A 57,605-nucleotide genomic window follows, 5' to 3' on the forward strand; every position below is an offset into this window, starting at 1 on the left:
GCGGTGTTTCATCCAATACATGTGTCGGATGACACACCGCTATCGCGAGCAGGCTCGCTCCCACAAGGGGTATTGCGTACCGGGCGGCTATTGCGGCAGCCCGGCTTATCGGTTTTAGCCGATGGTCATCAAGCTCGCATTACCACCCGCCGCAGCGGTGTTAACGCTCAACGCTCGCTCGATCACCAGGCGCTCCAACGCAATGTTGGTCTCGCCCAGCGACAACCCGTGAACCCCGACAATCGCCCCGGCACGCTTGGCCACTTGCTGGCACACCGCACGCAACTGATCGGAATGGCCGTGATGCAGAACCGCATCAAACACCACTTCGTCCTTGTTCCAGTCGGCAACCAGCTTGATACGCGCCTGAACTTCCTTCGGCAGGCGTGCGAACAAGGCTTTGGTCAGGTCAGCTTCCGGCCATACCGCTGAGCCGCCGACAGCCAATACCGCCGCCAGTTGCGTCAGCAGGTCGCCTTCAGCTTCGGCCAGGGACAGCACGTGCTCACGCGGCAGAATGGCGTAGCTGTTGCGCTCGCCGGTCGGGCCTGCCAGAACACGGGTGATGCCGCTTTGCGATTGCGCTGCGAACTGCACGCACAAGGCGCTCAGGTCGGCAAACTTGTTGCTGTCGGCCCAGGTTTGCAGGGCGGTCAGCGGTTTGCTCATGGCATCGCGCAGACGAACATCCGGTGCAGTGGCGGCGTCGCCACGAGCGAAGGATTGTTCGATTGCATCGGCAGGACGCGTCGACAGCAGGCGGTACAGGTACAACGGACCACCGGCTTTCGGGCCGGTGCCCGACAGGCCTTCGCCACCGAACGGTTGCACGCCAACCACAGCACCAACGATGTTGCGGTTCACATAGACGTTACCGGCATTGACGTTGTCGATCACCTTGGCGATGGTCTCGTCGATGCGCGTATGCACGCCCAGCGTCAGGCCGTAGCCGGAAGCGTTGATCTGGCCGATCAACTGGTCGATGTCTTTGCGCTTGTAGCGCACCACGTGCAGCACCGGACCAAAGATTTCGCGTTGCAGCTCATCGAAGCTTTCCAGCTCGATCAGCGTCGGCATCACGAAGGTGCCGCGTTTGACTTCTTCGCTGTTGGCGATGGCCACCTGGTACACGTTGCGACCTTTGTCGCGCATGGCCTGGATGTGCTTCTCGATGCCCGCCTTGGCTTCGGCGTCGATCACCGGGCCGATGTCCACGGACAGGCGCTCAGGGTTGCCGAGACGGCATTCAGCCATGGCGCCCTTGAGCATTTCGATGACACGGTCAGCGGAATCTTCCTGCAAGCAAAGTACACGCAGAGCCGAGCAACGTTGACCGGCGCTGTCGAAGGCCGACGACACCACGTCGATCACGACTTGTTCGGTCAGTGCCGAGGAGTCGACGATCATCGCGTTCTGGCCGCCGGTTTCAGCGATCAGCGGAATCGGACGGCCCTGTGCATCCAGGCGGCCAGCGACGTTGCGTTGCAGCAAACGAGCGACTTCGGTGGAACCAGTGAACATCACGCCTTTGACCCGATCGTCACCGACCAGACGGGCACCCACGGTTTCGCCACGGCCCGGCAGCAGTTGCAGCACGCCTTCCGGAATCCCGGCTTCGAGCATCAGGCGCACGGCCTGGGCGGCGACCAGTGGGGTTTGTTCCGCAGGCTTGGCCAGTACCGGGTTACCGGCGGCCAATGCAGCGGCAACCTGACCGCTGAAGATTGCCAGCGGGAAGTTCCACGGGCTGATGCACACCACCGGGCCCAATGGGCGGTGGGCGTCGTTGGTGAAATCGTTGCGAGCCTGCACCGCGTAATAACGCAGGAAGTCCACGGCCTCACGCACTTCGGCGATGGCGTTGGCGAAGGTCTTGCCGGCTTCGCGAGCCAACAGGCCCATCAGCGGCTGGATCTCGCCTTCCATCAAATCGGCGGCACGTTCCAGAATCGCAGCACGTTCGGCCGGCGGGGTGGCCTGCCAGATCGGTGCAGCGTTCAGGGCGCACTGGATCGCGTTGTCGACGTCTTCGACATTCGCTTCCTGTACGTGCCCGACCACGTCACGCAAATCGGACGGGTTCAGAACAGGCGCAGGGGTTTCGGTGCTGGAGACGCAACCGAGCATCGGCGCGGCTTTCCAGTGGTTGTGAGCAGTGGCCAGCAGAGCGCACGACAGCGAAGCCAGGCGATGTTCGTTGGCCATGTCGATGCCGCTGGAGTTGGCACGCTCGGCACCATAAAGATCGCGCGGCAGCGGGATGCGCGGGTGCGGCAGGCCGAAGCCGCCTTCCAGCGTCGCCATCTGCTCGATGCTGGCCACTGGATCGGCCACCAGCTCCTGAATCGAAATGGACTGGTCGGCGATACGGTTCACGAACGAGGTGTTCGCGCCGTTTTCCAGCAGACGACGTACCAGGTACGCCAGCAGCGTTTCGTGAGTCCCGACCGGTGCGTACACGCGGCATGGACGGTTCAGCTTGCCTTCGGAAACTTTACCTACAACCTGTTCGTACAGCGGTTCGCCCATGCCGTGCAGGCACTGGAACTCGTACTGGCCCGGGTAATAGTTCTGACCGGCGATGTGGTAAATGGCCGACAGAGTGTGGGCGTTGTGTGTGGCGAATTGCGGGTAGATGACTTCCGGCACCGACAACAATTTGCGGGCGCAAGCGATGTAGGAAACGTCGGTGTACACCTTGCGGGTGTAGACCGGATAGCCTTCCAGGCCTTCGACCTGGGCGCGCTTGATTTCGCTGTCCCAGTACGCGCCTTTCACCAGGCGGATCATCAGGCGATGACGGCTGCGGCGAGCCAGGTCGATCACGTAGTCGATCACGTACGGGCAACGCTTCTGGTAAGCCTGGATCACGAAACCGATGCCGTTCCAGCCGGTCAGTTGCGGCTCGAAGCACAGGCGCTCCAGCAGATCCAGCGACAGCTCGAGGCGGTCGGCTTCTTCGGCGTCGATGTTCAGGCCGATGTCGTATTGCTTGGCCAGCAGGGTCAGCGACAACAGGCGCGGGTACAACTCGTCCATCACACGCTCGTACTGCGCACGGCTGTAACGCGGGTGCAGTGCCGACAGCTTGATGGAAATGCCCGGGCCTTCATAAATCCCACGACCGTGGGACGCTTTGCCGATCGAGTGGATGGCTTGTTCGTACGACGCGAGGTACTTCTGCGCGTCATGCTCGGTGAGGGCTGCTTCACCGAGCATGTCGTAGGAATAACGGAAACCCTTGGCTTCGAACTTACTCGCGTTGGCCAGGGCTTCGGCGATGGTTTCGCCGGTCACGAACTGCTCGCCCATCAGGCGCATGGCCATGTCGACGCCCTTGCGGATCATCGGCTCGCCGCTCTTGCCGATGATGCGGCTCAGGGACGAAGTCAAACCCGCTTCATTATGGGTGGCGACCAGTTTGCCGGTCAGCAGCAAGCCCCAAGTGGCGGCGTTGACGAACAGCGACGGGCTGTTGCCCAGGTGCGGCTGCCAGTTACCGGTGCTGATTTTGTCGCGGATCAGTGCGTCACGAGTGCCTTTGTCCGGGATGCGCAGCAGCGCTTCAGCCAGGCACATCAGTGCCACGCCTTCCTGGGACGACAGGGAAAATTCCTGCAACAGGCCCTGAACAATTCCGGCACGGCCACCGGCGCTCTTCTGATTGCGCAGTTTCTCGGCAATCGAGGCAGCCAACTTGTTGGTGGCGTCAGCCATGGCAACCGGCAGGCGCGCCTGTTCGATCAGCATCGGCACCACTTCCGGCTCAGGGCGACGGTAAGCAGCGGTAATGGCGGCGCGCAGCACCGATTGCGGCAAGATGCTTTCGGCGAACTCAAGGAAGCACTGGTGCGCGTGGTCGACGTGGACGTCGCCACTGTCGTCAGCTTCTTTGGCCGTCAGGCCGTTGAGCTCGGTCAGGGTTGCACCACCCTCGAGTTTTTCCAGGTAATTGAAAATTGCCTGCTTGATCAGCCAGTGCGGCGTGCGATCAATCGAAGTCGCGGCGGCCTTGAGGCGCTCGCGGGTCGGGTCGTCAAGTTTGACCCCAAGGGTGGTGGTAGCCATATTTTTATCCTCATGTTTGCCACGACCGCGTGGCATCAGCTGGCGGCAAGATTAGCTGCGCGCTCTCTGAGGTGCAACCGGGTGCAACCCTTTTTTTGTCGGAATAATAGGCAGCTCGTCAGGAATTAAATTCCGGTACGAACGTACCGCTCCTGCTTGGTGCTTTTGCTTCTAGTAAACGCTCATGACTGCTCTAAAAGGGAGCAAAAACAGAGCTTTTCAAGCTAAATCCGACTAGGTGCAACTTATTCTCAAAAAATGGGTTGCACCTTATTTGTGTTGTTGAATAGGATTCGCGCCCAAGGTGCAACCGGTCAAAAAGACAGGTGCACCGGCTGATGGCTTTCCTGGGGAAACATCAGTCCTAAATGCGCGGACCCGCAAATCGTTTGATCAAACATTGTCGTTTGTCGGCGTTTTCACACTCTGCCGCTACATAAAAACAAAGCCAGGGCATCACTTAATGAGCGTTAGCAATCCAACCCTGATCACGTTCGTGATCTACATCGCAGCAATGGTGCTGATCGGCTTCATGGCCTATCGCTCCACCAACAACCTTTCTGACTACATTCTGGGCGGTCGCAGCCTGGGCAGCGTCGTGACTGCATTGTCCGCTGGCGCCTCCGACATGAGCGGCTGGTTGTTGATGGGTCTGCCGGGCGCCATCTACATGTCCGGTCTGTCCGAAAGCTGGATCGCCATCGGTCTGATCGTCGGTGCTTACCTGAACTGGCTGTTCGTCGCCGGCCGTCTGCGCGTGCAGACCGAGCACAACGGCGATGCGCTGACGCTGCCGGACTACTTCTCCAGCCGTTTCGAAGACAAAAGCGGCCTGCTGCGGATCATCTCGGCGGTTGTGATCCTGGTGTTCTTCACTATCTACTGCGCGTCCGGCATCGTCGCCGGCGCCCGTCTGTTCGAAAGCACCTTCGGCATGTCCTACGAGACCGCGCTGTGGGCCGGTGCTGCGGCGACGATTGCCTACACCTTCGTCGGTGGTTTCCTGGCAGTCAGCTGGACTGACACCGTACAAGCCACGCTGATGATCTTCGCCCTGATCCTCACGCCGATCATCGTGTTGCTGGCGACCGGCGGCGTCGATACCGCGTTCCTGGCCATCGAAGCGCAAGATCCAGCCAACTTCGACATGCTGAAAAACACCACCTTCATCGGCATCATCTCGCTGATGGGCTGGGGCCTGGGCTACTTCGGCCAACCGCACATCCTGGCGCGTTTCATGGCGGCGGATTCGGTCAAGTCGATCGCCAATGCCCGTCGCATTTCCATGACCTGGATGATCCTGTGCCTGGGCGGCACCGTGGCTGTAGGCTTTTTCGGTATTGCCTACTTCTCGGCCAACCCTGCCGTGGCGATGCCCGTCAGCGAAAACCACGAGCGCGTGTTCATCGAACTGGCCAAAATCCTGTTCAACCCATGGATCGCCGGTATTTTGCTGTCGGCCATTCTGGCTGCGGTGATGAGTACCCTGAGCTGCCAGTTGCTGGTGTGCTCGAGCGCCCTGACCGAAGACTTCTACAAAACCTTCCTGCGTAAATCGGCTTCCCAGGTGGAACTGGTCTGGGTCGGCCGCGCCATGGTGCTGCTGGTTGCCCTGATCGCCATCGCGATGGCCGCCAACCCGGAAAACCGTGTGCTGGGTCTGGTCAGCTACGCCTGGGCCGGTTTCGGTGCTGCGTTCGGTCCAGTGGTCCTGATCTCCGTGATCTGGAAAGACATGACCCGTAACGGCGCACTGGCTGGCATCCTGGTCGGCGCGATCACCGTGATCGTGTGGAAACACTTCGAACTGCTGGGCCTGTACGAAATCATCCCTGGTTTCATCTTCGCCAGCCTGGCGATCTACATCGTCAGCAAACTGGGCGCGCCGACTCACGGCATGCTGCAGCGTTTCGCTGCTGCCGAGGCTGATTTCCGCCTGAACAAGTGATCGGGATGAGCTGAGGCTCAACCCTTTCGCCGAACATGAAAACGGCCCGCTTCCTTTGGAGGCGGGCCGTTTTTATTGGGCGGGGAAAAGTTTGGTGTTGCCGATGCCGCCTTCGCGGGCAAGCCGCGCTCCTACAGGATTGCGTTGATTCAAAACTAATGGGCGCAACCAAAAAACCGTAGGAGCGAGGCTTGCCCGCGAAGGCGTAATTTGATTCAACCCCGACCTTCCTGAGGGAATGTCTGTAGTTCGCTGTCCTGATTTATGAAGGAAAATTCTTTAAAAAAGCACGACAAATCTGAGTTTCCTGTCCCTTCGTCAACACCCCTTGCCGCTCATGCAGAATCGCCCGCCTTCACTCTGCAGAGACACATCGGATGTTCGCTCTTGCTAATCAACCGCGTTTCACGCTGACCGTCGACGGTGACCAGCATGACCTCAAGGTGCTTGAGTTCACCGGCAAGGAAGCCATCAGCCAGCCTTACCGCTTTGATCTGGAACTGGTCAGTGAACGGCCGGACATCGAGCTCGAAAGCCTTCTGCATCGTCAGGCGTTTCTGAGTTTCGATACACAAGGCAGCGGTATTCACGGTCAGATTTTTCGGGTTGGCCAGGGCGATTCCGGTAAGCGTCTGACGCGCTATCAAGTCAGTCTGGTCCCGCGTTTGACCTACCTCGACCAGCGCATCAATCAGCGGATTTTCCAGCACAAAAGCGTGCCGGTGATCATTGCGCAAATCCTTGAGGATCATGGCTTCCAGCGTCGCCATGCATTCGATTTTCAGCTCGGCAGCGATTACCCCGATCGCGAGTACTGCGTGCAATACGCGGAAAGCGACCTGGCGTTCATCCAGCGCTTGTGTGCCGAGATCGGCATTCATTACCACTTTCAGCACAGCCCCGACGGGCATCTGCTGGTGTTCGGTGACGACCAGACGGTTTTCCCGCTGATCGACAAACCGACACTTTTCTCGCCTGACACCGGAATGGCAGCCGACGCGCCTGCGATCAATCGCTTCAACGTGCGGCTGGAAACCCGCACCACTTCGGTAGCCCGTCGCGACTACGACTTCCACAAACCCGGGCTGCAACTTGAAAGCCGAAGCGACAACGGGCAACTGCCGACGCTTGAGGATTATCACTTTCCTGGCCAGTTCACGGATCGCGAATCTGGCAGGGCGCTGGCTCAACGAACACTGGAGCGCCACAACGCGGACTACCGTCAGGCTGAAGGTCGCAGCGATGAGCCCGCTTTGGTGACAGGTCACTTCCTGGCGTTGTCGGAACATCCGCGCCAGGCCTGGAATGACCTGTGGCTGATCACCCAAATCGAACACCATGGCCGTCAGCCGCAAGTGCTCGAAGAGTCTGTCAGCAACGACGGGGCGGATGATTTCCAGGGCTATCGCAACACCTTTCTGGCGACACCGTGGGATGTTTCGTTTCGCCCACCCCTGATCGGGAAACCCACTTTCACCGGTTACCAGACCGCCGTAGTCACTGGCCCCACCGACAGTGAAATCCACTGCGACGAGTACGGCCGCGTCAAGGTTCAGCTCACCTGGGACCGCGACGCAAAGCGCAATGAACACTCCAGTTGCTGGCTGCGCGTCGCCACCGGCTGGGCGCATGACGGCTACGGCATCGCACTGATTCCTCGGGTCGGCATGGAAGTGTTGGTGGGGTTCCTCGATGCCGACGTCGATAAGCCGATGGTCATGGGCTGCGTGCCCAATGGCGCCAACTCGATACCACTGAATCTGCCCGCCGACAAAACCCGCAGCATTTTCCGTAGCCAAAGCAGTCCCGGTGGCGGCGGTTACAGCGAATTACGCATCGAGGATCGCAAAGGGGCCGAGGAAATCTACCTACGAGCCCAGCGAAACTGGACTCAACACGTGTTGAACGACCTGCACGTCCAGGTCGCAAATCTGCGCAGTGCGGTGATCGGTGCCAACGATAACCTGCACGTTCACGGTGACCGCTCCATCACCGTCAGCAACCAGACCCTCAAGGCGAGCGGGCAATTTCACGCCAGCGCCGGCCAGCAAATTGTCATCGATGGCGGCGCAAGCGCGACCATCCAGGCGGGTGGCCACTGGATCAACATCGGCCCCGCCGGGATCTTCAGCAGCGTTCCGATTGAACTGGGCGGTGCACCGATGCCGGCCATGGACGCCGCGACCACTCAACGAACACTTCTGGCACTCAGCACAGCACAGATTCTGACCCTGAAAAGCGACGCCCCATTCTGCGAAGAATGTGAACGCTGCAAGGGTGGTGTCTGTGCAGCCTGAGTGCTTGTCACCCCTCACTTGGCTGGAGCGCCAACCACTCAAGCCTTCCGAGCAGTTGTTCGCAGTGTTCGGCAATGCCAGTTCCGCTGAGCCGTTCAACGCCTGGCAGAGATCAAGTCCGTTGCATGCTCCGAGCCCGATCTGGGCCGACACCGCTTATGCCGAGTGGGAACCGGTCATGCCCTATGTCGGAATCGTCGCTGCTGACAGTGAGTTTCTGGATTGGGTCGCCACTACCGAGTCTCGCGATTGGGGTTGGCTGGCAGTTTCCTCTTCGCCTCAAGACGTGTTGATCGAACATCTGCGCAGCCTCACGCAAGTGTTTTTGCCCAATGGCAACGCGGTGTTTTTCCGCTTTTGGGACGGGCATTACTTGCTGCCGATTCTTCAGTCGGCCGAAGTCGATGTCACTCAACTGCTGCCGGTCGTGGGGCGGTGCCTGATTAATGGTCAGCCGCTCGACATCGGTGGAACTGCACTGAAAACCGCCAGGGTTTTTCCATGGTGGGAAATCTCCACAACGCTGTTGAAGCACCTCTGCGAACACTCAAACACCACTCGGCTGAACAACTTGCTCACGTGGTTGAGCGAGGACCGTCCTGATCTTTTCGAGGCATTTTCTGAAAGCGTGTTGCGGCACAAAGTCGCGATCTTTCTGGAAGAGCCGGGCCTGCCGCCAGCCCCGAAATCAGCCTTGGTGGATTACCTGTCGATGGAGCTGGACTGATGGATCAGATCGTACGGATCGAGCAGGAGCTCGACGGTTTCAAGGACACACTGAGTGTGTATCGCCAGCAACTCAAGGGCTTTTTAAGTCGTAACGCCGACAAGGTCAGCCGGGCAATGGACCTGCCCTCGCTGATGGACATGGACCGGCAGATCAAACTGGGCAATGTCACCACGTCGGTGAGCCGCAGTGATGATGACTTCTTCTCCAGTGTTGCGCAGTGTCCGCTAAACGGAATTCTGCAGATCGAGAGCAAGTTCGAATCGGTTTATGACGTTCCGCTGGGGAGCATTGATGTTGATGTGATTGCCGTTGATGGCGGCGAAAAAACCACTGTCTCGCTCGATGAAAACGGCAAGGGACAATTCAGGGGCATTGCCGGCAAGTTCTACCGCGTGCATGTCCACAGCGCGGTGACTTCGGATCAGGTTGATGAGCTTTTCAAGTCTTACGACGGCCTGACCGGACAGCTGGAAGACTGGCTGCGAATTGAGTGGCAAGGCTTCAAGCCGCAGTGGTCGCAGTCAGCGTTTGCCGCTGCGGGTAATGGCCTGCTGGCGGGAAGTTGGGCGGCGGTCATTGGTGTGTGGGACAGCATCAGCCTGCTCTCGGACATTCTCCAGGATCCCGGCAAGTTCGTTGAGCGGTTGGGTAGCAGTGCGGATGAACTGGCCACGCTCGCCAAAACCGCTCCGGACGTCATGGCCAAGGTCCAACTGCTGGCCAGTGACGAAGCGGCGCTGTGTTTGTTGTTGCGAACCGCCAGCCTCTGGCTGGAGATGTTGCCGCCCAGCGAGATCGCTGGAAAAACCGCCGAAGCACTGTCGACGGTGGTGGTTCAGTTGCTCATCGACATTCTAATTGGCGTGGTCCTGACCTTCGCCGGTGCGGGGGCGGGCATCGCCTACCTGGGTATGCGTCTCGCCAGCTACGGCGCCCGTATCGTCAGCGCCGTGCAGGGTTTCGTCAAAGCGATTTTCACCCTCATCAACAACTTCATGACCTACGTCGACCAGTACAAAAAGGTCGCCGCACGGGGCGTGGCAGCGGGTGTGAAAAAAGGCGGATTGCACCTGCGTTGGGACGCCAGACGCAATACCACGCTCAAACAAAACGAACACCACGACGACGCTTCGAAGCAGGCCACAAATCCCAACGGCGACAGCGCCGATTCCGCCGATAAAACCGCCACCAACAAATGCCCGGTGTCGATGGTCACCGGCGAAGAACTGCTGACCCTCACCGACGGTTCATTGAATGGAATCCTGCCGTTCGACTTCACGCGCCTCTATCGCACCAGCGCCGTCGAGATTGATTGCGGCCTCGGTTTTGGCTGGAGTCACAGCCTTGCGCACCGACTGGAAATCGATGGCGATGGCGTCATCTGGATCGACCATGAAAACCGTCGCACCACCTTTCCGCTGCCTGGCAATGAGCGCCCGGCGATCCACAACAGCCTCTCGCGTGCAGCGATTTACCTGGGCGACGCCCCGGAAGAGCTGATCCTCGCCCAGGCCGGCGACGACACGCGTTTCTATCATTTTATCAACGGTCGATTGGCTGCAATCAGCGACGGTTACGACAACCGGTTGCGCATCACTCACGACCGCCGCGACCGTATCCAGCGCCTCGACAACGGCGCCGGTCGCGCCTTGTTGTTGCGCTACGACCAGCACCATTTGATTGCCGTCGACTATCAGCGTTTTGCCCCGGCAGACACATCGGACGAAGCCTGGATAACCGAACAGACGCTGATCAGTTACCGCTACGACGAGCGCGCGCGACTGATCGAAGCGACCAACGCCGCCGGGGAAAGCGAGCGTTACGACTACGACGACCAGCACGTCATCCAGCAACGGCAGCTGGCCGGTGGGGCGAGTTTCTTCTGGGAGTGGGAAAGGTCCGGCAAGGCTGCGCGATGCGTCCGGCATTGGGCGTCGTTTGCGCAGATGGAAGCTCGTTATGTCTGGGATGACGAGGGCAGTGTCACCGTCCACAACATCGACGGCAGCGAAGAGGTTTACCAGCATGACGACCGGGCGCGACTGGTGCGCAAGGTCGAGCTGGATGGCGGCGAACACCTCAAGGCCTACGACGATAAAGGTCGATTGATTGCCGAACAGGATCCGCTCGGCGCCGTCACCGAATACCACTACGACGAAGTCGGACGCTTGGTGGCGCTGATTCCGTCAGAAGACGAGCCCACGTCCTACGAGTATCGCAACGGTTTCCTGCATGCCCGGTATCGCGGCAAAGCGGTCTGGAAATATCAGCGCAATGCTCAGGGCGACATCACCGAAGAGACTGATCCCGACGGCCAGATCACCCACTATCACTACGATGAAAAAGGACAGTTGCTGTCGATCCGTTACCCGGATAGCAGTCGCCATCTCTTCGTCCGCAATGCTTTAGGGCAACTGGTTGAAGAAACTTTGCCGGACGGTGGGTTGCGGCGGTTTTCCTACGACGCGCTGGGTCGACGGATTACCGATCAGGATGAACACGGATCGCTCACTCACTACGGGTGGGACGCCGTTGGGCGACTGGTTCAGACGACACTTCCTACGGGGACCACGCGCGCCTTTAGCTACAACGCCTACGGAAAAATCACCGCCGAACGCGACGAGCTTGGCCTCGTTACCCGCTACGAATACGTCGATGGTTTGCATCTGGTCAGCCGCCGGATCAACCCCGACGGCACGCAGCTCAGCTATCGCTACGACAACGCGCAGCTGTTGCTCACAGAAATCGAAAACGAATCCGGCGAACAATATCGCCTGGACTACACACCTGGCGGATTGATCCGACAGGAAACCGGATTCGATGGCCAGCGCACGGCGTACACCTACGACCTCAATGGAAACCTGCTGGAAAAAACCGAGTTCGGCGACGACGGCTCGCAGCGGGTTACCGCTTATGAGCGAGATTCGGCAGGGCGGTTGCTGGTCAAAACGCTGCCCGATGGCATCAAGGTCGAATATTGCTATGACAGCCTCGGCCGACTGATCAGCGTCGACGACGGTCACGATCATCCACTGGAATTCGAGTACGACCGACAAGACCGTTTGATCACCGAGCACCAAGGCTGGGGCACCTTGCGCTACGGCTACGACACCTGTGGCCAACTCAACCGCATGCGCCTGCCGGACGGCAGCAAGCTCGATTACCACCACGCCAAGGGTGGCGCGCTGACCGCCATCGACCTCAACGGCGCGCCGCTCACCACCCACCAATTCACGTTTGGCCGCGAACAACAGCGCCAACAAGGCCAGCTCACCAGCCGCTACCACTACGACGAACAGGGCCGCCTGCAAGCACACGCGATCAATCAACACACCCGGCCGCTGTACCTGCGCCACTACACCTACGCGGTCAACGGCAACCTGGCGACCATCGCCGACAGCCGCCACGGCCAGCGCAGTTATTACTACGACGCCCTCAACCGCCTGACCCGCGTGCGCCACACCCGCGACGACCCACCGGAAAGCTTCGCCCACGACCGGGCCGGCAACCTGCTGATGCAAAACCGCGCCGGTGTGGCTGCCGTAAAAGGCAATCGCCTGCTCATGCAAGGCGACCGGCATTACGACTACGACGCCTTCGGCAACCTCATCCGCGAACGTCGCGGCACTGGGCAAAAACTCGTCACCGAATATGCCTACGACTGCCAGCATCGCTTGGTCAGCGTCACGACCCCGGACGGACGTTGCGCGAGTTACCGCTACGACGCTTTTGGCCGCCGCATCGCTAAAACCGTCGACGGCAAAACCACCGAGTTCTTCTGGCAGGGCGACAACCTCGTCGCTGAAAGCAGCCGCGAGCACTACCGCAGCTATGTTTACGAACCGGGCACCTTCCGCCCATTGGCCATGCTCGACGGCAAAGGCCCGCGCAAGGCTTGCCCGTTTTACTACCAACTCGATCACCTGGGTACGCCGCAGGAACTGACCGATTACGGCGGTGAAATTGTCTGGTCGGCGAAGTACAACGCCTACGGAAAAGTTACGCGGTTGGCGTTCGGTGGGGGCGAGCAACTTGAGCAGCCGCTGCGGTTTCAAGGGCAGTACTTCGATGTCGAGAGCGGCCTGCATTACAACCGGCATCGGTACTATGATCCGGAGGTGGGGCGGTACCTGACGCCGGATCCGGTCAAGTTGGCGGGTGGGCTGAACGGGTATCGGTACGCGCTGAATCCGACGGGGTGGGTTGATCCGTTGGGGTTGAGCGGGAATTGTCCGCCACCGAACAAGCCTGGGTGTGGGGCGCCGGATGATACGTCTGGCGCTAAGGTTGATGAGGGTGAGCCGCCGCTGCCGAAAATGACGGCTGATCAGCGGCGGGCAAGGATTGATGAGTTGGCGGAAGCTAATGCCAGGGGAAGGGTCGAGGCGATGGAACATAAGTACGACATGCACACCGTTAAAAAGCACAGCTCAGAAATATCTGATGCGGCGCTTAAGCAGCGGGCCATTAACGGAGCGGATCCTCACACTGGAAGAATCCCAAGAGGTGCACGAGGTAATCCGAGCTCTCAGTTCAGTAACTGGAGGGTTCATCTCAATGCTTTAAACAAGGCATTGACTAGGGAGGCATTGGGACTGAGCCCTCATACGGGGAGAGACCACAACCAAGACCCGATTGTACGGTTGGAGCTTCCTGGCGCTGGTCGTGGTTACAAGCCAAACAGACAGAACATAAATGATCCTAAACTAAATGAAGATCTGAATTGGTTTGAAGTTAAGTTTGATAAGGACGATGTGACTCGGCCTTATACAGGCTTTCCGTCGGAGAAAAAATAATGTTGCGCGACCCATTTTTAGATGAAGAATTCAACCCGGATTTAATGTGGTTTATCGGAGTTTTTAGTGTTTATGATCGCGAAGAAACTTTAGGTGCAGAACTTGAGGTCTATGATCCTAATAATAAAGAAGACAGGGTTGAGCTGATTAGAAAGCGCGGTTTGAATTTAAACTATTTGTCTTATAGGCATAAATTTGTTTTGGTGGAGTATCTTGCAAATAAACTAAATGATGAAAACTATGACTTTCAGCGACTGTTTGATATTGACGAGGATGAGGCTGCGAGTTGGCCACGTGGCGAGTGGTACGAACTGGAGAACCCTCGGGAATTTCTTCAGGATGTCTACGTATTAGCGCAAGAAGTTTGGAAAGACGACCTTCATAAAGCCAGCCTCGAAGATCAATCAACCTGGTAAGGCTTGTTATCTCTGAGACAGATAGATTTTATGAGCGCTTCGCGCTCAATTCGCGGGCAAGCCTCGCTCCTACAGGATTGGGGTTGTTCCCATTTTTGGCGGTGTGCCTCAATTCTGTAGGAGCGAGGCTTGCCCGCGAAGGCGGTCTTACAGGCTGCGAAATTTCTGGGCAAGGTCGTCGGAAGTTTCCTTCAAGTTGTAGCGGTTTGCATGAACTGGTGGGAAGTGCATTCCATCGATAGTCTCTGGTGGTCACTGAAAATTCAGTGGCAGGGTGTAGGAACCCTTCAAGACTAGAGAGGACGCTTTGGCGTCGTCACCTGTATTTGCGGCCGGCAACGTGCGTCCGTAAGATCAGTTGCGGCGGCTCTGCGCGGGCACGCTTCGGCGTGGTCGAGTTCTCTGGTCTCGATATTCCTACCCCGCGTATAGCTGCCACCCAAGCCTGTAGGAAGGCCGATGGTAGCTTCCCTTCTTACCAGAGGTTTAAAAATGACTAATCTTCACCCCGATCCACCCTACGAAAAACCAACTCCTCCACCCAAAAGCCGTTTCATGGCTCTGACCAGTAACTGCGACGACATGCCCACCTTGTTCGTCGATACCCTCGCACCACTCGACGTTTTATACGACGCGGCCAGCTATCGAATCCGCGCAGTCACCCAAGTAATGGAAAACCTGTCGATGCGTGGCTCGATCGAATGTCAGTCTTTCATCCTTAGTGACTTTACATTGCTCTGCGCCATTCCGTTGCGGGATGGGTGTGATGTGCTGGATGTGCTGGGGCGGCGGTTGAAAGCGCGGCGTTCGGAGTAGCGCCGGACGCTGTTGTGGCGAGGGAGCAAGCTCCCTCGCCACAGGGTTTGTGTGGTGTCACTGCCCGCTCAGCCGCGAAGCCCTGACGTTCGCCTCGGTACAAGGTAAACTTCCCGGCCTTCGCAGGAGCAATCATGAATTATCGTCACGCCTTCCATGCCGGCAATCACGCCGATGTGTTCAAACACCTGACCTTGACCCGCCTCATCGCCCTGATGTCGCGCAAGGAGCAGCCGTTTGCCTATCTCGACACTCACGCCGGCATTGGTCTGTATGACCTGCAAGGCGATCAGGCGAGCCGTACCGGTGAGTACCTGGAAGGCATCGCACGGTTGTGGGATCAGCCGGATCTGCCGGAACTGACCGCCGATTACATGAAGGTGCTGCACGACATGAACCCGGATGGCCAGTTGCGCTATTACCCGGGGTCGCCAGAGCTGGCGCGCCGTCTGACGCGGCCGCAGGATCGGGTGATGCTCAACGAGAAGCACCCCGAAGACGGTGTGTTGCTCAAGGACAACATGGCGGGCGACCGTCGCGTGAAGGTTCACCTCGGCGAAGGCTGGCATGTGCCGCGTGCGATGTTGCCGGTGCAGGAGAAGCGGGCGGTGATGTTGATTGATCCGCCGTTTGAACAGCTCGATGAGATGCAGCGTTGTGCGGCGTCGCTGAAAGAAGCGATTGGCCGGATGCGCCAAACCGTGGCAGCGATCTGGTACCCGGTGAAGGACCAGCGCATGTTGCGTCGTTTCTATCAGGATCTGGCCGGCACGGGCGCGCCGAAGTTGTTGCGGGTGGAGTTGCTGGTGCATCCGCTGGATACGCCGAACAGTCTGAACGGTTCCGGGTTGGCGATCGCGAACCCGCCGTGGGGGCTGGAAGAGGAATTGCGTGAGCTGCTGCCGTGGTTGTCCAAGAAGTTGGGACAAACCCAGGGTGGGTGGCAGATGGATTGGTTGATCGCCGAGAGTTGATTGCTGATCAGTTGCATTGATGGTGTCTGACAGGACGCCTTCGCGGGCAAGCCTCGCTCCTACAGGGATTTATGTCGATCACAAGAGTGTGGTCAGACATCGATCCTGTAGGAGCGAGCGGTGCGGCGATCCGACTTGCCCGCGAAGCTTTTGGGGCCCGAAAATCAGATCGGGCAGGTGACGCCGGTGCCGCCAATCCCGCAGTAGCCTTCAGGGTTTTTCGCCAGGTACTGCTGGTGATAGGCCTCGGCGAAGTAGAACGTCGGCGCTTCTTCGATTTCGGTGGTGATGGTGCCTTTACCCGCCTTGGTCAGTTCGGCCTGGAACACTTTTTCGCTGTTCTTGGCCGATTCCAGTTGCGTCGGGTTGGTGGCGTAGACCACCGAGCGGTACTGAGTGCCGATGTCATTGCCCTGGCGCATACCCTGAGTCGGGTTGTGCAGTTCCCAGAACATTTTCAGCAGTTCTTCATAGCTGACTTTCGCCGGCTCGTAGACCACCAGTACCACTTCGCTGTGGCCGGTCAGGCCCGAGCAGACTTCTTCATACGTCGGGTTCGGCGTGAAGCCACCGGCGTAACCCACCGCCGTACTCACCACACCTTCGCGCTGCCAGAACTTGCGCTCAGCACCCCAGAAGCAACCCAGGCCGAAGATCGCAAAGTCCACGTCCATGGCGAACGGGCCCAGCAGCGGGGCGTCGTGGACGAAGTGTTTTTCCGGCACGGTCATCGGGGATTCGCGGCCAGGCAGAGCTTGTTCTTTAGTAGGGAGCACGTTTTTGTTCACCAGAATTTCCGAGCGCAGAACCATGATCAGTCCTCTCAGTCAGGTTGAAATGTAGGTAGTCAGACCGCCAGTTTGCCCAATGCTGCCCGGTAACGCACTACCCAATGTAGGAGTGAGCCTGCTCGCGAAGAGGTCGGCAAATCCAACATCTACGTTGGATGACACACCGCCATCGCCGGCAAGCCGGTCTCGCTCCTACAGGGGGGGATTGCGGTGGGGCAGTCAGGCGATTGGGCCGCGTGGGTAGCGCTTGAGCTTTTCGATCAGCTCGGAGCCCGGAATCGGTCGGTCGAACAGGTAGCCCTGGCCGACGTCGCAGCGGTGGCGGCGCAGGAAAGCCAGCTGTTCGGCCGTCTCGATGCCTTCAGCCACGACCTTGAGTTTCAGGTTGTGGGCCATGGCGATCACCGCGGAGGTGATTTCCATGTCGTCCTGGTTGTCCGGGATTTCGTGAATGAAGCTTCGATCAATCTTAATGATGTCGATGGGGAATTTTTTCAAGTAACTGAGCGACGAGTAACCGGTGCCGAAGTCGTCCATGGCCAGGGTCAGGCCCAGGCGCTTGAGCTGGTCGAGCTGCAAGTGGGTGTCTTCGGTGGCTTCCAGCAGCAGGCCTTCGGTCAGTTCCAGCTCCAGCAGGCTTGGTGGCAGCGCTTCTTCCTTGAGGATGTTGGCAATCGACGACACCAGGTCCGGGTCGGAGAACTGCTTGGGCGACAGGTTGATCGCCACTTGCAGATTGCCCAGGCCGGCGGCCGTCAGGTCTTTGCTCATGCGGCAGGCCTGGCGGGCGATCCATTTGCCGATCGGGATGATCAACCCGGTTTCTTCGGCGACGCTGATGAACTGGTCCGGGCGGATCATGCCTTTTTCCGGATGGTTCCAGCGCAGCAACGCTTCCATGCCCAGCAGGCGACCGCTGCGCAGGCACAGTTTCGGCTGGTAGAACACGTCCAGCTCGTTCTGCGTCAGGGCGCGGCGCAGGTTGTTCTCGACGAACAGTTTGTAACTGGCCTCGGCGTTCAGCGCTTCGGTGAACACCTGAACCTGATGCTTGCCGTTGGCCTTGGCCTTGTGCAGCGCGAGCCCGGCGTTACGCATCAGGGTTTGCGGGTCGCGGCCGTGCAGCGGCGCGCAGGCCAGGCCCACGGAGCCGGTGACGCTGATCAGCTGGTTGTCGACGAACATCGGTTTGTCGAGGGTCGCCAGCAGTTGGTTGGCGACTTGCTGGCCCATCGCGAGGTCGGTGTTGTCCAGCAGCACGGCGAATTCGTTACTGGCAAAACGCGCCAGGCTGCCGCTCGGGATCAGGCTGTTGCGCAGGCGTCGGGCCAGGCTGATCAGCAGTTTGTCGCCGGTCTGGTGGCCGAGGCTGTCGTTGATCCGCTTGAAGTTGTCGATGTCCACCAGCAGCAGACTGATCGGGGTATCGCTGTCTCGGGCGAAGCGCTCATCGAGATTACGGATGAACGCCGGGCGGTTTCCGAGGTTGGTGAGGTTGTCGGTGTAGGCCAGGCGCTCGATGCGTTGCTGGGCGAGTTTGGTCTGGGTGATGTCTTCGTAGATGCCGATGTAATGCGTCAGCTCACGGTTGTCGCCGTACACCTTGGAAATCGACAACTGGCCCCAGTAGGGTTCGAGGTTTTTGCGGCGGCTCTTGAATTCACCCTGCCAACTGTTGCTCTTGGCCAGCGCCGAGGGCGCGTCGAACAGCAGTTCACTGAGGTTTTCCAGGGCCGGCAGTTCCGACAGTCGCTGGCCGTGGACTTCTTCGGTGGAGTACTGGGTGATCGCGGTGAAACTCGGGTTGACGTATTCCACCACGCCGTCGCAATTGACCAGCAAAAAGGCGTTGGCACTTTGCTCGACCGCACGCTGGAACAGGTGCAGGGCGCTGGTGGCGGTGCGACGGTTGTGGTTGTTGATGACCTGGGCGAACTGGTCGGCCAGCTCGCCGGCGAAGGCGATTTCGTCGGACTGCCAGGCGCGGGTCGCACCGGTCTGCTCCAGGCAGAGCACGCCGACCACTTGGCCATCGACACGAATGCTGGCGTCGAGCATCGCGTTCACATCACGCGGGCGCAGGCTTTCGGCCATTTCCCGGGTGCGCGGATCGCGAATCGCATTGTGGGCATCGATTGCACGGCTGCCGTGCAGCGCGTCCATGTAATCGGGGAAGCCGCTGATGTCGATTGGCTCCGGTAGGGCGTATTCCTGGGTGGCGCGGTGATACGCCGAGATCGGCACCAACATCGAACCGTCGAGGTTCCACAGGCTGGCGCAGTCGATTTCGTAGATGTCACAGGCGCTGCGGGTGATCAGCTCGGCGGCTTCTTGCAGGGAGTTGCCGGTGCTGTAGCGCTGGCGGGTCAGCAGCAGGATCAAGTCTTGCTGGGCGCGCACGCGGTCCAGGTGCAGGAGCTGCTCCTGTTGGGCGCGCTGATTGAGTTCCAGGGCGATCTGCAAGCGCGAGTTCTGGGTTTCGAGGTCCAGCGCCGGCAGCAGCGGATCGCCTTGGAACATGCCATCGACCACCAGCAGGTAGCCGCGCAGCAGGTGTCGATTGTGTTGTTTGTAGGCTTCGCCCAGTTCCAGCAGGCTCAGGGTGCCTGCGGCGGTGTGCAAGGTGTAGCGGATCAGGTAGTGCGGGCTGTCGGTGAGTTGTTGCTGGACCGCGTCATGCAGCTGATAGCGCGCTTCGGGCTCCATCAGGCTGGCATAGGGCGAACCGACCAGCGCACAGAGTTCCACCGCGGGCAGGCCGAACTGTCGCTCGCAATTGGGATCGAGAAACAGCAGCGCCCAGCTGGGTTCATTCAGCCGTTCGAAACGCAGCATGCCGAGCCGCGAGGGCACCGGCAACTGCGTCACTACCTCGGCCACCATACGGCTGGCGGCATCGGGTTGGCTTTTCATGGAGGGTAACTCGCTTCGAATGTGCTGATCGCGCCGGGCTCTCGCCCTCTTTACTGTTGCCTGCGGCAAGGTTGCATCATTGCGACACCGACTGACAAGAGACATGAAGGCCAAGTGCTATAAGAATATGTCGGCCGGCGTGAACATTTCTTCAGTAATGGCTGAAAACTAACGTATTTCGCTGGAAAAAGCGTTGCGGCTGATCGCCAGCAAGCTGGCTCCTACAGAGGTTTGCGTGATTTCTCGATCTGCGGAGCGACACCGAACCTGTAGGAGCCTGGCTTGCCAGCGATGGCGGCCTGAAGGGCGGCGCAAAATTTGAGGCCGCTATCGCCAGCAAGCCGGCTCCTACAGGGGAGGTGGGGTAATTCTCGATCTGCGGGGCGACACCGGACCTGTAGGAGCCTGGCTTGCCAGCGATGGCGGCCTGAAGGGCGGCGCAAAATTCGGGGCCGCTATCGCCAGCAAGCCGGCTCTTACAGGGGAGGTGGGGTAATTCTCGATCTGCGGGGCGACACCGGACCTGTAGGAGCCTGGCTTGCCAGCGATGGCGGCCTGAAGGGCGGCGCAGAGTTTGAGACCGCTATCGCCAGCAAGCTGGCTCCTACGGGGGATCGCGTAAATCCTGTAGGAGCCGGCTTGCTGGCGATGTTTTCGGCATCACCGCAACGTAATGCTCGTCGACTGTAAAAGTTTGCCGTCGCGGTCGTAATAACTGACGCGGATCTGTTCTGGCTCAACGATCAGGTGCGCGAAATTGTCCTGGCTGATGACCTGGCTGGTCAGTTCATGCCGATAATCTCCGGCGGCAGTCCGCACCAATGGCTGATCAAGGATGAAGGTGGAGGCTTTGGCGTAGGGCAGCAGTTTGCTGTTGCACAGCGGCGAGGAGACGATGGTGTGCACCTCGAAGTCCGGGTCTTCGCTGTGGGTCAATCGACTGGTCAGGGAGCCGTGCACATCACCGGACACGAAGAACACATTCTTGATGCGGCGTGTACGAATGGTCTCCAGCAGCCGTAGTCGTTGCTCCGGAAAGGCTTTCCAGGCGTCATCGCCCAGGCGTTTTCGGTCGGGGTAGAACATCACGCTGGTGACCACGAATTTGACCCGGGCCGGGCTGTGGATCAGCCATTCGCACAGGGCCAGCTCCTGCTCTTCGTCGAGAATGCGCCGGTCGCCGGCCGACAGGTTGCGTCGGGTCCGGCTGTCAGTGACAAACCATTCGATATCCCCGTTGGTGAATTGATACCAATAGCGCTCCAAGTGCTGACGGATGTTTCCATCTTCAAGCAACTCATGGGCCGGGCTATGGCTGGCTTGATATAACTCATAAGCGGCGATGGCATTGTTATAGAGAAAGTCATCGTTTTTGTTTTTATTGGTGGGCCAGTTGTCTTCGATTTCATGGTCGTCGAGGATCATGTAAGTCGGCGTGCCGGACATCAACTTTGAAATGTGCGGCTGGGAAAAAGCCATGCGGTACTTGCTGAGTATTTCTTTGTATTCCCGATCAGGGGCGATGATGTTCAAGTCGTCGATATAGACTTGGTCGCCGGTCATCAACAGGGCGCTGATGGGCGTTTCGGCGCGCTGCGCCAGGTTGGTGATGGAGGCAAAGATCCGGTCGCCCAGGTGCGGGAACGAAGGTGCGCCGACCGTCATCCGCAGGTAACGGCATGACCCGACGATGTAAGCCCGTGGCGCTGCGGGATTGCCGGACTGGGTGCTGAAACGGTAGACATGCCTGGGCCATTGCAGCGGCAGTTCCTGAACCGTCTCCACGGTGTGCACGGGGCTCATGGGGCTGAACCAGCCTGCCTGGTATTCGTACTCGGTATCGGTGGCGAGATCGTTGAGGGCAAAGACGTCACACATGTCTCGCGTGCTTGTCAGTTGTTTGAATATTGCTTTGGACCACGGCGTATCACCGCTGCGTCGATAACGAATTCCACCAAACACCAAAGTGTCTTTTTGTAACTCGCCACGTAAAAAAATACGGGCATGTTGAGTTGTAGTGTGGCCAATAATCGGGCCGACTGTAGGTTTAAACATATTCGAATCCATTCGAAGGGGTATTAACTAAATAAGTAAGCCGACTAAACCTTTAGTTAGTCATTTGTATAACCAAGCCTAGTGGGAGACCGGCAGAAAATATCGTGCCGAAGTGGATTCGAGTTGTGGGCTAACTCAGCCACGAACGTAGGAAAGTGACTTTCTTCAAGTCAAAAAAAGCCCCGCCAAATTGGCGGGGTTGAGGTACGAGCGTGGCGCTCGGAAAACGTGAAACGCGAGCGGCCCTCCGGTGAAGGAGGGCCGGCCGGTGTTACAGCAAGATGGTGCGGATGTCTGCCAGCAGGCTGCTCAGACGCTGGGTGAAGCGTGCAGCAGCGGCGCCGTTGATCACACGGTGATCGTAGGACAGCGACAGCGGCAGCATCAGTTTCGGCTGGAAGGCTTTGCCGTCCCAGACTGGCTGGATGGTTGCCTTGGAAACACCGAGGATCGCCACTTCCGGCGCGTTGACGATCGGCGTGAAGCCGGTGCCGCCAATGTGGCCGAGGCTGGAAATGGTGAAGCAGGCGCCTTGCATGTCGTCAGCGGTGAGCTTCTTGTCGCGGGCTTTGGCAGCCAGCGCAGCGGCTTCGGCTGCCAGTTGCAACAGGCTCTTCTGGTCGACGTTCTTGATGACCGGAACCAGCAGGCCTTCAGGGGTGTCGACGGCGAAGCCGATGTTCACGTACTTCTTGCGGATGATCGCCTTGCCGCTTGGTGCCAGCGAACTGTTGAAGTCCGGCAGTTCCTTGAGCATGTGCGCGCAGGATTTGAGCAGCAGCGGCAGGATGGTCAGCTTGACGCCGGCCTTCTCTGCAACGGATTTCTGAGCGATACGGAACGCTTCCAGCTCGGTGATATCAGCCGAATCGAACTGAGTCACGTGCGGGATGTTCAACCAGCTGCGGTGCAGGCTCGACGCGCCGATTTGCATCAGGCGAGTCATCGGCACTTCTTCGGTTTCACCGAAGCGGCTGAAGTCCACGACCGGAATCGGCGGGATGCCCGCGCCACCGGTTGCGCCGGCAGCAGCGGCCGGTGCTTCCTTGGCCTTCTGCATCATGGCTTTGACGTAAACCTGCACGTCTTCTTTCAGCACACGACCGTGCGGGCCGCTTGGGCTGACCGCGCTCAGCTCTACACCGAATTCGCGGGCCAGTTGGCGTACCGCAGGGCCTGCGTGAACCTTGGCGCCCGATTTGGCCGGGGCCGCCGCTGGTGCTGGAGCAGCAGGAGCAGCGGCGGCTGGCGCAGGAGCGCTCGGTGCCGCAGCGGCTGGAGCCGACGCCGCAGCCGGGGCAGCAGCAGGCGCAGCGCCTTTGACTTTCAGCTTCAGGATCAGGTCGCCGGTACCGACTTCGTCATCCAGCTTGATGGAAATGCTTTCCACCACGCCAGCGGCAGGCGATGGGATTTCCATGCTCGCCTTGTCGGATTCCAGGGTGATCAGCGACTGGTCGGCGGCGACGGTGTCACCGGCCTTGACCAATACTTCGATGATCTTGGCCTTGCCCGCCGAACCGATGTCCGGGACGTGAATGTCCTGAACGCTGTCGGCAACCGGTGCGGCCGGGGCGGCAGCGGCTGGCGCAGGTGCAGCGGCAGGAGCAGCAGCCTGAGCTGGCGCGGCCGCAGCCGGTGCCGCAGCACCTGCCACTTCCAGGTCCAGAATCAGGTCGCCGGTGCCGACTTCGTCGTTGAGCTTGACGCTGATGGCTTTGATCACGCCAGCGGCAGGCGATGGAATTTCCATGCTCGCCTTGTCGGATTCCAGGGTGATCAGCGACTGATCAGCCTCGACGGTGTCGCCGACCTTGACCTGGATCTCGATGATCTGGGCCTTGCCCGCCGAACCGATGTCCGGCACGTGCACTTGCTGAACCGAAGCGGCAGCTGGCGCAGCAGCAGGAGCGGCCGGCGCTGGAGCAGCGGCCGGTTTCTCTGCGGCTTTGGCTGCAGGCGCGGCAGCCGCAGGAGCCGCAGCAGCGGCACCTTCGACTTCCAGCTCCAGCAGTTCGTCGCCTTCTTTCAGGCGGTCGCCCAGCTTCACTTTCAGGCTCTTGATGATACCGGCCTTCGGCGCAGGCACTTCCATGCTCGCCTTGTCCGACTCAAGTGTCAGGATGCTCTGGTCGGCTTCGATACGGTCGCCGACCTTCACAAACAGTTCAATTACTTCACCTTCACCGCTGCCGATGTCAGGTACGCGAATGAGTTCGCTCACAGAATCTCTCCTCAGCAGTCCAGTGGGTTGCGTTTTTCCGGGTTGATACCGAACTTGGCGATGGCTTCAGCCACCACTTTAGGTTCGATGTCACCACGGTCAGCCAATGCTTCCAGGGCTGCCAACACCACGAAATGACGATCGACTTCGAAGAAGTGACGCAGCTTTTTGCGGCTGTCACTGCGGCCGAAACCGTCGGTGCCCAGGACTTTGAATTCCTTGGACGGGACCCACTGACGAATTTGCTCAGCGAACAGCTTCATGTAGTCGGTAGACGCGATGACCGGACCTTGACGGCCGTTCAGGCACTCTTCGACGTAGCTCAGTTTAGGCTTCTGGCCAGGGTGCAGACGGTTGGTGCGCTCGACGGCCAGGCCATCGCGACGCAGTTCGTTGAAGCTGGTAACGCTCCACACGTCGGCGCCAACGTTGAACTGCTCACGCAGGATCTTCGCCGCTTCACGGACTTCACGCAGGATGGTGCCGGAGCCCATCAGCTGAACGTGGTGCGCCGCTTCGCGGGTGTCTTCTTCGAGCAGGTACATGCCCTTGATGATGCCTTCCTCGACACCGGCCGGCATGGCTGGCTGCTGGTAGGACTCGTTCATCACGGTGATGTAGTAGAAAACGTCCTGCTGCTCTTCGGTCATCTTCTTCATGCCGTCCTGAATGATCACCGCCAGCTCGTAGCCGTAGGTTGGATCATAGGTGCGGCAGTTCGGGATGGTGGCAGCCAGGATGTGGCTGTGACCGTCTTCGTGTTGCAGGCCTTCGCCGTTCAGCGTGGTCCGGCCGGCGGTGCCGCCGATCAGGAAGCCACGGGTACGGCTGTCGCCGGCAGCCCAGGCCAGGTCGCCGATACGCTGGAAGCCGAACATCGAGTAGAAGATGTAGAACGGCAGCATTGGCTGGTTGTGGCTGGAGTACGAAGTACCGGCAGCGATGAAGGAGCTCATGGCGCCCGCTTCGTTGATGCCTTCTTCGAGGATCTGGCCCTTTTTGTCTTCCTTGTAGAACATCACCTGGTCTTTATCGACTGGCTCGTAGAGCTGGCCGACGGACGAGTAGATGCCCAACTGACGGAACATGCCTTCCATACCGAAGGTACGGGCTTCGTCCGGGATGATCGGAACGATGCGCGGGCCGATTTCCTTGTCCTTGACCAGCTGCGCGAGGATCCGCACGAAGGCCATGGTGGTGGAAATTTCACGGTCGCCCGAGCCGTCGAGGATCGCCTTGAGCGTATCCAGCGATGGCGTCGGTACGCTGAAGCTCTGCGCGCGGCGCTGTGGCACGAAGCCGCCCAGTGCAGTGCGGCGCTCGCTCAGGTAGCGGGCTTCGGCGCTGTTTGGTTCTGGCTTGAAGAACGGCAGGTTTTCCAGCTCGTCGTCTTTGACCGGGATGTCGAAACGATCACGGAACAACTTCAGGCTGTCGACGTCGACTTTCTTGGTGTTGTGCGCAGTGTTTTTCGCTTCGCCGGCACCGGTGCCATAACCTTTGATGGTCTTGGCCAGGATGACGGTCGGTTGTTCTTTGTGGTTGACCGCTTCGTGGTACGCCGCGTAGACCTTGTACGGGTCGTGGCCGCCACGGTTGAGTTTCCAGATCTCGTCGTCGGACAGGTCTGCAACCATCGCCTTGAGTTCTGGCGTGTTGAAGAAGTGTTCACGCACGAACGCGCCGTCTTTGGCTTTGTAGTTCTGGTACTCGCCGTCGATGACTTCGTCCATGCGACGTTGCAGGATGCCGTCGACGTCTTTGGCCAGCAGTGGGTCCCAGAAACGACCCCAGATGACTTTGGTCACGTTCCACTGAGCACCGCGGAACACGCCTTCGAGTTCCTGGATGATCTTGCCGTTGCCGCGAACCGGGCCGTCGAGGCGCTGCAGGTTGCAGTTGATGACGAAGATCAGGTTGTCGAGCTTCTCGCGGCCAGCCAGCGAGATCGCGCCCAGGGATTCCGGCTCGTCACACTCGCCGTCGCCCAGGAAGCACCAGACTTTCTGCTTGCCTTCCGGAATGAAGCCACGGGCTTCCAGGTACTTCATGAAGCGCGCCTGGTAGATCGCCTGGATCGGGCCCAGACCCATGGATACAGTCGGGAACTGCCAGAAATCAGGCATCAGCCAAGGGTGCGGGTAGGACGACAGGCCCTGACCGTCCACTTCCTGGCGGAAGTTGTTCATCTGGTCTTCGGTGATGCGGCCTTCCATGAACGCACGGGCGTAAACGCCTGGCGAGGTGTGGCCCTGGAAGTAGATCAGGTCGCCGCCGTGTTCGTCGGTCGGGGCCTGGAAGAAATAGTTGAAGCCGATGTCGTACAGGGTTGCGCTGGAAGCGAAGCTGGAGATGTGACCGCCCAGGTCAGAATCTTTCAGGTTCGTGCGCATCACCATGGCCATCGCGTTCCAGCGTACCAGCGAGCGAATGCGGCGTTCCATGAACAGGTCGCCAGGCATGCGTGCTTCGTGGGTAACGGGAATGGTGTTGCGGTATGGCGTGGTGATGGCGTAAGGCAATTGCGAACCGCTGCGGGTTGCGAGTTCGCCCATACGGGTCATCAGATAGTGAGCACGGTCTTCGCCTTCTTTGTCGAGAACCGATTCCAGGGCGTCCAGCCATTCCTGGGTTTCGACGGGATCGAGGTCTTGCATGGCTTGCTCCAGGGCGGAAAGGCTTCCAGAATCGGTTGCCTGAGTTTGCGACTGGCCTTGTGGGCAGACGATATAAATTCTTGGATTGCCGAGAGGTAGGATTCGGCGGCGTGTAGTTTTACTACAAATCATCGGGCATTTCAGCTATTCGAATGTATATACGAGTAGTAAAACTACAGATGAGCGGCTTGTGGCCTCCGGCTACGTTGTGAGAATAATCGTTAAGGTTGGTCTTTTGCCAACCGAAAAAGGTGAAAGCTTGATGCTGCCTGCCAAAAATAAAGAAATTTCAGCTATTTCTAACCTTTGTTCGACAGTCGATCAGGTAGTGCAATTTGAAAATTCACTACATGCAGCCTCCTACACGCCGATCAAGGATAGACCATGAGCCTCCCTACGCTTGCTGAACTGCCCGGCATTCTCCTGCCGTTTGTCACCCGCGCCGAGCAGTCGTTCCGTGCGGCCGTCGATGCTCTTGATGATGATCATGGCCTGTCCGCCTGGACGCCTGAGCGCTGGGCGCAATTCGCCCGCGTCACCGCCGCCAGCGACTTCGTGATTGAACAGAGCGCACGTGACCCTTTGATGTTGCTGGCGCTGGTGCAGTCCGGTGAGCTGGACCGTGGCTATGCTCCCGGCGAACTGTGCGCGCAGATTGCGGCAGCGGTGAACGCGGCTGAAACCGAAGACGAGCTCGGTCGCGCCCTGCGTCGCCAGCGCACCCGCCATCAAGTGCGGATCATCTGGCGCGACCTGACCCGTCAGGCCGATCTGGTCCAGACCTGCCGCGACCTCTCGGACATGGCCGATGCGAGCATCGATCAGGCCTATCAGTGGTTGTACTCGCGGCATTGCCAGCAGTTTGGCGTGCCCACCGGCCGGCGCAGCGGCGAGCCGCAGCAAATGGTCATTCTCGGCATGGGCAAACTCGGCGCGGTCGAGTTGAACCTGTCGTCGGACATCGACCTGATCTTCGCCTACCCCGAGGGCGGCGAAACCGTCGGCGTGAAACGCTCGCTGGATAATCAGGAGTTCTTCATCCGCCTCGGTCAGCGCGTGATCAAGGCGCTGGACCCGATGACCGTTGACGGCTTCGTGTTCCGCGTCGACATGCGCCTGCGCCCTTACGGTTCGTCGGGTGCGCTGGTGTTGAGCTTCAACGCGCTGGAGCAGTATTACCAGGATCAGGGCCGTGACTGGGAACGCTACGCGATGATCAAGTCGCGGGTGGTGGCCGGCGACCAGGTGGCCGGCGCACAGCTGCAAGACATGCTGCGCCCGTTCGTTTACCGGCGTTACCTGGACTTCTCCGCCATCGAAGCGCTGCGCACGATGAAGCAGCTGATTCAGCAGGAAGTTCGGCGCAAAGGCATGGCCGACAACATCAAGCTCGGCTCCGGCGGCATCCGCGAAGTCGAGTTTATCGCCCAGGCGTTCCAGCTGATCCACGGTGGCCGCGATCTGAGCCTGCAACAACGTCCTCTATTAAAAGTACTGAGCACGCTGGAAGGTCAGGGTTACCTGCCGCCGACGGTGGTCAGCGAGCTGCGCGAAGGCTACGAATTCCTGCGTTACACCGAGCACGCGATCCAGGCGATTGCCGACCGCCAGACGCAGATGTTGCCGGACGGGGCGCAGGATCAGGCGCGCATTGCCTTTATGTTGGGCTTCGCCGATTGGGACGCCTTTCATGAGCAGCTGATGTATTGGCGCGGTCGCGTGGCCTGGCACTTTGGCCAGGTGATCGCCGACCCTGATGAAGAGGAAGGCACCGAAAGCGAAGTGGTGGTCGGCGGTGAATGGCTGCCATTGTGGGAGGAGGCGCAGGACGAAGAGGCCGCTTGTCGCCAATTGGAGGAGGGCGGTTTCGCCGATGCCACCAAAGCGCTGAAGGCCTTGGCCAGCCTGCGCAGCAGCCCGCAATTGCGCGCGATGCAGCGTCTGGGGCGCGAACGCCTTGATGCGTTCATTCCACGGTTGCTGGCCCAGGCGGTCGAGCACGCCAACCCGGACCTGGTGCTGGAGCGCGTGCTGCCACTGGTCGAAGCGGTGGCCCGACGCTCCGCGTACCTGGTGCTGCTGACTGAAAACCCCGGCGCGCTGCGACGTTTGCTGACCTTGTGCGCCGCGAGCCCGTGGATCGCTGAACAGATCACGCGCTTCCCGCTGCTGCTCGACGAATTGCTCAACGAAGGCCGGTTGTTCAAGCCGCCCTTGGCGCCGGAACTGGCCGCCGAGTTGCGCGAGCGCCTGACGCGAATCCCCGAGGATGACCTCGAACAACAAATGGAAGCCCTGCGTCATTTCAAACTGGCGCACCGTTTGCGCGTCGCCGCGTCGGAAATCGCCGGCAGCCTGCCGCTGATGAAAGTCAGTGATTACCTGACCTGGCTCGCTGAAGCGATCCTCGAACAAGTGCTTGCCCTGGCCTGGCGCCAGACCGTGGCCAAGTACGGCACGCCGCAGCGCACCGATGGCACCTTGTGCGATCCCGGCTTCATCATTGTCGGTTACGGGAAAGTCGGCGGTCTGGAACTCGGGCATGGTTCGGACCTGGACCTGGTGTTCATTCATGATGGCGATCCGCAGGCAGAAACCGACGGGCCGAAACCGATCGACGGCGCGCAATTTTTCACCCGGCTGGGGCAGCGGATCATTCACTTGCTCACCGCCCAGACCAACTCCGGTCAGCTGTATGAGGTGGACATGCGCCTGCGACCATCCGGTGCTTCGGGCCTGCTGGTGAGTTCGCTCGGGGCGTTTGCCCGTTATCAGGAAAACGAAGCCTGGACCTGGGAGCATCAGGCGCTGGTACGGGCGCGGGTGCTGGTGGGCAGTCAGGATGTCGGCCAGGCGTTCGAGAAGGTTCGCGCGGCGATATTGGGCAAAGTTCGGGATTTGCCGACCTTGCGTCAGGAGGTCAGTGAGATGCGCGCGAAGATGCGCGATAACCTTGGCAGCAAGAGCACCGCGGCCGGCACCGGGGCGAATGCCTTCGAAGCCACGGCGCCGTTCGATCTCAAGCAGGACGCGGGAGGTATCGTCGATATTGAATTTATGGTGCAATACGCGGCTCTGGCGTGGTCCGAAACACACCCGCCATTGCTGCGCTGGACCGACAATATCCGCATTCTGGAAGAGCTGGAACACGAAGGGCTGATGCCCGCCGAAGACGCCAGCCTGTTGCGCGAGGCCTATAAAGCCTACCGCTCCGCCGCGCACCGGCAGGCCTTGCAGAAGGACGCCGGGGTGATACCGGGCGACCAGTTCGCGGACGAGCGGCGGCAGGTATTGCGGATCTGGCGCGAGCTGGGATTGAGCTGAATCTCGCCAGTTGGAGCGACGAAATTCAAATGTGGGAGCGAGCCTGCTCGCGATGAGGCCGTAACATGTAGCATTTATGTTGACTGTCACGCCGCCATCGCGAGCAGGCTCACTCCCACAGTAGATCTGCAGTGTTTTGTAGAATTCTCGAGGCGGGGAGGCGTATGCCTCCCCGGTTCGTTTTTGGAAACCACATGAAAATTCTGATCGTTGGGCCCAGTTGGGTCGGTGACATGGTGATGGCGCAGACACTGTTTCAGTGTCTCAAGCAACGCCACCCGCAATGCGAAATCGACGTGCTGGCCCCCGAGTGGAGCCGGCCGATTCTTGAGCGCATGCCCGAAGTTCGCCAGGCCTTGAGCTTTCCGCTCGGCCACGGCGCGCTGGAACTGGCGACGCGTCGGCGCATCGGCAAATCCCTGGCCGGTCAGTACGACCAGGCGATCCTGCTGCCCAATTCCCTGAAGTCGGCGCTGGTGCCGTTCTTCGCCGGCATCCCGAAACGCACCGGCTGGCGTGGCGAGTTCCGCTACGGCCTGCTCAATGACGTGCGCACGCTGGACAAAGAACGTTACCCGCTGATGATCGAGCGCTTCATGGCGCTGGCGTACGAGCCCGGCCTTGAACTGCCGAAACCGTATCCGCGCCCGAGCTTGCAGATCGATCCGGTCACCCGTGAAGCGGCGCTGGCCAAATTCGGCCTGAGCCTCGACCGTCCGGTGTTGGCGCTGTGCCCCGGCGCCGAGTTTGGCGAGTCCAAGCGCTGGCCGTCCGAGCATTACGCCCAGGTCGCCGAAGCGAAGATTCGCGAAGGCTGGCAAGTCTGGCTGTTCGGTTCGAAAAATGATCACGCCGTGGGCGAAGACATTCGCGCGCGGCTGATTCCCGGCCTGCGTGAAGAGTCGGTGAACCTCAGCGGCGGCACGTCCCTGGCCGAGGCCATCGACCTGATGTCCTGCGCCGATTCGGTGGTGTCCAACGATTCCGGCCTGATGCACGTCGCGGCGGCACTGAACCGCCCGTTGGTGGCGGTGTACGGCTCGACGTCGCCGGGCTTCACGCCACCGCTGGCCGAACATGTCGAGATCGTGCGCCTGGGTATCGAATGCAGCCCGTGCTTTGATCGCACGTGCCGCTTTGGTCATTACAACTGCCTGCGCCAGCTGATGCCGCAAGCGGTGAACGAAGCCTTGCAGCGGTTGCAGGGCACTGTGGTCGAGGTCAAATAGTTTGCGGGTTCTGCTGATCAAGACTTCTTCGCTGGGCGACGTGATTCATGCGTTGCCGGCGTTGACCGACGCATCCCGGGCGATTCCCGGCATCACGTTCGACTGGGTGGTGGAAGAAGGTTTCGCCGAGATCCCGACCTGGCACCCGGCCGTGGGCAAGGTGATTCCGGTGGCGATCCGTCGCTGGCGCAAGAACATCTGGCAAACCATCAAGAGTGGCGAGTGGAAGCGCTTCAAGCAAAGCGTTCGCGCCACCAAATATGATCTGGTGATTGACGCGCAAGGCCTGTTGAAAAGCGCGTTGCTGACCCGCTACGTCAAGGCGCCGGTGGCGGGCCTGGATAAAGGTTCGGCGCGGGAGCCGATTGCTGCGCGCTTCTATGATCGGCGGCTGGCGGTTGCCCGTGGCCAACACGCGGTGGAGCGAGTGCGTCAGCTGTTCGCCATCGCCCTGGGGTACGACTTGCCGAAAGGTCTGGGCGATTACGGCCTGAACGTCGAGCGCCTGGTGGAATTGCCGCGCAAGAATCCGTATGTGCTGTTCCTGCACGGCACCACCTGGGACACCAAACACTGGCCTGAAGCCTATTGGCGCGAACTGGCCGAGCGCGTTGGCTATCTGGGCGTCGGCGTGAAGCTGGCGTGGGGCAATCCGGCCGAGAAGGCCCGGGCTGAACGCATCGCCAAAGACATGCGCCATGTTGAAGTGCTGCCCAAGTTGAACCTGGCGGGCATCGGCAAAGTGCTGGCCGGCGCGCAAGCGTGCGTGGCGGTGGACACCGGCCTTGGTCACCTTGCGGCCGCACTCGATGTGCCAACGCTGTCGCTGTTCGGTCCGACCAACCCCGGCCTGACCGGCGCGTATGGCAAGGCACAGATTCACATGGCCAGCGATTTCCCCTGCGCACCCTGCCTGCAAAAGAAATGCACCTATCAACCGACGGCCGAAGATGCCCGCCGGTTTGACCTGAAACGCGAGTCGCCGCTGTGCTTCACGCGTTTGAATCCCGAGCGTGTCGCGACCCGACTGAGCACGTTGTTACTGGCTGAGGAGCTGCGCTGATGCAATTGGCATTCGTCTTGTACAAGTATTTTCCGTTCGGGGGCTTGCAGCGCGATTTCATGCGCATTGCCCTGGAATGCCAGCAGCGCGGTCATCAGATTCGTGTCTACACGCTGATCTGGGAAGGCGACATCCCGCCGGGTTTCGAAGTGCTGGTGGCGCCGGTCAAGGCGTTCTTCAATCATCGCCGCAACGAGAAACTCAGCGAGTGGATGGAGGCCGATCTGGCCAAGCGTCCGGTGGACCGCCTGATCGGTTTCAACAAAATGCCAGGACTGGACGTCTACTACGCCGCCGACGGCTGCTTCGAAGACAAGGCGCAGAACCTGCGCAACTCGCTGTACCGTCGTTGGGGCCGCTACCGGCACTTCGCCGAGTACGAGCGTGCGGTGTTCGCCAAGGACGCCAAGACTGAAGTGCTGATGATCTCCGAAGTCCAGCAGCCGCTGTTCATCAAGCATTACGACACGCCGCTGGAACGCTTCCATTTGTTGCCGCCGGGCATTTCTCAGGACCGTCGTGCGCCACCGAATGCGGCTGAGATTCGTGCCGGGTTCCGTCGTGAATTCAACTTGCAGGACGACGAGTTGTTGCTGGTGCAGATCGGCTCCGGGTTCAAGACCAAGGGCGTGGATCGCAGCCTCAAGGCACTGGCCGCATTGCCCGCTGACCTGAAGAAACGCACCCGGCTGTTTGTAATTGGCCAGGATGACCCCAAGTTATTCCAGGTGCAGAGCGCCACCTTGGGGCTCGGTGATAACGTGACGTTCCTCAAGGGCCGCAGCGATATCCCGCGTTTTCTGCTGGGTGCTGACCTGTTGATCCACCCGGCGTACAACGAAAACACCGGGACCGTGTTGCTCGAGGCCCTGGTGGCCGGGTTGCCGGTACTGGTCAGCGCCGTGTGCGGTTACGCTCATTACATCGCCGAGGCCGACGCCGGCCTGGTGCTGGATGAACCCTTCGATCAGGCGCAACTAACGCAATACCTGACCAGCATGTTGAACGACGCTCAAGCACGGGCGGCCTGGAGCCGCAACGGTCTGGCTTTCGCCGAGACGGCCGACCTCTACAGCATGCCGCAACACGCGGCCGATGTGATTCTGGCGGAGCACGCTAAATGAAGTTGATGCTGGCTGAACCGTTCAAGAGCCTTTGGGCCGGGCGCGACCCGTTCGCCGAAGTCGAAGGCTTGCAGGGCGAGGTTTATCGCGAGCTGGAAGCGCGCCGGACCTTGCGCACTGAAGTGAACGGCCATGGTTTTTTCGTGAAGATCCACCGTGGCATTGGCTGGGGTGAGATCTTCAAGAACCTGCTGACCGCCAAACTGCCGGTGCTCGGTGCGGGCCAGGAGTGGAAAGCCATCCAGCGCCTGCAGGAAGTCGGTGTGCCGACCATGACCGCTGTCGCCTACGGTGAAAAGGGCAGCAACCCGGCGGATCAGCATTCGTTCATCGTTACCGAAGAGCTGGCGCCGACCGTCAGCCTCGAAGATTTCAGTATCGACTGGGTCAAGCAACCGCCGGAGCCCAAACTCAAGCGCGCGCTGATCGCCGAAGTCGCGCGCATGACCGGCATGATGCACCGCGCCGGGGTCAACCATCGCGACTGCTACATCTGCCACTTCCTGTTGCACACCGATAAACCGGTGACCGCCGACGATTTCAAACTTTCGGTGATCGACCTGCACCGCGCCCAGACCCGCCCGACGATTACCCAGCGCTGGCGTAACAAGGATCTGGCGGCGCTGTACTTCTCGGCCCTGGACATCGGCTTGACCCAGCGCGACAAATTGCGTTTCCTCAAGGGCTACTTCCAGCAACCGCTGCGCCAGGTTCTGTCGGAAGAAGCGGGGCTGCTCGCCTGGCTGGAAGGCAAGGCCAACAAACTCTACGACCGTAAACAGCGATACGGGGATGCGCTCTGATGTCGGGCTGGAAACTGGAACCTGCTTATAGCGAGCTGGCAGAAGATTTCGGCAGCCTTGAAGCGGTGTTTGCGCTTAAGGGCGAGCGACTGACTCACGACCCGTTGTCCGAAGTCATCCGCGTCAATCGCAATGGCGTCAACTATTACGTCAAGCGTTACGTCGGCGCGGGCAAGGGCTTGCGCCGTTATCTGGGCAAGCCGCGGGTGAAAATGGAGTGGCAGAACCTCAAGCGCTTCGCCAAATGGGGCATTCCCACTGCTGAAGTGGTGGCCTGGGGCCTGGAGCGGCGCGGTGCGGCGTACGCTCGCGGGGCGATGATTACCCTTGAACTGCCGCAAACCGTGGACCTGTCCATCCTGGCTGAACGGCATGATCCAAAACTGGCGGATCGCGCCTGGGTCGATCATGTCAGTCGGCAATTGGCCGGTTACACCCGGACCATGCACGACCACCGCTTCACCCATAACGATCTGAAGTGGCGCAACCTGTTGATCGACGACCAGGCCCGGCTGTTCCTGATCGATTGCCCCAACGGTAATTTCTGGCGCGGCTTCTGGCTCAAGTACCGTATCACCAAGGATCTGGCGTGCCTGGACAAGGTCGCCAAGTATCAGCTGTCGGCGACTCAACGCCTGCGCTTTTACCTGCAATACAGCCAACGGACACGACTCAATGCCGCCGACAAAAAACGGATCCGGCACGTGGTTAGATTTTTCGAGGGACGCGAATGACTGATTTTCTGGCTGCTGAAGACCGTGCGCTACTGGAGCGCCACGGCCTCGGCAACTTCGATGCGCTTTGGGCCAGGCAGCTTGATGCTGTGGATGAGCCCAACACCGTGCGCGGTGGCTGGAGCAGCGTGTTTCGGCTGGATCTTGAAGGTCACGGCTTCTACCTCAAGCGGCAAAGCAACTACCAGATGCGCACGTTGCATGCGCCGTTTGGCGAACCCAGTTTTGCCCGGGAATTTCGCAACATCAGTCGTTATGAAAAGCTTGGCATTCCGGCGCTGAAGGCGGCGTTCTTCGGTGAGCGCAAAGTCGATGGCGAAGTCCGGGCGATTCTGCTGACCCGTGCGCTGGACGGTTGGGATGACCTGGATTCGCTGTTGCAGCGCTGGTCGGAGTTAAGTGGTGCGCAGCACTCGGCGATTTTGCAGGCGTGTGGCGAGCTGGCTCGGCGCCTGCACGCGGCGCGTCAGGTTCATGGCTGCTTCTATCCCAAACACATTTTTCTGCGGGCCACGGGCGACGGTTACCAGGCTCAATTGATCGACCTGGAGAAAACCCGGCCGCTGCTGTGGGGCCGACGTGACCGGGTCAAGGATCTGGAGCCGTTGACGCGGCGGGCGCCCGAGTGGAGCGATGCGCAGGTGCGTGAATTACTGGCCGCTTACCTGGATCAATCGCAGGACAGTTCGCTGATCGACAGCTGGCTGGCGCGACTGACCGCGCGGCGCAGCCACAAGGAGGCGCGCTGATGCGTTTGTCCGAACTGAAAAACACCGGCCGTAGCCCGGCTCTGCCGCTGAGCGTTTCACTGGCCGATGCCGCCGGCCCTGCCGAGTTGCAATTGTTGAGCCTGTTGCGGGTGTTGCCGGGCCAGCGTTATGTCGGCGCCGGTGTCTGGCGTGGCCGTCCGGTGCTGGCCAAGTTGTTGGTCGGCACCAAGGCGGCCCGGCATTTCCAGCGTGAGCTGGACGGTGTGCGCTTGCTCGCCGCTCAAGGTCTGACCACGCCGCAGCTGCTGGCCGACGGCTTGAAGGACGGCGAGGGCGGCTGGCTGCTGTTCGATTTCCTTGAAGGTGCCGAGAGCCTGGGGGATACCTGGAAACAGGTCGAGCACCTGCCGGTGCTCGCGGATGGGCAAGGGGCCGTGTTGGCCGAGGCGTTGGGCGCGATCGGCCAGATGCACCGCAAAGGGCTGTGGCAGGAAGACCTGCATCTGGACAACCTGCTGCGCCAGGGCGGTCGACTGTATCTGATCGACGGCGCGGGGATCTGCAGCGAAACCCCCGGCCAGCCATTGTCGCGGCAGAAAGTCCTGGAAAACCTCGGGGTGTTTTTCGCCCAGTTGCCCAAGGCGCTGGAGCCTTTCACCGAAGAATTGCTGGTGTATTACCTGCTGAGCAATGGCGAGCATGCCTTGCCCATGGAAGCGTTGCAGAAACAGATCGATAAGGTCCGCAGCTGGCGCCTCAAGGACTTCCTGATCAAGGTCGGACGCGAATGCACGCTGTTCAGCGTGCAGCGCGGGGCCTTCGGGTTGCGGGCGATTCGTCGCGAGGAAGAAGCGGCGATGTTGCCGGTGCTGGAACGGGCCGATGCATTGCTCGATCAGAGCCATCTGTACAAGACCGGCGGCGCGGCGAGTGTCGGAAAAGTCGCGGTGGACGGTCGGACGCTGGTAATCAAACGCTACAACATCAAAGGCTTTGCCCACTGGCTCAAGCGCTTCTGGCGCCCGAGCCGTGCCTGGCACTCATGGCGCGAAGGCAATCGGCTGGCATTCCTTGGTATTGCCACGCCGAAACCGCTGGCCGTGTTGGAAAAACGTTTTCTCTGGTTGCGCAGCCGGGCGTATCTGGTGACCGAGCATTTGGCGGGGCCGGACATCATCGAGCGGTTTGCGCCGTACGTTGAAAGCGGTGAAGCGCCCGAGGCAGAGCTGGTGGCGCTGGATCAGTTGTTTGCAGAGCTGATTCGCGAGCGGATCAGTCATGGCGACTTCAAGGGCCACAACCTGTTCTGGCAGGAAGATCGCTGGGCACTGATCGATCTGGACGCGATGCGTCAGCACGGCTCGCTCGCCAGCTTCGCCCCGGCGTATGCGCGGGACCGGGCGCGGTTCATGCGCAATTGGCCTGAGAGCAGCGCGCTGTATCAGGTTATCGATCAGCGGCTGCCCAAAGAAATCGCCAGCGCTGCCTGAATCGGACCTTCGGTCCTATCGTCGGAACGCCGCCCGGAGCCGGCTCGCTCCCACATTGGATTTGTGTTCACAGTAAATCAATTGTGGGAGCGAGCCTGCTCGCGATGGGGCCGGCACAGCCACCGGAGATCAGGCGGACAAGTTCTTATGAAATGTCCTACATGATCCCCAGACCCCATGAACTGTGCCCTGAATAGCCGCAATGCTAGTTTGCCTGACGTTCATGGAGGGCAAATCTTGACGATCAAAACGGCTGTTCTGCTCGGCACATTCTCACTGGCGCTATCTGGCTGCGGCACCGCCGTCACCGTCCTGCAAAATGACGAAGACGCGGCGCGTGACCTGCGCAAACAAAAAACCTACTGCCAGTCCATCCCGCGAATCTACAGCGGGATGGCCTACGATTTTTGTGTGCTGAATGCACCGCCGGACCCCACGGGTTTTCTTGTACCACTGGTTTTGCTGGACCTGGCGTTGTCCGGTGCACTGGACACCGTTGCCTTGCCGTACACGATTTACCGGCAGGGGGCCGATGGCAATCTCAGGATTTACTGGCGGCCGGGTCGCGGATGATCCTGGCCATGCGTCCTGGCCTTGGGTCATGTTTACGCCGCTGATAACCGTAGGGTCATTCCCGGCATGTTTACGCTATAATCCCGCCCTTTAGCTGTCTCTCGCCCCTTGCGAGGGCACATTAATTTTTGAGGCGCGTTGCGCCTGCATGCAGACTAAAGAGGCTAGACCCCTGTGGCATTGACGATTCTTGGCCTGTCCGGCGCCCTTAGCCATGATCCTTCCGCAGCCTTGTACATCGACGGCAAGCTGGTCGCGGCGGCTGAAGAAGAGCGCTTTGTGCGCGATAAACATGCAAAGAACCGCATGCCATACGAATCGGCGAAGTTCTGCCTCGAGCAGGCGGGCATCAAGCCGTCCGACGTTGACGTGGTTGCGATTCCGTTCGCACCGATCAGCCTGTTCGGCAAGGCACGCTGGCATTACGCCAAGCGTTACTGGTACGCCCCGGACCGCGCCCTCGACGCGATCCTGATGGGCAACCGTCGCTACAAGCGCTATCGCAACAAGATCGTCTGGTGCCTGGAGCAGCTGGGCTTCGACCCAAAGAAAATCAAGATCGAGCCCGTCGAGCATCACCTGGCTCACGCTTCCAGCGCTTACCACTGCTCCGGTTTCAAAGAGAAAACCGCGATCCTCGGCATCGACGGCAAGGGTGAGTACGCCACGACCTTCTTCGGTTACGGCGAAAACGGCAAGATCCACAAGATCAAGGAATTCTTCGATCCGGATTCCCTCGGCGGCCTGTACGGTGCGATCACCGAGTTCCTCGGTTTCGAGATGCTCGACGGCGAGTTCAAAGTCATGGGCATGGCGCCGTACGGCGACGCCAGCAAGTACGACTTCTCGCGCCTGGCCTCGTTCGAGAACGGCGAGCTGGTGATCAACACCGACTACGCCAACGTCATCGGCCTGCGCCGTTATAAAGAGAAGGGCAAGGGTTTCTACTTCTCGCCGAAGCTGATCGAGTGGCTGGGTCCCAAGCGCGAAGGCGACATCGCCGACGAGCCGTACATCCACTACGCCGCGAGCATGCAAGCGCTGTTCGAGAAACTGGCGTTGCAGATGATCGACCATTACCTGGGCGACGTACTCAAGGAAACCGGCAAGCTGGCCTTCGCCGGCGGCTGTGCGTTGAACGTCAAGCTCAACCAGAAAATCATCGCCCGTGACGACGTCAAAGAGCTGTTCGTCCAGCCTGCGTCCGGCGATGCCGGCACTGCGGTCGGCGCGGCGGCTTACGTGTCTCACGCCCGTGGTGTGCCGGTCGAGAAGATGGAACACGTCTACCTCGGCCCGTCGTACAGCAACGAAGACGTGCTGGCAGCATGCGCCCGTCACCCGAGCAAGCCGGTATGGCGCAAGCTCGATAACATGCCGGAAAACATTGCTAAAATCATGGTCGATGGCAACCCGGTTGCGTGGTTCCAGGGTCGCATGGAGTTCGGTCCGCGTGCCTTGGGCGGTCGTTCGATCATCGGTTGCCCGAGCGCGACCGGCGTGGCTGACCGCATCAACCACCAGATCAAGTTCCGCGAGCGCTGGAGGCCTTTCTGCCCGTCGATGCTCGACACCGTCGCACCGCAGATGATCAAGATCGATCACCCGGCGCCGTTCATGACCTTCACCTTCGAAGTGGCTGAAGAGTGGAAAACCCGCGTGCCGGAAGTCGTCCACGAAGACGGCACGTCCCGGGCCCAGGTGCTCAAGCGCGAATACAACCCGCGCTACTACGACATGATGAAGGCGCTGGAAGTACTGACCGGCAACGGCGTGTCGCTGAACACGTCGCTCAACCGTCGTGGCGAGCCGATGATCTGCTCGCCAACGGATGCCCTGAACATGTTCTTCGGCTCCGACCTGCAGTATCTGATCATGGAAGACATCCTGGTGGTCAAAGAGGGCGCGGACGCATATGACACGCTCGGCTGAACGCCATGTGCTGCAGTTCTGTCACGGCTATGACGGGCCGTTTCTGGACTGCGCCCGGCAGTACGCCAGCCTGTTCGCGGGGACCGGATATCGAGTGACCACGGTGTTTCTGACCGGGGTTGCAGACAGCGAGGTTGCCGCGGGCTGTGCTTCCGATGAAGTGTTGTTCATGGAATACAGCTCCAAGGCCATTCGTGGCCTGAAGCTGGGTGCCATCGGCGATCTGCGCAAGATCGCCGCTTCGCGCAACTTCAGCTTCTGCATCGCTCATCGTTTCAAGCCGATCTACATCGCCTTGTTGGGCACTTCGTTGCCGGTCATCGGTGTGCATCATGCGTTTGATGACTACAAGCGCGGCACTCGCAAGCTCTTCGCCCATATTTTCCGCAAGCGCCTGAGCCTGCTCGGGGTTTCCGACGCGGTGCGCGATGACATGCGCGGTTGCTTGCCGAAATGGCCGGCCGGGCGGATTCAGACGCTCTATAACCGCATCGATGTGCAAACCTTGCAAGACAGCCAGGTGTCCGTTCGTGAAGCCCGGGAAACCCTGGGGTTGTCGATGGATGCCTGGGTTGTCGGCAACGTCGGGCGGCTGCATCCGGACAAGGATCAGGCCACGTTGCTGGAAGGTTTTGCGACGGCTCTGCCGGGTTTGCCGGCTAACAGCCAACTGGTCATTTTGGGTACCGGTCGGCTGGAGCAGGACCTCAAGGCCCAGGCCCGCGAGTTGGGCATTGGCGATCGCGTACTGTTCCTTGGGCAGGTGCCCGAGGCTCGGCGTTATTTCCGTGCCTTCGATGTGTTTGCCCTGAGTTCCGATCACGAGCCGTTCGGCATGGTGTTGCTGGAGGCCATGGCTGCCGGCGTGCCGTTGCTCGCCACGGCGTGTGGCGGCGCGAAGGAAGTGGTGGAAGGCGTTGGCATTCTGTTCCCGTTGGGCGATGCCGGGCACCTGGCTCAAGGGCTGCACCATCTGGCCGCAATGGATGAACAACAACGTCGCCAGTGCGCCGAGCTGATGCTCGACCGCCTGCGTGAGCGCTTCTCCGACCGTGCCGTACGCGATGCTTTCTGGCGTTTGCCACACGTTACCGAACTGGCGCCGAGGGGCTGATGCTCAACCGACTACAAGGCTGGCGCGAGCGTGGCTGGGCGGTGGTCGATGCCTCGACATACGCCGAGGCCTGGCACCGTTACGGCGGCAGCGTCGCGACGCATCCGATGGTCGTCGAACGACTGGCTCATTTGGCCGGCATTCCCGTGCGCTATCTGGCCTGGGCGCAAAACGGTGACGTCCAGGCAGCCATCCCGACCTGGGGGCGCGACCTTGCCTTGTCCAAGGACGTGCTCAAGCGCAACGGTAAAAAAGGCCTGTTCGACCTCGGCAATGCCGAGCTCATCCTGCCGGCCGCTGCTGATACGCAAGCGCCCCTGCGCCATCGCGCTCGTTATCTGTCAGCACTGAATGAAGGCCGCTTCGCCGGCATCAGGTTGCAGGCTGAACAATTGGCCATGGCTCGCACTCCGGAAGAGCTGTCGAAGAAGTTTCGCTACAACCAGCGCCGCGAATTGCGCTTGCTGGAGGAGGCGGGCGGCGTGGTGCGGCCGGTCAGCGAGTTTTCCAGCCGAGAACTGGCCGCGATTTATTGCGACCTGTTTCAGCGTCGCTGGGGCTTTGCGGCCACCGGCGCCGAGCGCATGGGCGAAGTGATCGAGTTGTTGCGTGATTTGTTGATCGGCTCGGTGATTTTCCTCAACGACGCGCCAATCGCGATTCAACTGGTTTACCGCGTCGAAGCGCCGCAATGGATCAGTGTCGAGTACATCAATGGTGGCGTGGACCCGCAAACCCGTGAATTCAGCCCTGGCAGCGTGCTGAGCTTTCTCAATACGCAAAGTGCCTGGGAGCATGCGCGAGCGCTGGACAAGCCCCTGCGCTTCTCCTTCGGTCGCGCCGATCGTGAATACAAGGATCGCTGGTGCAATCCTGTGCCAGTCTTCACCGTATGAGCCAATCCATGAGCCGTAAACAGCAATTGCTCAAGCGCCATCGGCGCCAGAAACGCATCGGCCTGCTGGTCGCGCTGGTGCTGTTGATTGCCATCGGCGTGCTGGTGGCCTGGTGGTTGCCGCTGATTCTGGCGGTCCTGGGCTGGATCGCTCACGAAGCATGGTTTGCCGACCATTTGTTTTATTCGCCCAAAGACGATTACGAGTACAGCTTCCCGCCCTATACCCAACAACCCAAGGTTCACCTGGACGGTGAGCATTTGCGGCTGGATGACGGCGTCATGCTGGTGGACGACGCGACCCTGGTGCTGGCGTTACGGATCAAAAGCACCTGGCTGGGGCGCTTTCTCGATCCAATAGTGGAGCTGTCGGGTGGCGACAGTCCGGACCGGCAAGTCTTTGAGCGCGGTGTGAGCGGTCTGCGTTACCTCAACCTCAGCGGCCAGGCGCAGGTTCTGTCCAAAGGCGAGTTGCGTTTGCGCGGGCGTTTCTGCCGATTGCTCGGCGAACCGGTACTTTGGGCGTTCGAACATCCGGATTACAGCAATCGGCGGGTGATGGTGATCGCGCCCCATGCCGACGATGCCGAATTGGCCGCGTTCGGCTTGTACAGCAGTGCCAGCGAAAGCTGGATCGTGACCTTGACCGCCGGTGAAATCGAGGCCGAACACTATCAGCAGATGGGGCTCAAAGGCGTCGAAGCATCCCGCTTGAAAGGTTCGCTTCGCGCCTGGGACAGTATCAGCGTGCCATTGTGGGGCGGCGTACCTCAGGAACGCTGTGTCCAGCTGGGCTACTTCTGTCTACAGTTGCCTGCCATGCAAAACGCGCCAGCCGAGGCCGTGTTGTCCCGCGAGGCGCAACTGGGCGATACCCGTTATTTTCGCCGATTCAATCCGTTCGCCCTGGGCAGTGATGTGGATGGCGTGCCGTCCTGGAACAACCTGCTGGCCGACCTGAAAGAGCTGATCGAGCGCATTCAGCCCCAGGTCATTGTCTTGCCGCATCCGCGCTTTGACCCGCACCCGGACCACCTGTGTTCGCAACAAGCAGTGATGCAGGCGCTGGGCGCTACAGCCTGGCAGCCCGAGACTTTGTTGCATTACGCCAATCACCTGCACGATAACGATCGCTGGCCAATGGGCGATGCCGGTGCGGGTGTGGCGATGCCTCCGCAGATCAGTGCCGAAGAGCCATTGCGCCCCTGGTCGCTTTGTCTGTCGACCGAAAAACAGTGGCACAAGGCCATGTCGTTGGGCATGATGCACGACCTTCAGCCGCGACTTCCCCTCAAGCGTTTACTCCGCCGGGCGATACAACGTTGCCTGGCTGCCAGGCAATGGCCGGCTTTCGGCGAAAACGAGTTCTTCCGTAAAGCGGTGCGACGCCATGAATTATTCTGGGTCCATGAGCTGTCGGGAAAGAGAGAGACCAATTGAAAGTTCTGTTTCTGGTGCAGAAAGAGCAGCGAGCGATCCTCGACCGGCTGTATGACGGTATCGCTGAGCAGTGCGAGTGTGACAAGCGCGAATTGACCAGTGAGGAACAGGACGACTTGCGTGGCTACTTTCGCAAGCACGTAGATGTCTCTCGCTATGACCGGATCGTGTTCTTCCTGCGCTTCAAAAAAGAAATCAGACAGGTGAGGTTCATACAGACCCTGCCCAATCTGGTTATTCTGGAACACGATGCGTACCAGAATTACATTCCGTGCAAGTACACCGGAAAGTTCAGCGCCCATTACCGCAAGTTGCCCTGGGCGCGGGTGATCAGCTCGGGTTACATGGTCAGCCAGCGCCTGTGCAATGAAGGCTTTGACGCGCATTTCGTGCCCAAGGGCTACGATCAGGCGCTGTTGCAGAACCGTCAGCGTGAACGTGACATCGAGCTGGGTTTCGTCGGCAGCCTGAACAGTGTTGCCTATGCCGGACGCAGGGCGATGCTCGAGTCCGTGGCCGAAGTCGAAAACCTGCTGATCACGCGCACCAAGTCGGGTGAGGAATACTGCGAGACGTTGAGCCGGATCCGTTATTTCGTGAGTGCCGATGTCGGCATGGGCGAATACATGATCAAGAATTTCGAGGCTATGGCCTGTGGTTGTGTGTTGTTTGCTTACGATCAGGGCGAAGAAGAGAATCGCGCACTGGGCTTTGTCGATATGCACAACATTGTGCTTTATCGAACGCGCGATGAATTGAGGGAAAAACTCGCGGTGTTGCGTGAGTCCCCGCAACTGACCGAGTCCATTTCATTGGCCGGGCAGGCTCTGGTAGAGCAGCGTTACACCTTCCGCGCCGTTGGGCATGCGATTGTCGACGCCCTGCGCGCGCCGCTACGCGAGCACGTTCCGCTGGGCTGGAAAGAAAAAATACGCTTAACGCTCGGGCTGTGAAGCCGGCGGTCAAACCACTAATGGAGCGGTGTAAATAAATGCTGTTCAGCGAGACTAGCGACATTTCGGTCGTCATCACCAGTTGCGGTCGCTTCGATCTGTTGAAGCGAACCCTGGAGACGTTTGACCGGTTCAATACGGCTCCCATCCGCAAGGTATTCATTACCGAGGACTCCGGCGACAGCGCCGTCGAGGCCTGCATTCCGGAGCACTGGCGGGCGCATACCCGGTTCTTCATCAACAATCCGCGACTGGGGCAGCTACGATCCATCGATGCGGCCTATGCCGAGGTGCAGACCTCGTGGATTTTCCACTGCGAAGATGACTGGGACTTCTACCGCGAAGGCTTTATCGAAGAGTCCCAATGCTTGCTGGAAGAAGATCCGCAAGCCTTGCAGGTGTGGCTGCGCAGCTTCAATCATGACCTCAAGGTTCACAGTCCTTATGTGTTTTTGAACGAGCGCAAAGTCAGCCACGGCATTCCTTTCTATGTGCTGGGCTCGCACAAGGCCGACTGGCAGGGCTTCTCCCTGAACCCGGGCTTGCGACGCCGTGCCGATTACCTGATTCATGCACCGTACTCCGCTTTTTCCGGAGAGAAAGACCTGTCGCGCCTGTATGCCGGCGAAAACCGCTATGCGCTGATTCTGGAGAACGACGCGGTACTGCACACCGGTTTCGGTGAGCACGTGGTGGTTCCACAGGAGCGGCAAAACAAGTTAAGGCGTAAACGTCTCGATCGAATCAAGCTGGTCGTGGCCCTGATTCTTGGTGTGGCAATAGGTTGGGTAGTCAATGGAATTTAGCGGCATGAAGCCAGGAAAAATCACCATCACGTCGTACTTCGGGGCAGCACTTTGCTTGTTCCTGTTGAGTTTTGTGGTGGGCTGGTCTTCGAAGTGGACCAACAACCTGTATTACGGCCTGATGGTTTTGCCTGGGCTGGTCTTTCTGGTCAAGGAGCGCGGGGCAGGCCTGTTCAAGCTCCCGTTGGCGCTGGGGTGGCTGGCTTTCCTGTTGTGGTTTCTGGTTCCGGCGACGATTGCCGGACATGCGCAGTTCTTCAAGCACATTTTCTATGTGCTGATGTTCGTGATGGTCGTGGGCGCCCTCACCAATCCACAGTTTTTCCGCAGCTCGGCCTTCGTTCGTGCGCAGTTCTGGGTCCTGACGTTGTACGTGTTCAGTTCGGCGATCTACGCCTGGGTGACCGGTGAGTATGCCGTCGGCATCCGTGTCGGACTGCTTCCAGGGCGTCTGGAAAATGTCATCTATGCCAGTATCTGGCTGTTCTGCGCATTGGGGCTGGCGCTGCCGATGTGGGTCAAGGAGCGGAGGCTGATCGAAGGTGGCCTGGCTGTCTTCCTGGCGGTGTTCGCCGTGGTCTTTGTCATGCAGACACGCACCGCGTTGGTGGGCGGAGCCTTCCTGCTGGGCGCCTGGCTGCTTTACGCGCTTTACAAGAAGCCGCGCCTGGTGGGCAGTGCGATGGCGGTTGGCCTGGTGATTCTCGGTCTGTTGTTCTGGATGGTGCACAACGAGCTTTGGTTCCTGTCCCTGTGGAACCGGGGTGATTCGTACCGCATCGAAATCTTCCACATCATGATCGGCGAGTGGCGCAACTGCGGTTGGGCGCTGGGCTGCGGCATCGGTTTCCATACTGAACAGTTGCTCGATGGCACGATGCCGATCCAGCATCCGCACAATATCTTCGTGGCCATGGGGCTTTACGGCGGTGCGGTGGCGTTGCTGCTGTTTGTCGGGTTGATGGTGGCTTCGCTGTGGCAAGCCTGGCGTCTGCGCGATGCGTGGGGTGTTTACCTGGCGTGTGCGTTGGTGATGCTGAACTTCGATGGAAGTTTGCTGATCGGCAACCCGGACGAGTTGTGGCCACTGGTGTTGCTGCCTTCGGCGATGATTCTCTCGCGTGTATTGAAAGCGCGACGCCAGGCACTGGCGTAATGCCTGACCTTCGCCTCCTCCCCGGAGGCGAAGGTGTCCAGATCATTTTTGCAGGGCGATGCTCAATTCTTCCGCAGAGCAAACGCTCTGGGTCTGGCCATAATTCTGCATGAACACCTCACCGCGATCGTCGAGCAACCACTGGCGATCCTGCGGGTAACGCACCATATGCTTGAAGTTGCGCAGCCGCAGGGTCTTGCGCAGCGGACGGCGATAGACCCGCATATCGGCAATGTCGATCAAACCCAATTGATGCTCGGGCGTCAGCACGATGTTGCCCAGGTGCGCCGAGCGGAAATAGATCCCTCGCTCATGCAGGGTCGCCATGAACGCCCCCAACTGGCCGCGCAGCGGATCAGCGTCGCCTTCGTCGTCCAGCAACTGGCGCAGGGTCTGACCCGGTAACGGATCGTAGTGCACGGCATCGCGCTCGATACTCGCGATGCGGTAGACCTGACGAATCGACGGGCAGGGAATGTGCCGTTCACGCAATGCATCACAATTGTCGGCAAAACGTTTGGCGTACGGATACCAGGCGGCCGACGTCAACAGACGCTTGCGGCGGAACAGCTTGAGGATCGAGCCGTCCGTCAACCGCAGCACCTTGTCTCCCGAACCATCCGCTTCAAGGACTTGTGCACCCTCGCGCAGGGCGAGGTATCGGGTGTGGTCAAGCGCTTGCATCAATACTCCGGGGTCGACGCCGTGAGGCATGGATAGCCGGCCATATTACCGCAGCTCAGCGACTAAAATGGCCTGTGTTACACTCGCGGGCTCTTTTCTCATACAACGGGTTCTCATGACTAGCCCTGATTCGCCTGCGCCGTCGAGCTTGAAGATTTACCTGCGCCTGCTGTCGTATGTGCGCCCGTACTGGGGCCTGTTTGCCATCAGTATCATTGGCTTCGTGATTTTTGCCTCGACACAGCCGATGCTGGCCGGGATTCTCAAATACTTCGTCGACGGCTTGAGCAACCCGGAAGCGGTGCTGTTCCCGAATGTTCCCTACCTAAAAGACTTGCAGTTGCTGATGGCCGTGCCGCTGCTGATCATCCTGATCGCGGCATGGCAAGGCCTGGGGTCGTTCCTGGGCAACTATTACCTGGCCAAGGTCTCCCTCGGTCTGGTCCATGACCTGCGCGTCGAGCTGTTCAACAAATTGCTGGTTTTGCCCAACCGCTATTTCGACACCCATAACTCCGGGCACCTGATTTCGCGTATCACCTTTAACGTGACCATGGTCACCGGTGCTGCCACGGATGCCATCAAAGTGGTCATTCGCGAAGGCCTGACCGTGGTGTTCCTGTTTGCCTACCTGTTGTGGATGAACTGGCAACTGACCCTGGTGATGCTGGCGATCCTGCCGATCATCGCGATCATGGTCAGCAGCGCCAGCAAGAAATTCCGCAAGCAAAGCAAGAAGATCCAGGTGGCGATGGGCGACGTGACACACGTGGCGTCCGAAACCATTCAGGGCTATCGCGTGGTGCGCAGCTTCGGCGGTGAAAGCTATGAAGAGCGGCGCTTTGCCGAAGCCAGTCAGGGCAACACCGACAAGCAATTGCGCATGACCAAGACCGGCGCGGTCTACACGCCGATGCTGCAGTTGGTGATCTACACCGCCATGGCGGTGCTGATGTTCCTCGTGTTGTTCCTGCGCGGTGATGCCACCGCAGGTGACCTGGTGGCCTACATCACCGCCGCCGGCCTGTTGCCGAAACCGATTCGCCAGTTGTCGGAAGTCAGTTCGACCATCCAGAAAGGCGTCGCCGGTGCCGAAAGCATTTTCGAGCAACTGGACGTCGAGCCTGAGATCGACACCGGCACCGTCGAGCGTGATCGCGTCAGCGGTCACCTTGAAGTGCGTAACCTGAGCTTCACTTACCCGGGTACCGACCGTGAAGTGCTGAAGAACATCAGCTTCACCGCAGCGCCGGGGCAAATGATCGCGCTGGTGGGACGTTCCGGTAGCGGCAAGTCGACCCTGGCCAGTCTGATTCCGCGTTTCTATCACCATGAAACCGGCGAAATCCTGCTCGATGACGTAGAAATCGAAGATTACCGTCTGCGTAATCTGCGTCGGCATGTGGCGCAAGTGACTCAGCATGTGACCCTGTTCAACGACTCCATCGCCAACAACATTGCCTATGGCGACCTCGCCGGCGCACCGCGTGCCGACATCGAAAAGGCCGCCGCGGACGCTTATGCGATGGACTTCATCTCGCAAATGCCGCAAGGCCTGGACACTCAGGTCGGCGAAAACGGCGTGTTGCTGTCCGGTGGTCAGCGTCAGCGTCTGGCGATTGCCCGGGCCTTGTTGAAGAACGCACCGTTGCTGATTCTCGACGAGGCGACCTCGGCGCTCGATACCGAATCCGAGCGGCACATTCAGGCGGCGCTGGATCAAGTCATGAAAGGTCGCACTACGCTGGTGATCGCTCACCGCTTGTCGACCATCGAGAAGGCCGACCTGATCCTGGTCATGGACCATGGGGAAATTGTCGAGCGCGGCACCCACGCCCAGCTCTTGGCGCAAAACGGCTACTACTCGCGCCTGCATGCGATGGGGCTCGATGCACCGGCAGAAAACATCGCCTGACCCGACGCGAGGGTGAGCCTGGCTCACCCTCGCGCTCACCGACGTGCAATGCGTCCGGTGAATTGTATCCAGACCTTTACCTTTCTTGACCAAACCTGAATAAATCTCGGCAACGCGCTTGTTAAGGTTCCTGAACGAACTTTGACTTCAATCGAGGGGGCCATCCCCTTCGCGCGGGTGCTGCAATGTTGCAACGTTATCTCTGGAAGCTGTTGCCCAAGACGCAACGGCAATTCTTGCTGGGGCGTCTGTCGGTCGTGGACCGTCAGGTGGTCAATCGGTCGATGTCGGCCAACTTGTGCTTTCCCCAGCCTTTCACACAGCGTTCCTGTCTGTTCATTCACGTCCCCAAATGCGCCGGGAGCAGCGTCTGTGCGGCGCTGTTCGATGGCTGGAGCCCGGGGCACTTGCCCTTGTACTGGTACGAACAGCAATTTCCCGAGCAGTTTGCCGACAGTTTCAAGTTTGCTTTTGTTCGCGATCCGCTGGAAAGGGCGTACTCGGCCTACGCTTTTCTGCGGGGCAACGAGCTGAGCCTGCGCGACCGACCCGCGCAAAAACTGGTCAGCCATTACCGCGATTTCGACGATTTTGTCGCTCGCTGGCTGCACCCGGAAACGATCCAGCGGCAGCTGCATTTTGCTGCGCAAACGGATTTTCTCACCGATTCCTTCGGGCACCTGGCGCTGGATTTCATTGGCTATCAGGAGCATCTGGAGCGTGACTTTCAGCGCGTGTGCGAGCAGGTGGGCGACGCGGTGCCGCTGCCGCACATCAACAGCTCGCAGCAGCGGCGCGCGACGCCTGCCCGTGACTTCTGCTCGGTACGCACCCGCCGGTTGGTACGGCGGGTGTACCAGCGCGATTACGAGATGCTCGGTTATGAATGAGGCGCTGTCGATGTCAGTCCCCGGGATCAGGCCTTATGCGTTGTCGCTGTCGATCAACGACCGTGCCGCGATCAAATCGCAGCGGCCGCGTTGCCTCTGGCTGACGGGGTTGTCCGGCGCGGGCAAGTCAACGCTGGCCAATGCCCTGGAGCTGCAACTCAACGAGCTCGGTCGGCATACCTTTGTGCTCGATGGTGACAATCTGCGCGCCGGTCTGTGTCGTGACCTGGGGATGGGGGCTGAGTGTCGTCGGGAAAATATCCGGCGCATGGCCGAAGTGGCGCGGCTGATGGTCGATGCCGGCCTGATCGTGATTGTTGCGGCGATTTCGCCGTTTCGGGCCGAGCGTGAAGCGGCGCGGCGCCTGTTCGCCGAGGGCGATTTTATCGAGGTGTATGTGAGCACCTCGTTCGCGGTGTGCGCACAGCGCGACCCAAAAGGTTTGTACCGGGCGGCCCGGCAAGGACGGATCAAGGATTTCACGGGGATCGACAGTCCCTACGAGGCACCGTTGTGCGCCGAGTGTGAAATCGACACGCAAACGCTGGAGATGGCAGACGCTTGCCGGCGGTTATCGGGTTTATTGCTCAATAAATGAGCAATAAACCCTGCAAAATCATCCCGTTGCAGCCGCCACACAAGCCCACGCCAACCCTGTGTTAATATCCCGCCCCTGTTCATTCTGTATGTGGGTTGCTCCATGAAGTTGTCCATGCCGCGATTCGATCAAGCCCCTGTCTTGGTGGTCGGCGATGTCATGCTCGACCGTTACTGGCATGGTGGTACCTCACGGATTTCCCCTGAGGCGCCGGTACCCGTCGTCAAAGTCGAGCAAATCGAGGACCGCCCGGGCGGTGCCGCGAACGTTGCCCTGAACATTGCCGCCCTCGGCGCACCGGCCTCGCTGGTCGGCGTGACCGGCGACGATGAAGCCGCCGACAGCCTGGCCAACAGCCTCAAGGGCGCTGGCGTACGGGCGTTGTTCCAGCGCATCGCGCACCAGCCGACCATCGTCAAGCTGCGGGTCATGAGCCGTCACCAGCAACTGCTGCGTATCGACTTTGAAGAACCCTTCGCCACCGACGCGTTGGCGCTCGGCGAGCAAGTCGATGAACTGCTCGAAGGCATCAAGGTGCTGGTGCTGTCCGACTACGGCAAAGGCGCGTTGAGAAATCATCAAGTGCTGATCCAGGCCGCCCGTGCCCGTGGCATTCCGGTGCTGGCCGATCCCAAGGGCAAGGATTTCTCGATCTACCGGGGTGCGAGCCTGATCACTCCGAACCTCAGCGAATTCGAGACCATCGTCGGCGGTTGCGCCGATGAGCATGAACTCGTGAGCAAGGGCGCGCAGCTGATGCACGACCTCGACCTCGGCGCGTTGCTGGTGACCCGCGGCGAACACGGCATGACCCTGTTGCGCCCGGATCATCCGGCGTTGCACCTGCCGGCTCGGGCACGTGAAGTGTTCGACGTGACCGGTGCCGGCGATACCGTGATTTCCACCCTGGCGGCGGCGATTGCCGCGGGCGAGGAATTGCCTCACGCCGTGGCCCTGGCCAACCTGGCGGCAGGCATCGTTGTCGGCAAGCTCGGTACGGCGGCCATCAGTGCCCCGGAACTGCGTCGCGCCATCCAGCGTGAAGAAGGTTCCGAGCGCGGTGTGCTGGGTCTTGAGCAGTTGTTGCTGGCGGTCGACGATGCGCGTGCGCATAAAGAGAAGATCGTCTTCACCAATGGCTGCTTCGACATCCTGCACGCCGGCCACGTGACGTACCTCGAACAGGCACGCGCTCAAGGCGATCGTCTGATCGTTGCGGTCAACGACGATGCTTCGGTCAGCCGCCTGAAAGGGCCGGGTCGTCCGATCAACAGCGTCGACCGTCGCATGGCGGTACTGGCAGGTCTGGGTGCGGTGGATTGGGTGATCAGCTTCCCTGAGGGTACCCCGGAAAACCTGCTGCGCGAGGTCAAGCCGGACGTGCTGGTCAAGGGTGGGGATTACGGGATCGACCAGGTGGTCGGTGCGGACATCGTGACGGCGTATGGCGGAACGGTAAAAGTGCTGGGGCTGGTGGAAAACAGTTCCACGACCGCGATAGTCGAAAAAATCCGCAAGTCCGAGTGATACCAAACTTTTGTAGGAGCTGGCTTGCCAGCGATGGGCTCAAGGGCGCCGCGTTTACTCAGTAGACACGCGTCATCGTTAACGACCATCGCTGGCAAGCCAGCTCCTACAGGGTTAGGTGTACGCATGCTGGGTTTTTAGGAACTGACCTTCTTGCGCGGCACGATCTTCTTCAGCAATTGCTTCGCCTTCCCGCGCAACCGCGCCAAACCGGAATCTTTCCCCGGCGGGTTCAAGCCTTGCTGGCGCACCCAATCCTTCCAGCGAATCCGCTCATCGCGCACCAGCCAGCCTTGCTGCTGGGCAAAACTCTCTGCCAGATACAATCCGCGTGTGCTCGCCGGGTAAAGGTGATCCTTTTTCAGGGTATACAACTCGGCCATCGGCTGGCCGTCCTGTAGCGGCATCAGGTACAAGTCGGGACGCTTGCGGTCGAGGCGGGCCACCAGTTGATCGCCCTCCAGTCGCTCGTCGACATGAAACAGGCTCAGGGATTTGGCTTCCTTGGGCACGTCCAGGCGCAAGTCATAGATCAGTTGCAGCGACGCGGTCGGCAGGTGCACGTAGGCGCGCGGTCGTTCGATCAACTGCAGGTTGGCGCAGCGCACCGGCCGCGCCGAGCCGGATAGCGGCGTCAGCCGAAACGGCAACGCCTCGCGATAGTGCAGCGCGGCGGAGTAGGGCGCCGGCAGCCAGGTGTCGTTGAAACGCCCGCCGAGCCAGCCTTCCGGCGTTTCCAGCAGGCACTCTTCGGCAATCTCCTGGATGGCAGTGTGCAGCGGCAGGTTCAGTTCGTGGGCCGGCACGTAACCGGAGATCAGCTTGAGCACCACATCGCCACGGTCTTGCCGACGCTGACGTACCAACACCCAGTAATCGCGATTCTGCCAATGCAGGGTCAGGCGCACCGAAACCCCGAGATTGGCCAACTCCACGGCGAACCGTTCGCTGTCAGCCACTGTCACCGGGCGGCGACGTTGCAACGTCTGGGAAAAATTCAGCGGCATCCCGACGCTTTGATAACTCAGGCCTTCGGGAGTCGCTTCGACGAATAACGGCAGGGTCTTGAAGTTGCTCGGGTTCTTTCTAATGAGCGTACGCGGCATGTCGGCTCCTGCTTAAGGCCGCGTGGGGCGGCATCAGTTGCTACGTAGGACCTGGGCAACGGTCGCGACGTTGTGGGCGAGGTGCAGCGGATTGATGGTCCCGACAATAGCACTGGCCACACCCGGATGTTCAAACAACAACTCGAAACTGGCGCGCACCGGATCCACGCCTGGACTCAGGCAGACGTGACCGCTGGCGAGGGCTTTTTTGACCAGGATGGCTTTGCCGTGATCAGCAGCATAGTCAATGACCGGCTTCTCGTTCCGTTCGTTCAGATTGTAGGTGACCATCGCGCAATCACCTTGTTCCAGAGCCTTCAAACCGCCTTCGACGGTTTTGCCGGAGAAACCATAGCCGCGAATCTTGCCTTCGGCCTTGAGCGCGGCGAGGGTTGCGTAGACTTCGCTGTCGTTGAGGATCGCCAGGTCATTACCGTCGGAGTGCACCAGCACCAGATCGATAAAATCGGTTTCCAGGCGTTGCAGGCTGCGTTCCACCGAGAGCCGGGTATGCGCGGCGCTGAAATCGTGGCGGGACTGGCCGTCGGCAAACTCTTCGCCGACCTTGCTGACGATCACCCAGTCCTGGCGTTGACCGCGCAACAACGGGCCGAGTCGTTCTTCACTGCGACCATAGGCCGGGGCGGTGTCGATCAGGTTGATGCCCAGGTCGCGCGTGAGTTTGAGCAGCATGCGCGCTTCGTCATCGTCGGGGATCTGGAAACCGTTGGGGTATTTCACGCCTTGATCGCGGCCGAGTTTGACGGTGCCCAAACCCAGGGGCGAAACCATCAGGCCGGTGCTGCCCAGCGGGCGATGGAAGTCGTGCAGAGTCGGTTGGCTCATGGCAGCAGTTGCTCCCAGGCCGGGACGCCCATCGGCGGCTTCGGCAACTCGGGCAGCGGCGCCGGATGGCTTGGCTGGATGCCGTCACGTTGCAATGAGCTGATGACACGGTCGGCAAAGTCCGGCGCCAGCGCCAGTTTGGTCGGCCAGCCGACCAGCAAACGGCCTTCTTCGGCAAGGAAGGCGTTGTCGGGGCGCGTCAGGCCCGATTGCAGCGGCTCGGCGCGGTCCACGCGCAAGGTCGCCCATTGCGCGGTGCTCAAGTCGATCCATGGCAGCAATTGGCCGAGTTCTTTTTGCGCGGTGGCGATTTGCTCGGCCGGTTCGCGGGCAACCCCTTCGGCCTCGGCGATATCGCCACCTAGGTACCAGACCCATTGGCCATCGGCGGCCGGATGGGTGGTCACGGTGATGCGCGGCTTGGTACCGCCCCCCAGGCAATGGGCGTACAGCGGTTTGAGGCCGGGGCCTTTGGCGATGATCATGTGCAGCGGTCGACGTTGCATGGCGGGCTTGGTCAGCCCCAGGGCTTCGAGTAGTGCTGCCGTCCCGGCACCGGCGCTCAAGATGATGCGTTGGGCGCGGATTTCACGCTCGTCGACCTTCAGGCCGACCAGAACGCCAGCGTCCAGCAACGGCTCGATCGTCTTCCCGGCGAGCAAGCCGTCACCGGCCAGGTCGGCGAGGCGCTGAATCAGGCTTGGCACGTCGATCACCAGTTCTGCCAGTCGATAGACCTTGCCCTTGAAGCGCTTGTCTTGCAGGGCCAGCGGCAATTGGTCGCCCTTGACCTGATCGACACGGCCGCGCACGGCTTTGCTGGCGAAGAAGCTGGTGAGGTTGCCGGCGATCGTGCCGGGGGACCAGAGGTAATGGGCTTCGGACAACAGGCGCACGCCGGACAAATCCAGTTCGCCGTCACCGGCCAGGGCTTCACGCCAGCGGCGCGGCATGTCGGCGATGGCTTCCGAGGCGCCGGTCAGGGCGCCATGCAGCGCGTACTTGGCGCCGCCGTGGATGATGCCTTGGGACTTCAGGCTCTGCCCGCCACCGAGGGTGGCGCTTTCCACCAACACGGTCGAAAAACCCTGGCGGCGCAGGCGCGCGTTCAGCCAGAGGCCGGCGACACCAGCGCCGACAATCAAAACGTCGGTGGAAATAACGGATGGCATGCAGCGACCTCAGTGTTCAAGACGAGGGCGCAGTATACAGACTCGAAGAATGGAGGTTTTGCTGGCAATCAATCCATAGCCAGACACAAATCCTGTGGGAGTGAGCCTGCTCGCGATGAGGGCGGTACATTCAGCAGAGATGTTGGCTGACATACCGCAATCGCGAGCAGGCTCGCTCCTACAATGGATCGTGTTTCAGGTCTTAGTGCCCGGCGGTTTTGGAGAAGAGCTGGATGACCACAACGCCAAGCACGATGAGCGCCATCCCGAGCATCGCCGGTACATCCAGCTTCTGCCCGTAGATAAACAGCGCCGCGACGCTGACCATCACGATCCCCATGCCGGCCCACACCGCGTACGCCACACCCACCGGCACGCTGCGCACCACCAATGTCAGCATCCAGAAGGCAATGCCATAACCGACGATCACCAGAATCAGCGGCAACGGTGTGCTGAAGCCTTTGACCGCTTTCATCGAAACAGTGGCGATCACTTCGGCGCAGATGGCGATGGCCAGGTAGTAGTAAGCGGTCATGGGTGCATCCTCGTGTGAAGTGTTGCTTTATGAGGTCGGCATTTTAGAGGTTGCTCAGATGGGGTAAAGTCATTACCTATCTGTGCGGGAGATGGGTTAGCCATGAACATTCAATGGAATCTGGAGCAGTTGCGTTTGTTCGTCAGCGTTGCCGAGCAGCGATCGTTTTCCGCTGTGGCGCGGGACCAGCGCAAGGCGCAGTCGGCGGTCAGCAGTTCGATAGCGCTGTTGGAAGAAGACCTGGGTGTGAGCCTGTTCGACCGCAGCAGCGGCCGGCAGCCGAAACTCACTGAGGCCGGCAATGCGTTGCTGGATGAGGCGCGGGAAGTGCTGCGTCAATGCGAGCGCCTGAATGGCCGGGCGCTGGCAATGACGCGTGGCCAGGAAGCTCGCCTGCGCGTGGCTCAGGATGAGGCGATGCCGTATCAGCCGATCATTGAAAGTTTCGAAGCCCTGGCGGAACAGTTTCCCAGCCTTGAAGTGCAATTGACCAGCGCTGCCCAGGGCGATGTGGCGCGCAAGCTGGTGGAGCGCCGGGCCGATCTCGGTCTGTTGTTTTACCACGATCAGATTCCCGAGGCGCTCGAACGGCGAGTGCTGGGCAGCGTCGAAATGGTCACGGTGTGCGGCGTCGGGCATCCATTGGCGACGCAGGCTCCGGTCGATTGCCAGCAACTGGCGCAGCATCGGCAGTTGCTGATGTCGACCCAGTCCAGCGTGTATCCCGGCAGCGAGCCGGCCAGCCCGCAGGTCTGGCGGGCCGACAGTTTCTACGTGATGGCCGAATGGCTGGTGCGTGGCCTCGGCTGGGCCTGGTTGCCACGGCACGTGGTGCAGTATCCGGCGTATCAGGGGTTGATGGTCGAACTGGCCAGCGAATGGACGCCGCCGGCGTTGGTGGTGGAGCTGGTCTGGCGCCGCGATGAACCGCTCGGCCCGGCAGCCCGTTGGCTGGCGGAACGTTTTGCCGTGCACTTGCAGGCGATCGGCGAAAAAACCGATAAACTCCGCCGCCATGAATAGAACTCTCTACACCGCGCTGTTTTATCTGGGGCTGCCACTGGTAGCGATTCGGCTGTGGCTGCGCTCGCGCAAGGCACCGGCGTATGCCAAACGCATCGGCGAGCGGTTCTCGCTCGGGCTGCCGGCGATGAAGCCAGGCGGCATTTGGGTGCACGCGGTGTCCGTGGGCGAGAGCATTGCCGCAGCGCCGATGATTCGCGCATTGCTGCAACGTTATCCAGCACTGCCGATCACCGTGACCTGCATGACGCCGACGGGCTCCGAACGCATCCACGCCTTGTTCGCCAACGAGCCGCGCATCCAGCACTGCTATTTGCCTTACGACTTGCCATGCGCGGCGGCGCGGTTTCTTGATCGGGTCCGGCCAACACTGGCGGTGATCATGGAAACCGAGCTCTGGCCCAACCACATTCATCAATGCGCCAAACGCGGGATTCCTGTGGCGCTGGCCAACGCACGACTGTCCGAGCGTTCCGCCAAAGGCTATGGCCGCTTCGGTAAATTGACTCAGCCGATGCTCGCCGAAATGAGCCTGTTCGCCGTGCAGACCGAAGCCGAGGCCCAGCGCTTCCGCGATTTGGGCGCCCGTGCGGAAACGGTTGAAGTGACCGGTTCGATCAAGTTCGACCTGACCATCGACCCGCAACTGCTCCAGCGTGCCACCGAGTTGCGTGGGCAATGGCGGGCGCAGGAGCGTCCGGTGTGGATCGCCGCCAGTACTCACGACGGTGAAGATGAAGTGGTGTTGGCGGCGCATCGTCAACTGCTCGACAGTCATCCTGATACGTTGCTGATTCTGGTGCCGCGCCATCCGGAGCGTTTCAACGCGGTGTTCGAGCTTTGCAAGCAACAAGGTTTCGCCACAGTACGTCGTTCCTCCGGGGAGCCGGTCGCCGCCGATACGTCGGTGTTGCTCGGCGACACCATGGGCGAGTTGCTGTTTTTGTATGCCCTGGCCGACAGCGCTTTTGTCGGCGGCAGTCTGGTGCCGAACGGTGGCCATAACTTGCTGGAACCCGCCGCGCTGGCGAAACCGGTGCTCAGTGGGCCGCACCTGTTCAACTTCCTCGAAATCGCCGCGCAGTTGCGCAGCGCCGGGGCGTTGCAGGAAGTGGAAGATGCCGAGGGGCTGGCGCTGGCGGTGCAGCGGTTGTTCGAATTGCCGCGCGATGCGCAGCGAATGGCAGACGCGGGGCTGAAAGTGATGCGCACCAATCAGGGCGCGTTGCAGCGGTTGCTGGATGGGTTCGACCGATTGATCAATCGGTGACTTGTATG

The 57,605-nt window shown here is 60.1% G+C and carries 41 protein-coding genes; 30 read left to right on the forward strand and 11 right to left on the reverse strand.

Annotation, left to right across the window (positions count from 1 at the left end):
• Positions 1 to 114: 114 nt before the first annotated feature.
• The gene (gene putA / locus KGB27_RS15580; RefSeq protein WP_008025099.1) at positions 115 to 4,068 is read right to left on the reverse strand and encodes a trifunctional transcriptional regulator/proline dehydrogenase/L-glutamate gamma-semialdehyde dehydrogenase; all 3,954 of its coding nucleotides are present in this window, start codon (positions 4,066 to 4,068) and stop codon (positions 115 to 117) included.
• Between the two features lie 463 nt (positions 4,069 to 4,531).
• Here putA and putP point away from each other — a divergent pair, with 463 nt between their 5' ends.
• The 7 genes from putP to KGB27_RS15615 all read left to right on the forward strand — a co-directional run bounded on the left by putP (position 4,532) and on the right by KGB27_RS15615 (position 16,045).
• A complete protein-coding gene (putP, locus tag KGB27_RS15585; protein WP_192226891.1) occupies positions 4,532 to 6,016 on the forward strand; it encodes a sodium/proline symporter PutP in 1,485 nt (494 codons plus the stop codon).
• Positions 6,017 to 6,393: 377 nt separating this feature from the next.
• Positions 6,394 to 8,313: a type VI secretion system tip protein VgrG gene (locus tag KGB27_RS15590; RefSeq protein WP_223555202.1), complete on the forward strand. Its 1,920-nt coding sequence runs from the start codon at positions 6,394 to 6,396 to the stop codon at positions 8,311 to 8,313.
• On the forward strand, positions 8,303 to 9,040 hold the full coding sequence (locus KGB27_RS15595) for a DUF4123 domain-containing protein (protein WP_223555204.1): 738 nt from the start codon (positions 8,303 to 8,305) through the stop codon (positions 9,038 to 9,040). The genes KGB27_RS15590 and KGB27_RS15595 overlap by 11 nt, the downstream gene beginning before the upstream one ends.
• Positions 9,040 to 13,839 carry an RHS repeat-associated core domain-containing protein gene (locus tag KGB27_RS15600; protein ID WP_223555206.1) on the forward strand — a complete coding sequence of 1,600 codons (4,800 nt, stop codon included), beginning with the start codon at positions 9,040 to 9,042 and terminating at the stop codon, positions 13,837 to 13,839. The genes KGB27_RS15595 and KGB27_RS15600 overlap by 1 nt, the downstream gene beginning before the upstream one ends.
• Positions 13,839 to 14,255: a hypothetical protein gene (locus tag KGB27_RS15605; protein ID WP_263290077.1), complete on the forward strand. Its 417-nt coding sequence runs from the start codon at positions 13,839 to 13,841 to the stop codon at positions 14,253 to 14,255. Before KGB27_RS15600 ends, KGB27_RS15605 begins: the two co-directional genes overlap by 1 nt.
• Before the next feature lie 492 nt (positions 14,256 to 14,747).
• Positions 14,748 to 15,071: a hypothetical protein gene (locus KGB27_RS15610; protein WP_223555208.1), complete on the forward strand. Its 324-nt coding sequence runs from the start codon at positions 14,748 to 14,750 to the stop codon at positions 15,069 to 15,071.
• Positions 15,072 to 15,205: 134 nt separating this feature from the next.
• Complete coding sequence (locus tag KGB27_RS15615) at positions 15,206 to 16,045, forward strand: 23S rRNA (adenine(2030)-N(6))-methyltransferase RlmJ (RefSeq protein ID WP_223450924.1); 840 nt, start codon at positions 15,206 to 15,208, stop codon at positions 16,043 to 16,045.
• 164 nt (positions 16,046 to 16,209) lie between these two features.
• Here KGB27_RS15615 and msrA read toward each other — a convergent pair whose 3' ends face one another.
• The 5 genes from msrA to aceE all read right to left on the reverse strand — a co-directional run bounded on the left by msrA (position 16,210) and on the right by aceE (position 26,685).
• A complete protein-coding gene (msrA, locus tag KGB27_RS15620) occupies positions 16,210 to 16,857 on the reverse strand; it encodes a peptide-methionine (S)-S-oxide reductase MsrA (RefSeq protein ID WP_192226894.1) in 648 nt (215 codons plus the stop codon).
• Between the two features lie 198 nt (positions 16,858 to 17,055).
• Positions 17,056 to 19,749 (reverse strand): GGDEF and EAL domain-containing protein, encoded by a 2,694-nt coding sequence (locus KGB27_RS15625; protein WP_207284708.1) that lies wholly within the window; start codon positions 19,747 to 19,749, stop codon positions 17,056 to 17,058.
• A gap of 660 nt (positions 19,750 to 20,409) precedes the next feature.
• Positions 20,410 to 21,804: an alkaline phosphatase D family protein gene (locus KGB27_RS15630; RefSeq protein ID WP_223555210.1), complete on the reverse strand. Its 1,395-nt coding sequence runs from the start codon at positions 21,802 to 21,804 to the stop codon at positions 20,410 to 20,412.
• Positions 21,805 to 22,075: 271 nt separating this feature from the next.
• Positions 22,076 to 24,028, reverse strand: coding sequence for a dihydrolipoyllysine-residue acetyltransferase (aceF, locus tag KGB27_RS15635; RefSeq protein ID WP_223555212.1), 1,953 nt, complete (start codon positions 24,026 to 24,028; stop codon positions 22,076 to 22,078).
• Positions 24,029 to 24,039: 11 nt separating this feature from the next.
• The gene (gene aceE, locus KGB27_RS15640) at positions 24,040 to 26,685 is read right to left on the reverse strand and encodes a pyruvate dehydrogenase (acetyl-transferring), homodimeric type (protein ID WP_008027850.1); all 2,646 of its coding nucleotides are present in this window, start codon (positions 26,683 to 26,685) and stop codon (positions 24,040 to 24,042) included.
• Between the two features lie 190 nt (positions 26,686 to 26,875).
• On the opposite strand from aceE, the gene KGB27_RS15645 reads away from it, so the two are divergent.
• From KGB27_RS15645 to KGB27_RS15725, 17 genes are all read left to right on the forward strand, one after another.
• Complete coding sequence (locus tag KGB27_RS15645) at positions 26,876 to 27,073, forward strand: hypothetical protein (RefSeq protein WP_157214357.1); 198 nt, start codon at positions 26,876 to 26,878, stop codon at positions 27,071 to 27,073.
• A complete protein-coding gene (gene glnE, locus KGB27_RS15650; RefSeq protein ID WP_223555216.1) occupies positions 27,070 to 30,009 on the forward strand; it encodes a bifunctional [glutamate--ammonia ligase]-adenylyl-L-tyrosine phosphorylase/[glutamate--ammonia-ligase] adenylyltransferase in 2,940 nt (979 codons plus the stop codon). The genes KGB27_RS15645 and glnE overlap by 4 nt, the downstream gene beginning before the upstream one ends.
• Positions 30,010 to 30,203: 194 nt before the next feature.
• Positions 30,204 to 31,238: a lipopolysaccharide heptosyltransferase II gene (gene waaF / locus KGB27_RS15655; RefSeq protein ID WP_192226899.1), complete on the forward strand. Its 1,035-nt coding sequence runs from the start codon at positions 30,204 to 30,206 to the stop codon at positions 31,236 to 31,238.
• A gap of 1 nt (position 31,239) precedes the next feature.
• On the forward strand, positions 31,240 to 32,301 hold the full coding sequence (gene waaC, locus KGB27_RS15660; RefSeq protein ID WP_008027853.1) for a lipopolysaccharide heptosyltransferase I: 1,062 nt from the start codon (positions 31,240 to 31,242) through the stop codon (positions 32,299 to 32,301).
• Positions 32,301 to 33,425 carry a glycosyltransferase family 4 protein gene (locus tag KGB27_RS15665; RefSeq protein WP_008027854.1) on the forward strand — a complete coding sequence of 375 codons (1,125 nt, stop codon included), beginning with the start codon at positions 32,301 to 32,303 and terminating at the stop codon, positions 33,423 to 33,425. Before waaC ends, KGB27_RS15665 begins: the two co-directional genes overlap by 1 nt.
• Positions 33,422 to 34,228 (forward strand): lipopolysaccharide core heptose(I) kinase RfaP, encoded by an 807-nt coding sequence (gene rfaP / locus KGB27_RS15670; RefSeq protein ID WP_008040354.1) that lies wholly within the window; start codon positions 33,422 to 33,424, stop codon positions 34,226 to 34,228. The genes KGB27_RS15665 and rfaP overlap by 4 nt, the downstream gene beginning before the upstream one ends.
• Entirely contained in the window at positions 34,228 to 34,962 is a 735-nt protein-coding gene (locus tag KGB27_RS15675) for a lipopolysaccharide kinase InaA family protein (RefSeq protein WP_008040356.1), read from the forward strand. The genes rfaP and KGB27_RS15675 overlap by 1 nt, the downstream gene beginning before the upstream one ends.
• Positions 34,959 to 35,711 (forward strand): lipopolysaccharide kinase InaA family protein, encoded by a 753-nt coding sequence (locus KGB27_RS15680; RefSeq protein ID WP_192226900.1) that lies wholly within the window; start codon positions 34,959 to 34,961, stop codon positions 35,709 to 35,711. Before KGB27_RS15675 ends, KGB27_RS15680 begins: the two co-directional genes overlap by 4 nt.
• Entirely contained in the window at positions 35,711 to 37,162 is a 1,452-nt protein-coding gene (locus tag KGB27_RS15685; protein ID WP_223555218.1) for a lipopolysaccharide kinase InaA family protein, read from the forward strand. The genes KGB27_RS15680 and KGB27_RS15685 overlap by 1 nt, the downstream gene beginning before the upstream one ends.
• 237 nt (positions 37,163 to 37,399) lie before the next feature.
• Positions 37,400 to 37,735: a YceK/YidQ family lipoprotein gene (locus KGB27_RS15690; RefSeq protein WP_192226902.1), complete on the forward strand. Its 336-nt coding sequence runs from the start codon at positions 37,400 to 37,402 to the stop codon at positions 37,733 to 37,735.
• 174 nt (positions 37,736 to 37,909) lie between these two features.
• Entirely contained in the window at positions 37,910 to 39,667 is a 1,758-nt protein-coding gene (locus KGB27_RS15695; RefSeq protein ID WP_008040362.1) for a carbamoyltransferase, read from the forward strand.
• The gene (locus tag KGB27_RS15700; protein WP_008040363.1) at positions 39,651 to 40,781 is read left to right on the forward strand and encodes a glycosyltransferase; all 1,131 of its coding nucleotides are present in this window, start codon (positions 39,651 to 39,653) and stop codon (positions 40,779 to 40,781) included. The genes KGB27_RS15695 and KGB27_RS15700 overlap by 17 nt, the downstream gene beginning before the upstream one ends.
• Positions 40,781 to 41,677 carry an antimicrobial resistance protein Mig-14 gene (locus KGB27_RS15705; RefSeq protein ID WP_192226904.1) on the forward strand — a complete coding sequence of 299 codons (897 nt, stop codon included), beginning with the start codon at positions 40,781 to 40,783 and terminating at the stop codon, positions 41,675 to 41,677. Before KGB27_RS15700 ends, KGB27_RS15705 begins: the two co-directional genes overlap by 1 nt.
• Before the next feature lie 8 nt (positions 41,678 to 41,685).
• Complete coding sequence (locus KGB27_RS15710) at positions 41,686 to 43,116, forward strand: PIG-L deacetylase family protein (protein WP_223555220.1); 1,431 nt, start codon at positions 41,686 to 41,688, stop codon at positions 43,114 to 43,116.
• Entirely contained in the window at positions 43,113 to 44,069 is a 957-nt protein-coding gene (locus KGB27_RS15715; RefSeq protein WP_223555222.1) for a glycosyltransferase, read from the forward strand. Before KGB27_RS15710 ends, KGB27_RS15715 begins: the two co-directional genes overlap by 4 nt.
• A 38-nt stretch (positions 44,070 to 44,107) precedes the next feature.
• Positions 44,108 to 44,875, forward strand: a complete 768-nt coding sequence (locus tag KGB27_RS15720) for a hypothetical protein (RefSeq protein ID WP_008040375.1) — start codon at positions 44,108 to 44,110, stop codon at positions 44,873 to 44,875.
• Between the two features lie 4 nt (positions 44,876 to 44,879).
• Positions 44,880 to 46,031: an O-antigen ligase family protein gene (locus KGB27_RS15725; protein WP_008040383.1), complete on the forward strand. Its 1,152-nt coding sequence runs from the start codon at positions 44,880 to 44,882 to the stop codon at positions 46,029 to 46,031.
• A gap of 42 nt (positions 46,032 to 46,073) precedes the next feature.
• On the opposite strand, the gene KGB27_RS15730 is transcribed toward KGB27_RS15725, so the two are convergent.
• A complete protein-coding gene (locus KGB27_RS15730) occupies positions 46,074 to 46,715 on the reverse strand; it encodes a hypothetical protein (protein WP_008040384.1) in 642 nt (213 codons plus the stop codon).
• 115 nt (positions 46,716 to 46,830) lie between these two features.
• On the opposite strand from KGB27_RS15730, the gene msbA reads away from it, so the two are divergent.
• The 4 genes from msbA (at position 46,831) to hldE (ending at position 51,645) form a co-directional block, all read left to right on the forward strand.
• Positions 46,831 to 48,630, forward strand: coding sequence for a lipid A export permease/ATP-binding protein MsbA (gene msbA, locus KGB27_RS15735; RefSeq protein ID WP_223555224.1), 1,800 nt, complete (start codon positions 46,831 to 46,833; stop codon positions 48,628 to 48,630).
• A gap of 185 nt (positions 48,631 to 48,815) precedes the next feature.
• The gene (locus KGB27_RS15740) at positions 48,816 to 49,520 is read left to right on the forward strand and encodes a sulfotransferase family 2 domain-containing protein (protein ID WP_223555227.1); all 705 of its coding nucleotides are present in this window, start codon (positions 48,816 to 48,818) and stop codon (positions 49,518 to 49,520) included.
• Positions 49,513 to 50,118, forward strand: coding sequence for an adenylyl-sulfate kinase (gene cysC, locus KGB27_RS15745; RefSeq protein ID WP_192226909.1), 606 nt, complete (start codon positions 49,513 to 49,515; stop codon positions 50,116 to 50,118). The genes KGB27_RS15740 and cysC overlap by 8 nt, the downstream gene beginning before the upstream one ends.
• Positions 50,119 to 50,220: 102 nt before the next feature.
• Entirely contained in the window at positions 50,221 to 51,645 is a 1,425-nt protein-coding gene (hldE, locus tag KGB27_RS15750; RefSeq protein WP_008027879.1) for a bifunctional D-glycero-beta-D-manno-heptose-7-phosphate kinase/D-glycero-beta-D-manno-heptose 1-phosphate adenylyltransferase HldE, read from the forward strand.
• Between the two features lie 137 nt (positions 51,646 to 51,782).
• Here the strand turns inward: hldE and KGB27_RS15755 are convergent, their stop codons facing one another.
• The 4 genes from KGB27_RS15755 to KGB27_RS15770 form a co-directional block, all read right to left on the reverse strand.
• Positions 51,783 to 52,751, reverse strand: a complete 969-nt coding sequence (locus tag KGB27_RS15755; protein WP_008040396.1) for a hypothetical protein — start codon at positions 52,749 to 52,751, stop codon at positions 51,783 to 51,785.
• 33 nt (positions 52,752 to 52,784) lie between these two features.
• Positions 52,785 to 53,597, reverse strand: a complete 813-nt coding sequence (locus KGB27_RS15760; protein ID WP_223555229.1) for an aldo/keto reductase — start codon at positions 53,595 to 53,597, stop codon at positions 52,785 to 52,787.
• Complete coding sequence (locus KGB27_RS15765; RefSeq protein ID WP_223555231.1) at positions 53,594 to 54,769, reverse strand: NAD(P)/FAD-dependent oxidoreductase; 1,176 nt, start codon at positions 54,767 to 54,769, stop codon at positions 53,594 to 53,596. The genes KGB27_RS15760 and KGB27_RS15765 overlap by 4 nt, the downstream gene beginning before the upstream one ends.
• Before the next feature lie 202 nt (positions 54,770 to 54,971).
• A complete protein-coding gene (locus KGB27_RS15770) occupies positions 54,972 to 55,304 on the reverse strand; it encodes a DMT family transporter (protein WP_008027887.1) in 333 nt (110 codons plus the stop codon).
• A 102-nt stretch (positions 55,305 to 55,406) separates the two neighbouring features.
• Between KGB27_RS15770 and KGB27_RS15775 the strand changes: the two genes are divergently transcribed.
• Both KGB27_RS15775 and waaA read left to right on the forward strand, forming a co-directional pair.
• On the forward strand, positions 55,407 to 56,327 hold the full coding sequence (locus tag KGB27_RS15775) for a LysR family transcriptional regulator (RefSeq protein ID WP_008040402.1): 921 nt from the start codon (positions 55,407 to 55,409) through the stop codon (positions 56,325 to 56,327).
• Positions 56,320 to 57,597, forward strand: coding sequence for a lipid IV(A) 3-deoxy-D-manno-octulosonic acid transferase (waaA, locus tag KGB27_RS15780; protein ID WP_223555233.1), 1,278 nt, complete (start codon positions 56,320 to 56,322; stop codon positions 57,595 to 57,597). The genes KGB27_RS15775 and waaA overlap by 8 nt, the downstream gene beginning before the upstream one ends.
• Positions 57,598 to 57,605 lie beyond the last annotated feature (8 nt).

It is taken from the genome of Pseudomonas sp. BF-R-01 (assembly GCF_019946615.1).
In the GTDB taxonomy this organism is placed as follows: domain Bacteria; phylum Pseudomonadota; class Gammaproteobacteria; order Pseudomonadales; family Pseudomonadaceae; genus Aquipseudomonas; species Aquipseudomonas migulae.

Excerpts from the sequence above, each read along its gene's own strand:
- putA (WP_008025099.1), bottom strand. The coding sequence starts at position 4,068 with ATGGCTACCACCACCCTTGGGGTCAAACTTGACGACCCGACCCGCGAG.
- putP (WP_192226891.1), top strand. The coding sequence starts at position 4,532 with ATGAGCGTTAGCAATCCAACCCTGATCACGTTCGTGATCTACATCGCA.
- KGB27_RS15590 (WP_223555202.1), top strand. The coding sequence starts at position 6,394 with ATGTTCGCTCTTGCTAATCAACCGCGTTTCACGCTGACCGTCGACGGT.
- KGB27_RS15600 (WP_223555206.1), top strand. The coding sequence starts at position 9,040 with ATGGATCAGATCGTACGGATCGAGCAGGAGCTCGACGGTTTCAAGGAC.
- KGB27_RS15605 (WP_263290077.1), top strand. The coding sequence starts at position 13,839 with ATGTTGCGCGACCCATTTTTAGATGAAGAATTCAACCCGGATTTAATG.
- KGB27_RS15610 (WP_223555208.1), top strand. The coding sequence starts at position 14,748 with ATGACTAATCTTCACCCCGATCCACCCTACGAAAAACCAACTCCTCCA.
- KGB27_RS15615 (WP_223450924.1), top strand. The coding sequence starts at position 15,206 with ATGAATTATCGTCACGCCTTCCATGCCGGCAATCACGCCGATGTGTTC.
- msrA (WP_192226894.1), bottom strand. The coding sequence starts at position 16,857 with ATGGTTCTGCGCTCGGAAATTCTGGTGAACAAAAACGTGCTCCCTACT.
- KGB27_RS15625 (WP_207284708.1), bottom strand. The coding sequence starts at position 19,749 with ATGAAAAGCCAACCCGATGCCGCCAGCCGTATGGTGGCCGAGGTAGTG.
- KGB27_RS15630 (WP_223555210.1), bottom strand. The coding sequence starts at position 21,804 with ATGTTTAAACCTACAGTCGGCCCGATTATTGGCCACACTACAACTCAA.
- aceE (WP_008027850.1), bottom strand. The coding sequence starts at position 26,685 with ATGCAAGACCTCGATCCCGTCGAAACCCAGGAATGGCTGGACGCCCTG.
- glnE (WP_223555216.1), top strand. The coding sequence starts at position 27,070 with ATGAGCCTCCCTACGCTTGCTGAACTGCCCGGCATTCTCCTGCCGTTT.
- waaF (WP_192226899.1), top strand. The coding sequence starts at position 30,204 with ATGAAAATTCTGATCGTTGGGCCCAGTTGGGTCGGTGACATGGTGATG.
- KGB27_RS15665 (WP_008027854.1), top strand. The coding sequence starts at position 32,301 with ATGCAATTGGCATTCGTCTTGTACAAGTATTTTCCGTTCGGGGGCTTG.
- rfaP (WP_008040354.1), top strand. The coding sequence starts at position 33,422 with ATGAAGTTGATGCTGGCTGAACCGTTCAAGAGCCTTTGGGCCGGGCGC.
- KGB27_RS15675 (WP_008040356.1), top strand. The coding sequence starts at position 34,228 with ATGTCGGGCTGGAAACTGGAACCTGCTTATAGCGAGCTGGCAGAAGAT.
- KGB27_RS15680 (WP_192226900.1), top strand. The coding sequence starts at position 34,959 with ATGACTGATTTTCTGGCTGCTGAAGACCGTGCGCTACTGGAGCGCCAC.
- KGB27_RS15685 (WP_223555218.1), top strand. The coding sequence starts at position 35,711 with ATGCGTTTGTCCGAACTGAAAAACACCGGCCGTAGCCCGGCTCTGCCG.
- KGB27_RS15700 (WP_008040363.1), top strand. The coding sequence starts at position 39,651 with ATGACACGCTCGGCTGAACGCCATGTGCTGCAGTTCTGTCACGGCTAT.
- KGB27_RS15705 (WP_192226904.1), top strand. The coding sequence starts at position 40,781 with ATGCTCAACCGACTACAAGGCTGGCGCGAGCGTGGCTGGGCGGTGGTC.
- KGB27_RS15710 (WP_223555220.1), top strand. The coding sequence starts at position 41,686 with ATGAGCCGTAAACAGCAATTGCTCAAGCGCCATCGGCGCCAGAAACGC.
- KGB27_RS15720 (WP_008040375.1), top strand. The coding sequence starts at position 44,108 with ATGCTGTTCAGCGAGACTAGCGACATTTCGGTCGTCATCACCAGTTGC.
- KGB27_RS15725 (WP_008040383.1), top strand. The coding sequence starts at position 44,880 with ATGAAGCCAGGAAAAATCACCATCACGTCGTACTTCGGGGCAGCACTT.
- KGB27_RS15730 (WP_008040384.1), bottom strand. The coding sequence starts at position 46,715 with ATGCAAGCGCTTGACCACACCCGATACCTCGCCCTGCGCGAGGGTGCA.
- msbA (WP_223555224.1), top strand. The coding sequence starts at position 46,831 with ATGACTAGCCCTGATTCGCCTGCGCCGTCGAGCTTGAAGATTTACCTG.
- KGB27_RS15740 (WP_223555227.1), top strand. The coding sequence starts at position 48,816 with ATGTTGCAACGTTATCTCTGGAAGCTGTTGCCCAAGACGCAACGGCAA.
- cysC (WP_192226909.1), top strand. The coding sequence starts at position 49,513 with ATGAATGAGGCGCTGTCGATGTCAGTCCCCGGGATCAGGCCTTATGCG.
- hldE (WP_008027879.1), top strand. The coding sequence starts at position 50,221 with ATGAAGTTGTCCATGCCGCGATTCGATCAAGCCCCTGTCTTGGTGGTC.
- KGB27_RS15755 (WP_008040396.1), bottom strand. The coding sequence starts at position 52,751 with ATGCCGCGTACGCTCATTAGAAAGAACCCGAGCAACTTCAAGACCCTG.
- KGB27_RS15760 (WP_223555229.1), bottom strand. The coding sequence starts at position 53,597 with ATGAGCCAACCGACTCTGCACGACTTCCATCGCCCGCTGGGCAGCACC.
- KGB27_RS15765 (WP_223555231.1), bottom strand. The coding sequence starts at position 54,769 with ATGCCATCCGTTATTTCCACCGACGTTTTGATTGTCGGCGCTGGTGTC.
- KGB27_RS15770 (WP_008027887.1), bottom strand. The coding sequence starts at position 55,304 with ATGACCGCTTACTACTACCTGGCCATCGCCATCTGCGCCGAAGTGATC.
- KGB27_RS15775 (WP_008040402.1), top strand. The coding sequence starts at position 55,407 with ATGAACATTCAATGGAATCTGGAGCAGTTGCGTTTGTTCGTCAGCGTT.
- waaA (WP_223555233.1), top strand. The coding sequence starts at position 56,320 with ATGAATAGAACTCTCTACACCGCGCTGTTTTATCTGGGGCTGCCACTG.